The organism is Roseibium algae (genome assembly GCF_037783265.1).
GTDB lineage: Bacteria > Pseudomonadota > Alphaproteobacteria > Rhizobiales > Stappiaceae > Roseibium > Roseibium algae.
Map to the genome: position 1 here is coordinate 344,557 of NZ_JBAKIA010000004.1, position 57,671 is coordinate 402,227.

48 protein-coding genes (2 of these 48 only partly in view) are annotated in these 57,671 nt (G+C 54.0%); 24 read left to right on the top strand and 24 right to left on the bottom strand.

Annotation, left to right across the window (positions count from 1 at the left end; all coding sequences use genetic code 11):
- Nucleotides 1-27: the 3' portion of a TetR/AcrR family transcriptional regulator gene (locus V6575_RS07955; protein ID WP_340273728.1), read on the top strand. 615 nt of this gene lie to the left of the window's left edge; only the last 27 of its 642 coding nucleotides appear in the window; its start codon lies beyond the left edge, outside the window; it ends in the stop codon at nucleotides 25-27.
- Nucleotides 28-42: 15 nt separating this feature from the next.
- Here V6575_RS07955 and V6575_RS07960 read toward each other — a convergent pair whose 3' ends face one another.
- The 5 genes from V6575_RS07960 to V6575_RS07980 form a co-directional block, all read right to left on the bottom strand.
- Nucleotides 43-1,242, bottom strand: coding sequence for a lytic murein transglycosylase (locus V6575_RS07960; protein WP_340273729.1), 1,200 nt, complete (start codon nucleotides 1,240-1,242; stop codon nucleotides 43-45).
- Between the two features lie 125 nt (nucleotides 1,243-1,367).
- Nucleotides 1,368-2,636, bottom strand: a complete 1,269-nt coding sequence (locus V6575_RS07965) for a TRAP transporter large permease (protein WP_340273945.1) — start codon at nucleotides 2,634-2,636, stop codon at nucleotides 1,368-1,370.
- Nucleotides 2,637-2,652: 16 nt separating this feature from the next.
- Nucleotides 2,653-3,210 carry a TRAP transporter small permease gene (locus tag V6575_RS07970; RefSeq protein WP_340273730.1) on the bottom strand — a complete coding sequence of 186 codons (558 nt, stop codon included), beginning with the start codon at nucleotides 3,208-3,210 and terminating at the stop codon, nucleotides 2,653-2,655.
- A gap of 129 nt (nucleotides 3,211-3,339) precedes the next feature.
- Complete coding sequence (locus tag V6575_RS07975; protein ID WP_340273731.1) at nucleotides 3,340-4,332, bottom strand: sialic acid TRAP transporter substrate-binding protein SiaP; 993 nt, start codon at nucleotides 4,330-4,332, stop codon at nucleotides 3,340-3,342.
- Nucleotides 4,333-4,525: 193 nt separating this feature from the next.
- Nucleotides 4,526-5,044 (bottom strand): hypothetical protein, encoded by a 519-nt coding sequence (locus V6575_RS07980; RefSeq protein ID WP_340273732.1) that lies wholly within the window; start codon nucleotides 5,042-5,044, stop codon nucleotides 4,526-4,528.
- A gap of 292 nt (nucleotides 5,045-5,336) precedes the next feature.
- Between V6575_RS07980 and V6575_RS07985 the strand changes: the two genes are divergently transcribed.
- From V6575_RS07985 to V6575_RS08005, 5 genes are all read left to right on the top strand, one after another.
- A complete protein-coding gene (locus V6575_RS07985) occupies nucleotides 5,337-6,512 on the top strand; it encodes an ABC transporter substrate-binding protein (protein ID WP_340273733.1) in 1,176 nt (391 codons plus the stop codon).
- A gap of 86 nt (nucleotides 6,513-6,598) precedes the next feature.
- Nucleotides 6,599-7,516 (top strand): branched-chain amino acid ABC transporter permease, encoded by a 918-nt coding sequence (locus V6575_RS07990; RefSeq protein WP_340273946.1) that lies wholly within the window; start codon nucleotides 6,599-6,601, stop codon nucleotides 7,514-7,516.
- Nucleotides 7,513-8,469, top strand: a complete 957-nt coding sequence (locus V6575_RS07995) for a branched-chain amino acid ABC transporter permease (protein WP_340273735.1) — start codon at nucleotides 7,513-7,515, stop codon at nucleotides 8,467-8,469. The genes V6575_RS07990 and V6575_RS07995 overlap by 4 nt, the downstream gene beginning before the upstream one ends.
- Nucleotides 8,466-9,236 carry an ABC transporter ATP-binding protein gene (locus tag V6575_RS08000; RefSeq protein WP_340273736.1) on the top strand — a complete coding sequence of 257 codons (771 nt, stop codon included), beginning with the start codon at nucleotides 8,466-8,468 and terminating at the stop codon, nucleotides 9,234-9,236. Before V6575_RS07995 ends, V6575_RS08000 begins: the two co-directional genes overlap by 4 nt.
- Complete coding sequence (locus V6575_RS08005; RefSeq protein ID WP_340273737.1) at nucleotides 9,233-9,946, top strand: ABC transporter ATP-binding protein; 714 nt, start codon at nucleotides 9,233-9,235, stop codon at nucleotides 9,944-9,946. Before V6575_RS08000 ends, V6575_RS08005 begins: the two co-directional genes overlap by 4 nt.
- A 33-nt stretch (nucleotides 9,947-9,979) precedes the next feature.
- Here the strand turns inward: V6575_RS08005 and V6575_RS08010 are convergent, their stop codons facing one another.
- A complete protein-coding gene (locus V6575_RS08010; RefSeq protein WP_340273738.1) occupies nucleotides 9,980-10,990 on the bottom strand; it encodes an LLM class flavin-dependent oxidoreductase in 1,011 nt (336 codons plus the stop codon).
- Between the two features lie 127 nt (nucleotides 10,991-11,117).
- On the opposite strand from V6575_RS08010, the gene V6575_RS08015 reads away from it, so the two are divergent.
- Together V6575_RS08015 and V6575_RS08020 are read left to right on the top strand one after the other, a co-directional pair.
- Nucleotides 11,118-11,729 (top strand): TetR/AcrR family transcriptional regulator, encoded by a 612-nt coding sequence (locus V6575_RS08015; protein WP_340273739.1) that lies wholly within the window; start codon nucleotides 11,118-11,120, stop codon nucleotides 11,727-11,729.
- Between the two features lie 101 nt (nucleotides 11,730-11,830).
- Nucleotides 11,831-12,931: an alkene reductase gene (locus V6575_RS08020; RefSeq protein ID WP_340273740.1), complete on the top strand. Its 1,101-nt coding sequence runs from the start codon at nucleotides 11,831-11,833 to the stop codon at nucleotides 12,929-12,931.
- Nucleotides 12,932-13,063: 132 nt separating this feature from the next.
- Here the strand turns inward: V6575_RS08020 and V6575_RS08025 are convergent, their stop codons facing one another.
- Complete coding sequence (locus tag V6575_RS08025; RefSeq protein WP_340273741.1) at nucleotides 13,064-14,302, bottom strand: GGDEF domain-containing protein; 1,239 nt, start codon at nucleotides 14,300-14,302, stop codon at nucleotides 13,064-13,066.
- A gap of 259 nt (nucleotides 14,303-14,561) precedes the next feature.
- Entirely contained in the window at nucleotides 14,562-15,800 is a 1,239-nt protein-coding gene (locus V6575_RS08030) for a GGDEF domain-containing protein (RefSeq protein WP_340273743.1), read from the bottom strand.
- A 307-nt stretch (nucleotides 15,801-16,107) separates the two neighbouring features.
- Between V6575_RS08030 and ilvD the strand changes: the two genes are divergently transcribed.
- The 3 genes from ilvD to V6575_RS08045 all read left to right on the top strand — a co-directional run bounded on the left by ilvD (nucleotide 16,108) and on the right by V6575_RS08045 (nucleotide 20,017).
- The gene (gene ilvD / locus V6575_RS08035) at nucleotides 16,108-17,952 is read left to right on the top strand and encodes a dihydroxy-acid dehydratase (protein WP_340273744.1); all 1,845 of its coding nucleotides are present in this window, start codon (nucleotides 16,108-16,110) and stop codon (nucleotides 17,950-17,952) included.
- A 310-nt stretch (nucleotides 17,953-18,262) separates the two neighbouring features.
- On the top strand, nucleotides 18,263-18,808 hold the full coding sequence (locus V6575_RS08040; protein ID WP_340273745.1) for a PAS domain-containing protein: 546 nt from the start codon (nucleotides 18,263-18,265) through the stop codon (nucleotides 18,806-18,808).
- 60 nt (nucleotides 18,809-18,868) lie between these two features.
- Nucleotides 18,869-20,017 (top strand): methyl-accepting chemotaxis protein, encoded by a 1,149-nt coding sequence (locus tag V6575_RS08045; RefSeq protein WP_340273746.1) that lies wholly within the window; start codon nucleotides 18,869-18,871, stop codon nucleotides 20,015-20,017.
- On the opposite strand, the gene V6575_RS08050 is transcribed toward V6575_RS08045, so the two are convergent.
- Nucleotides 20,014-21,066 (bottom strand): helix-turn-helix domain-containing protein, encoded by a 1,053-nt coding sequence (locus tag V6575_RS08050; protein WP_340273747.1) that lies wholly within the window; start codon nucleotides 21,064-21,066, stop codon nucleotides 20,014-20,016. The genes V6575_RS08045 and V6575_RS08050 overlap by 4 nt on opposite strands.
- Nucleotides 21,067-21,215: 149 nt before the next feature.
- Here V6575_RS08050 and V6575_RS08055 point away from each other — a divergent pair, with 149 nt between their 5' ends.
- Both V6575_RS08055 and V6575_RS08060 read left to right on the top strand, forming a co-directional pair.
- Nucleotides 21,216-22,319, top strand: coding sequence for an alpha/beta hydrolase family protein (locus V6575_RS08055; protein WP_340273748.1), 1,104 nt, complete (start codon nucleotides 21,216-21,218; stop codon nucleotides 22,317-22,319).
- Between the two features lie 4 nt (nucleotides 22,320-22,323).
- Nucleotides 22,324-23,415, top strand: coding sequence for an alpha/beta hydrolase family protein (locus tag V6575_RS08060; RefSeq protein WP_340273749.1), 1,092 nt, complete (start codon nucleotides 22,324-22,326; stop codon nucleotides 23,413-23,415).
- Nucleotides 23,416-23,469: 54 nt separating this feature from the next.
- On the opposite strand, the gene V6575_RS08065 is transcribed toward V6575_RS08060, so the two are convergent.
- Both V6575_RS08065 and V6575_RS08070 read right to left on the bottom strand, forming a co-directional pair.
- A complete protein-coding gene (locus tag V6575_RS08065; protein WP_340273750.1) occupies nucleotides 23,470-23,997 on the bottom strand; it encodes a GNAT family N-acetyltransferase in 528 nt (175 codons plus the stop codon).
- 67 nt (nucleotides 23,998-24,064) lie between these two features.
- Nucleotides 24,065-26,245, bottom strand: a complete 2,181-nt coding sequence (locus V6575_RS08070; protein ID WP_340273751.1) for an anthranilate synthase component I — start codon at nucleotides 26,243-26,245, stop codon at nucleotides 24,065-24,067.
- 374 nt (nucleotides 26,246-26,619) lie between these two features.
- On the opposite strand from V6575_RS08070, the gene V6575_RS08075 reads away from it, so the two are divergent.
- Both V6575_RS08075 and V6575_RS08080 read left to right on the top strand, forming a co-directional pair.
- A complete protein-coding gene (locus V6575_RS08075; RefSeq protein WP_340273752.1) occupies nucleotides 26,620-27,660 on the top strand; it encodes a glycosyltransferase family 87 protein in 1,041 nt (346 codons plus the stop codon).
- Between the two features lie 221 nt (nucleotides 27,661-27,881).
- A complete protein-coding gene (locus tag V6575_RS08080) occupies nucleotides 27,882-28,913 on the top strand; it encodes an LLM class flavin-dependent oxidoreductase (protein WP_340273753.1) in 1,032 nt (343 codons plus the stop codon).
- Nucleotides 28,914-28,921: 8 nt separating this feature from the next.
- On the opposite strand, the gene V6575_RS08085 is transcribed toward V6575_RS08080, so the two are convergent.
- Complete coding sequence (locus tag V6575_RS08085) at nucleotides 28,922-30,526, bottom strand: putative bifunctional diguanylate cyclase/phosphodiesterase (RefSeq protein WP_340273947.1); 1,605 nt, start codon at nucleotides 30,524-30,526, stop codon at nucleotides 28,922-28,924.
- A gap of 370 nt (nucleotides 30,527-30,896) precedes the next feature.
- On the bottom strand, nucleotides 30,897-31,412 hold the full coding sequence (locus V6575_RS08090) for a putative pterin-binding protein (protein ID WP_340273754.1): 516 nt from the start codon (nucleotides 31,410-31,412) through the stop codon (nucleotides 30,897-30,899).
- Between the two features lie 320 nt (nucleotides 31,413-31,732).
- Here V6575_RS08090 and sthA point away from each other — a divergent pair, with 320 nt between their 5' ends.
- Nucleotides 31,733-33,133: a Si-specific NAD(P)(+) transhydrogenase gene (gene sthA / locus V6575_RS08095; protein ID WP_340273755.1), complete on the top strand. Its 1,401-nt coding sequence runs from the start codon at nucleotides 31,733-31,735 to the stop codon at nucleotides 33,131-33,133.
- A 191-nt stretch (nucleotides 33,134-33,324) separates the two neighbouring features.
- Nucleotides 33,325-33,963: a LysE family translocator gene (locus V6575_RS08100; RefSeq protein ID WP_340273756.1), complete on the top strand. Its 639-nt coding sequence runs from the start codon at nucleotides 33,325-33,327 to the stop codon at nucleotides 33,961-33,963.
- A gap of 8 nt (nucleotides 33,964-33,971) precedes the next feature.
- Here the strand turns inward: V6575_RS08100 and V6575_RS08105 are convergent, their stop codons facing one another.
- A complete protein-coding gene (locus V6575_RS08105) occupies nucleotides 33,972-34,493 on the bottom strand; it encodes a MarR family winged helix-turn-helix transcriptional regulator (protein WP_340273757.1) in 522 nt (173 codons plus the stop codon).
- Nucleotides 34,494-34,608: 115 nt separating this feature from the next.
- On the opposite strand from V6575_RS08105, the gene V6575_RS08110 reads away from it, so the two are divergent.
- The gene (locus V6575_RS08110; RefSeq protein WP_340273758.1) at nucleotides 34,609-35,673 is read left to right on the top strand and encodes a DMT family transporter; all 1,065 of its coding nucleotides are present in this window, start codon (nucleotides 34,609-34,611) and stop codon (nucleotides 35,671-35,673) included.
- 79 nt (nucleotides 35,674-35,752) lie between these two features.
- Here the strand turns inward: V6575_RS08110 and V6575_RS08115 are convergent, their stop codons facing one another.
- From V6575_RS08115 to asnB, 6 genes are all read right to left on the bottom strand, one after another.
- Nucleotides 35,753-36,517: an FKBP-type peptidyl-prolyl cis-trans isomerase gene (locus tag V6575_RS08115; RefSeq protein WP_340273759.1), complete on the bottom strand. Its 765-nt coding sequence runs from the start codon at nucleotides 36,515-36,517 to the stop codon at nucleotides 35,753-35,755.
- A gap of 110 nt (nucleotides 36,518-36,627) precedes the next feature.
- Nucleotides 36,628-37,362: a glycosyltransferase gene (locus V6575_RS08120; protein ID WP_340273761.1), complete on the bottom strand. Its 735-nt coding sequence runs from the start codon at nucleotides 37,360-37,362 to the stop codon at nucleotides 36,628-36,630.
- Between the two features lie 54 nt (nucleotides 37,363-37,416).
- Entirely contained in the window at nucleotides 37,417-39,234 is a 1,818-nt protein-coding gene (locus tag V6575_RS08125) for a hypothetical protein (RefSeq protein WP_340273762.1), read from the bottom strand.
- A 59-nt stretch (nucleotides 39,235-39,293) separates the two neighbouring features.
- Nucleotides 39,294-39,671, bottom strand: coding sequence for a DCC1-like thiol-disulfide oxidoreductase family protein (locus V6575_RS08130; protein WP_340273763.1), 378 nt, complete (start codon nucleotides 39,669-39,671; stop codon nucleotides 39,294-39,296).
- Between the two features lie 7 nt (nucleotides 39,672-39,678).
- Nucleotides 39,679-41,301 carry a hypothetical protein gene (locus tag V6575_RS08135; protein ID WP_340273764.1) on the bottom strand — a complete coding sequence of 541 codons (1,623 nt, stop codon included), beginning with the start codon at nucleotides 41,299-41,301 and terminating at the stop codon, nucleotides 39,679-39,681.
- A 94-nt stretch (nucleotides 41,302-41,395) separates the two neighbouring features.
- Nucleotides 41,396-43,351, bottom strand: coding sequence for an asparagine synthase (glutamine-hydrolyzing) (gene asnB / locus V6575_RS08140; protein ID WP_340273765.1), 1,956 nt, complete (start codon nucleotides 43,349-43,351; stop codon nucleotides 41,396-41,398).
- 173 nt (nucleotides 43,352-43,524) lie between these two features.
- Here asnB and V6575_RS08145 point away from each other — a divergent pair, with 173 nt between their 5' ends.
- The gene (locus tag V6575_RS08145; RefSeq protein WP_340273766.1) at nucleotides 43,525-44,640 is read left to right on the top strand and encodes a glycosyltransferase family 2 protein; all 1,116 of its coding nucleotides are present in this window, start codon (nucleotides 43,525-43,527) and stop codon (nucleotides 44,638-44,640) included.
- Between the two features lie 65 nt (nucleotides 44,641-44,705).
- On the opposite strand, the gene V6575_RS08150 is transcribed toward V6575_RS08145, so the two are convergent.
- Nucleotides 44,706-45,434 (bottom strand): FkbM family methyltransferase, encoded by a 729-nt coding sequence (locus V6575_RS08150; RefSeq protein ID WP_340273767.1) that lies wholly within the window; start codon nucleotides 45,432-45,434, stop codon nucleotides 44,706-44,708.
- A 120-nt stretch (nucleotides 45,435-45,554) separates the two neighbouring features.
- Entirely contained in the window at nucleotides 45,555-46,460 is a 906-nt protein-coding gene (locus tag V6575_RS08155) for an ROK family protein (protein ID WP_340273768.1), read from the bottom strand.
- A 188-nt stretch (nucleotides 46,461-46,648) separates the two neighbouring features.
- On the opposite strand from V6575_RS08155, the gene V6575_RS08160 reads away from it, so the two are divergent.
- Entirely contained in the window at nucleotides 46,649-47,518 is an 870-nt protein-coding gene (locus V6575_RS08160) for a DUF6030 family protein (RefSeq protein ID WP_340273769.1), read from the top strand.
- A 1,192-nt stretch (nucleotides 47,519-48,710) separates the two neighbouring features.
- On the opposite strand, the gene V6575_RS08165 is transcribed toward V6575_RS08160, so the two are convergent.
- Nucleotides 48,711-49,592, bottom strand: coding sequence for a LysR family transcriptional regulator (locus tag V6575_RS08165; protein ID WP_340273770.1), 882 nt, complete (start codon nucleotides 49,590-49,592; stop codon nucleotides 48,711-48,713).
- Between the two features lie 192 nt (nucleotides 49,593-49,784).
- Here V6575_RS08165 and V6575_RS08170 point away from each other — a divergent pair, with 192 nt between their 5' ends.
- Nucleotides 49,785-51,281, top strand: a complete 1,497-nt coding sequence (locus V6575_RS08170; protein WP_340273771.1) for a CoA-acylating methylmalonate-semialdehyde dehydrogenase — start codon at nucleotides 49,785-49,787, stop codon at nucleotides 51,279-51,281.
- A 68-nt stretch (nucleotides 51,282-51,349) separates the two neighbouring features.
- Here the strand turns inward: V6575_RS08170 and V6575_RS08175 are convergent, their stop codons facing one another.
- On the bottom strand, nucleotides 51,350-51,652 hold the full coding sequence (locus V6575_RS08175) for a hypothetical protein (protein WP_340273772.1): 303 nt from the start codon (nucleotides 51,650-51,652) through the stop codon (nucleotides 51,350-51,352).
- Between the two features lie 840 nt (nucleotides 51,653-52,492).
- Here V6575_RS08175 and cydD point away from each other — a divergent pair.
- The 3 genes from cydD to V6575_RS08190 form a co-directional block, all read left to right on the top strand.
- Nucleotides 52,493-54,343, top strand: a complete 1,851-nt coding sequence (gene cydD, locus V6575_RS08180; protein WP_340273773.1) for a thiol reductant ABC exporter subunit CydD — start codon at nucleotides 52,493-52,495, stop codon at nucleotides 54,341-54,343.
- Entirely contained in the window at nucleotides 54,340-56,064 is a 1,725-nt protein-coding gene (gene cydC / locus V6575_RS08185) for a thiol reductant ABC exporter subunit CydC (protein ID WP_340273774.1), read from the top strand. Before cydD ends, cydC begins: the two co-directional genes overlap by 4 nt.
- 185 nt (nucleotides 56,065-56,249) lie before the next feature.
- Nucleotides 56,250-57,671, top strand: the 5' portion of a protein-coding gene (locus tag V6575_RS08190) for a cytochrome ubiquinol oxidase subunit I (protein WP_340273775.1). It continues 168 nt past the right edge of the window; 1,422 of the gene's 1,590 nt are visible here — the first part of the coding sequence; its start codon is at nucleotides 56,250-56,252; its stop codon lies off the right edge, out of view.

A 57,671-nucleotide genomic window follows, 5' to 3' on the forward strand; every position in this document is an offset into this window, starting at 1 on the left:
GCGCGCTTTCGCCCTCAATCGGATTGAAGCGACGCTCTGCGGTCAGAGCTTTGCCAGCAAGGCAGGTGTTGGCCACCCGTCGGCAGGCATGCCGAGTTTCTGCTGAACAGCCTGAGTGGCGTTACGCGTTCCAGACCCCAGAATGCCGTCGATCTTGCCAACGTCATAACCGCGAGCGGCCAGTTTGGACTGCAGCTGCTTCATCTGGGCATCGGTCAGACCCTTGTCCGGATTGCCTGCCTTGTAGACAGGAGCACCGGCCAGGCGGGTGGCGAAATAGGCAGCTGTCGTCGTGTAGATGAACGACTGGTTCCATTCCAGATAGATGTTGTAATTCGGATAGGCGAGGAAGGCCGGGCCCTTCCGGCCCTGTGGCAGGATGAGCGAAGCAGGCAGGTTGGAGATCTTGCCACTTCGCGCCTTAACGCCCATGCGGGCCCAATCCTTGCCCGATTTGGTCCTGCCAAGTCCAGTGGTCTCCCAGGCGAACCGGCCAGGCATGATGACTTCTTGCAGCCAAGGTTCACCTTTGCGCCAGCCCAGGTGCTTGATGAACGAAGCGGCCGTCAGGATCGCATCAGGTGAGCTGGCTTTGAGATTGACATGGCCATCGCCGTCGCCGTCCTTGCCGAACTTGACGATGTCTTCCGGCAGCATCTGGACCTGACCGATTTCACCAGCCCAGGCACCCTGCATGGTTCGTGGGTCGAGGTCGCCGTTCTGCGCCATATGGATTGCTGCGATCAGCTGTGGGCGGAACAACTGCGGACGGCGGCAATCGTGGGCGAGGGTCGCCAGCGCGTTGACCGTGTTGAAATCACCCTGAACCGCACCGAAGTCTGTCTCAAGAGCCCAGAACGCGGTGATCACCGGCGCTGGAACGCCATAGTCTTGCTTGGCGCGGCTAAAGACACCGCTGTACTTCTTCATTTTGGCTGCGCCATTCTTCAGCCGATAGCCGGATATGGCACGCTTGGAAAATGTCAGGAAGTCCAGTTTGAAGACGCCCTGTGCCCGGTCACGGGACAGCACCTTGCGGTCGATCTGTGCGCCGGACAGAACCTGATCGGCAACACGAGCCGACAGACCCATGGAAACGGCTTCCTGTTTGACGCCAGCCAGGAATTGCCGGAAGTCGCCGCCGCATTGAGCTGCCTGAGCGGTAACAGGCTGTGTTGTCAGGGCGGCAAAGGCTCCAAGAGCAAAGGCGGTGAGGGCAAGCGTAGAACGTTTTCTGGGCATCTGGATCTCTGTCTGACGGCTATTCGAAAGGGCGATTTGCAAATCAGGGACAGTTGACGGTGCTACACCCGCAACGTCAACTGTCTTGATAGCATTCTTTGTCAGATCTGATTTCAAAGGCCCCGTCAGCGATAGATCAAGGTTGGCAGCCACATGGACAAGGCCGGAATGAAGGTTACCAACAAAAGCACGGCAACCAGCGGCACCAGAAACGGCACCGTCGCTGACAGACAGCGCTCGAACGGCACTTTAGATACTCGCGAAAGTACGTAAAGCACCATGCCGACCGGGGGGGTCAAAAGGCCGATCATCAGGTTGAGCACCATGATGACGCCGAAATGAACCGGATCGACCCCCACATGAACGGCGATGGGCAGCAGCACCGGCACGAGGATTGTGATCGCTGCCACGGTTTCCAGAAAGCAGCCGACAACAATGAGGATCACATTGATCAGCGCCAGAACGACAATCGGATTTTCCGAGACTTGCAGGATCAGGTCGGCGAATTGCTCGGTGACCCGGTTTGACGTCAAGATCCACGCAAAGATCGACGCGCCAGCTACAATGAACAACACGACCGAGGTGGTTTCAATTGTATCAAAGGACACCCTGAGGAACCGCCGCAAGGTCAGGGTTCGGTAGACAATAACCCCGAGAAAAAGTGCCCAGGCGCAGGCGGCAATCGCTGCTTCTGTGGGGGTGAAAACGCCAAACAGAATACCGCCGACGATGATCACGGGCGTCAGCAGGGACAGCAGCGCTTGCTTGAGTGTTGCTCCCAGCACGCCCCAGTGAAATGCCTGATCACGCGGGTAATTGCGGGTCCGGGCATACCAGGCCACCATGATCATCAGTGCGACGGCCATCAAGAGGCCTGGAATGAAACCGGCCGCAAACAGCTGGCCAATGGAAGCACCGGCCATGACACCGTAGATCACCATGGGCAGGGACGGGGGAATGATCGGGCCGATGGTCGAGGAGGCTGCCGTGATGCCGACCGCAAAGCCGGGATCATAATTGGCATCGCGCATCGCCTTGATTTCAATGGCCCCCAATCCGCCAGCATCGGCAACGGCAGCCCCGGACATGCCGGCAAAGATCACAGATGCGCCAATGTTGACGTGACCAAGCCCGCCGCGCATCCAGCCGATGAGAGCACGGGCAAAGGCAAAAATGCGGTTGGTGATGCCGGCGGTGTTCATCAGGTTGCCGGCCAGAATGAAAAATGGCACGGCGAGCAGCGCGAAACTGTCTACCCCGTTGACCATCCGGTGGATCACCACAACGTCTGGAACCTGGCCCGTGACCAGAATAAAGGCGAGGGACGATCCAGCGAGCGCTATGCCGACGGGCACACCAATAATGATCAGGCCGAACAGCAGGCCGAAAAGCATGAGAAGAGCCACGTGGTCACTCCGATTGAGAGGATGCGTCGATCGGCACTTCCGGATCGATCAGGGGGCTGGTGCCAGTGCGCAGATGTTTGATCAGGATCCAGATCGCAAGCAAAAACATGCAGGCAAAACAGATCGCAACACCCCAGTAAACAAACGATTTGCTGACCTCGATAGAGACCATTTTCTGGCGCGTGCGCTGGGCTAGCCGAACGCATGAAAATGCCATTGAGCCGTAAAAGACGACGGCCACCAAATCGACAAAGGCCTGAACCACGCGCCGAACCGGGCGGGACATCCAGCGGTAGAAGATCTCGACCGCAATCATGGCTTCCTTGCGCACGGCCATCACGGCCCCGATGAAGGTGACGGCGATGAGCAGATATCGTGCGATTTCCTCGGTCCAGCCTAGAGAGTCATTCAGCACGTAGCGGGTGAAAAACTGAAGGAAAACAACTGAAAATAGCAACCAGAAGACAAACAAAACCAATCCATCGTGCCAGCGAATATCGCTGAGATCGATAGTTTCATTGTCGTCCTCAATCTGATGCTGCGGCACACCGGGCACGGTCATGCAGCACTCCCTGACTTGGGCTTTGGGCTTTGGACCTTAAGCTTGGAAATTCGAGTTAGCGATCTTGGGCCAAGACTGGAGAAGGTGGGAAAAGCGGCCCGGGCACGTGTGGCCCGGACCGGACTTGCCTCAAAGAGCTTGAAGCTTGTCGTATTGTTCCTGTGTCCAGGTGGCATCCGGACCGTTGTGAGACGGCATGGTTGCTTCACGGAACGGGACACGGTCAACCACATTGACCTGATTGCCTTGTTCCGTAAACCAATCGGCCAGAGCGGCTTCGTTCTGCTGGATATCAGCAGTCGCGCCCACAGCGGCCTCTTTCAGAATGGTCATCAGGATTTCATAGTCAGCATCGTCCATCTGGTCACGGGCAGGGCCGCCAACGATCGTCATCAATGCATCGCTGATGTGACCAGTCAGGTTGATGTTTGTCTGAACTTCGTAGAATTTTTTCGCCTGAATGGTTGGCAGGGGGTTTTCCTGAGCATCAACTGTGCCCTGCTGCAAGGCCAGATAGACTTCCGAAAAGGCAATTGGTGTTGGGTTCGCGCCGACCGCATTTGGGAACATCAGATAAAGCGGTGCGTTTGGAACGCGGATTTTCAAACCTTCCATGTCGGCAGGTGTCATGATTGGCTTGTTCGAGGTCACATGGCGCTGGCCATAATAGGTCAAGGTGATGACATGATTGCCAGAGGCATCAAGGTAACCGGCTGCCATTTCCTTGAAAAGCTCGGAGTCGCGATATGCGGCCCAGTGATCATAATCGCGGAACATGTAAGGCGCGCCGCCGATGGCAATCGGACCAAATGAACGTCCGGCAAAGGACTGTCCGGTGTAAATAATGTCTACGGTGCCCAGTCCAAGGCCTTCGTTGATATCGGTTTCCTTACCGAGGGATGAAGCGGGAAACACCTCGATACCGATGCGATTATCAGTCCGCTTTGCCAGTTCCTCTCCAGCCCAAACAGCCCATTTATGATAAGGTTCGGTGGTTTCGTAGACATGAGCCCACTTCAGGTTCTTGTCGGCTTTGGCGAAAGCGCTTGTGCCAATTGTTGTCATCGCGGCGGCAGCCGCGCCGGTTGCAAGCAGAGTCCGTCTGTTAATTGAAAAAGTCATTATCTTCCTCCCAGAAGTTCATATGAAATCATTCGATTTCTTATATAAAATTATCTTTTATGAAAAATGACGCAGGATCAAGCTCATAATTGCGTGGTTTCGTCAGAATTTTATGCACGGAAGGGTTTAGTTTTAGGAGTTTGTGCCGCCAGAGCAAGCGCGGCCGATCATGAAAATTTTTTATTGCAGACCACTACCGGCAGTTGTTTCTGCCGGAGCCTGCAGAGATAGGGCCGCGACTGCTTCTCGTCGCCACTCCGGCTGAGGATCTACAATTGGCCCCTTGTTGCCCCTGGGTCTGATAAGGATCCGTCTGGGGACGGTAGTTGGCCCCTGAAGTCTCATTACTGCAGATCTGAAAGGCCATGTCGTAAAGCCCCTGCCAACCGCCAGGGTAGGCTGCCAGATTGTCCAGCACAGCCACTGCGCCACCCGCCCTTGCACCGCGCTCGGCACCACCGGCACCGCTCCAGCCACCGCCGATGACGGCACCGCGCATACCGCCAGCGACGATGTCGCCGGTTGGGTCGCCATTGCCAAGATAGCTGTCTGCATAGGACCGGGCATAGGCATCACAATCTGCTGAGCGCGGAATGCCAGGCAAGGGGATCGGCAGATTGTCTGGCTCAGGCAGGCTGTCGGCCAGTACAGGGGAGGCAATCAGGGACAAGAGCAGCACGAAGCAAAACACAGGTCCAACAATCAAGCGCATGGAATATTCCTTGTGTTTTCTGGTCTCATGTTTTCCAGTCCAGATTATATCCTGACAGTTACAATGCCAGTGGATCAATTTATTATGAGCCCGAGCCCTGGAGACGGGTCCTCATCCTGAGGCTGGAAATCGTGCGGTATCCAATAATCTTCCTAAAGAATGTAATCCAAGGGCTTAACATCCGTAGTGTTTTACTCTTTAAATGCTAGCGAACAAACAGCCGGTAGCGCGAGGGGCAAGAGTCTCGGTGCTTGCACGGCCAACGTGACAGAGATCACAAGGGGAACCATTCATGAAACGCATCTTGTCCGCCCTGACGATTGGAGCTGGTTTGGGGGCTGCAGTTCTGAGCGGCACAGTATCGCCCGTCGCAGCTGAAACCCTGAAGATTGGTTTCCTTGCGACCCTGTCTGGCCCACCTGCTGTCCTTGGTCAGCATATGCGTGATGGGTTCCTGCTGGGTGTCAAACAGGCTGGTGGCAAGCTCGGCGGCATGGATACGGAAGTCATTGTTGTCGATGACGAGCTGAAGCCGGACGGCGCGATCACCAAGGTGCAGGGCCTTCTGGAGCGCGACAAGGTCGACATCATGGCCGGTGTTGTCTTCTCCAATGTCATGATGGCTGTCTATAAGCCGATCATCAAATCAGAAACGATCTTCATCGGTGCCAATGCCGGTCCGTCTCCGATTGCCGGCAAGGGCTGTAGCCCGTATTTCTTCTCCACGTCTTATCAGAACGATCAGAACCATGAAGTCATGGGCCGCTATGCCAGCCAGCAGGGCTATGGCAAAGTTGTCGTAATGGCGCCAAATTATCAGGCTGGTAAAGATGCGATTGCGGGGTTCAAGCGTCACTACACTGGCGAGGTGGTGGAAGAGATCTACACAAAGCTCGGTCAGCTTGATTTTTCTGCAGAGCTTGCCCGGATTGCTGATGCCGAGCCAGAGGCACTGTTCACCTTCATGCCAGGTGGCATGGGGGTCAATTTGGTCAAACAATACTCCCAGGCCGGCCTCAAGGGGGTAATCCCCTTCCTGTCCACATTCACTGTCGATGAGACGACTTTGCCCGCGACCAAGGACATGGCAGTTGGTCTTTATTCTGGTGCCGAATGGGCCTCTGACATCGACAATGATGCAAATGCAAGCTTTGTTCGAGCCTTTGAAGCTGAGTATGGCTACCCGCCTTCGCTCTATGCTGCACAAGGCTATGACGCAGCGCGTCTAATTGACGGTGCCGTCGATATGGCCGGTGGTATTGCCGACAAGAGAGCGCTGATGTCTGCCCTTGCAGCTGCGCCGTTTGAAAGCGTACGTGGCGATTTCAGTTTCAATACCAATCAGTTCCCGATCCAGGATTTTTACCTGGTCGAAGCTGTGAAGCGCGGCAAGAAATATGTCACCGAGGTCAAGCAAAAGGTCTTCGATGATGTTGGCGATGCTTATGCTGGTTCTTGCCGAATGTAGTAGGCCACGTGCATTTGACAGACCCGGGCTGAGAAGCTCGGGTCTGTTTTTATTGTGACGATAATATTCGGACATTCGTCTTGAGCATGACCCTTCTGGCCGTGCAGACCCTCAATGGGCTGCAGCTCGGTATTCTTCTGTTTTTGATTGCAGCCGGTCTCACGCTTGTGTTCGGGGTGATGGATTTCATCAACCTGGCCCATGGAGTCCAGTATATGCTGGGGGCCTATCTGGCGGTTGCCTGCTATCAGCTTACCGGATCATTCTGGACCGCTGCCCTATTGGCGTTGGGGGCTGCGTTGATTTGCGGTTTGGTGCTGGAAGTTCTGGTCTTCAGGCACCTTTATGACCGGGATCATCTGGATCAGGTTCTGGCGACCTTTGGCGTGATCCTGTTTCTCAATGAGGCGGTCAAAGTCATATGGGGTGCCGCACCCTTGTCCTTGCCGGTGCCGGAGCTGCTGGACGGGTCCATCCAGCTGATGGACAATTTCCGGTATCCTGTCTTTCGAATCGCGCTGATCGCCTCAGGTCTTGCCGTCGCTGGCCTGCTCTATGTGCTGGTGACACGCACGCGCATTGGCATGCTGGTTCGGGCCGGGGCAACCAATCCGGAAATGGTCGCGGCGCTGGGCATCAACATTCGCCGGTTGTTCATGCTGGTGTTCGGGTTTGGTGCAATGCTGGCGGGCTTTGCCGGCATTATGGCAGCGCCCATTTTGTCAGTCGAACCGGGTATGGGCGACAACCTGCTGATCCTGGCGTTTGTCGTCATTGTCATCGGCGGCATTGGTTCTATTCGCGGAGCCTTCATGGCAGCGCTGCTGATCGGCCTTGTTGATACGCTGGGGCGCTCCTTTGCGACCGATATCGCCCGTCTTCTTCTGCCGCCCTCTGCGGCCAATGATGTCGGGCCTGCCATTGCTTCCATGCTGATTTACATCCTGATGGCAGGTGTACTGTTCTTCCGACCAAGTGGCCTGTTTCCGGTGCGCAGCGCATGAAATTCGTTCGTCTCAAGGCCTGGGCTTTTCCAATTGCCATCTTCGCAGTTCTGTCCCTGGTGCCAACCTATGCCAGCGTCTTCGATGATCGCTTCATACTGCTGTTCTTCACCCGCATTCTGGTGTTTGCCATTGTCGCGGTAAGCCTCGATTTCATCCTTGGGCTTGGCGCAATGGTCAGTTTCGGACATGCCGCCTACATCGGCTTCGGGGCCTATGCGGTCGGCATTCTGGCAGAGCATGACATCTGGGCAGCCTGGATCTCGTTTCCGCTCGCGATGGTCGCAGGTGGTCTGTTTGCTCTGTTCACCGGCGCGATCAGTCTGAAGACCCGAGGCGTTTACTTCATCATGATTACGCTTGCGTTCGGCCAGATGGCCTATTTCACAGCGACCTCGCTGTCCGTTTATGGCGGCGACGATGGTCTCACCATGTGGGGCCGCTCGGAGTTCTTCGGCACGGATCTCTTTAACGGCGATGCCTCATTTTATTATCTGGTCTTTGCCGTGCTGGCGGCTGTCTATCTGCTGCTACGGATCTTCTCTGCGTCTCGCTTCGGCAGGGTGCTGAGGGGCGCAAAGCAAAGCGAAGCCCGGCTTCAGGCCATGGGCGTAGACCCCTATCGCTACCGGCTTGCCGCCTATGTCATCGCGGGCGTGATCGCCAGTCTTGCCGGTGCTCTAATGGCCAATCAGAATGAATTCGTCTCGCCCGCTTATATGTCCTGGCACCGATCCGGCGAGTTGATCGTCATGGTCATTCTGGGCGGCCTCGGCTCCCTGCATGGGGCTATTTTGGGCACTGTTGCTTACATGGTGTTGGAGGAGGTGCTGTCCGGCTACACCGAGCACTGGCGGCTGATTTTCGGGCCGCTGCTGATCCTGGTGGTTCTCTATGGCCGAGGCGGTCTGATGGGACTGATGAATGGCTTGTCCCGGAGGGCTGAAAAATGACAGCCCAAGACCCCAAAGCCCCCATCCTGGAGCTTAAAGCCTTGAACAAGGCCTATGGTGCGCTGCAGGTCACCAGGGATTTGTCGCTCGCCGTGATGCCCGGTGAAATCCATGCGGTGATTGGCCCCAATGGTGCAGGCAAGACAACCTTGATTGGCCAGATCTCGGGCGAAACCAGCTCTGACAGCGGTCAGGTCGTGTTTGGCGGCAAGGATGTTACCGGCTGGTGCGTGGCCAGCAGGGCCAGAGCAGGTCTCGGGCGCACGTTTCAAATCACGGCGATCCTGCCGGAATTCACGGTTCTTGAAAATGTTGCGCTGGGTGTTCAGGCCCATCAGGGCCATTCGTTCCGGTTCTTGAGGGCCGCTGCCAGTGATCAAAAGCTGAATGACAAGGCGCTGCAGATCCTTGGTGACGTCGGTCTGGCAGAGCGGGCGGCCTTGCGCGCGGGCAGCCTGAGTCATGGCGAAAAGCGGATGCTTGAACTGGCCCTTGCGCTGGCCGTTGAGCCCAAGCTGCTGCTGCTGGATGAACCGATGGCAGGCACCGGGCCAGATGAGACCGCAAGGCTGATCGGGATTCTGAAATCCCTCAAGTCCCGATGCCCGATGCTGCTGGTCGAGCATGACATGGGCGCGGTGTTCCAACTGGCGGACCGGATTTCGGTGCTGGTTTACGGCGAGATTGTCGCCAGTGGCATGCCGGAAGAAATCCGGGCGGATCCCAAGGTGCGGCAAGCCTATCTGGGCGAGGATGACGCAGCATGAGCGAGGCTCTTCTCAAGATTGACGGCCTTCAGGCGGCCTATGGCGAGGCGCAAGTTCTGTTCGATGTGTCGCTGACCATCAACGCGGGCGAAGTCGTCACCCTGATGGGGCGCAACGGCATGGGCAAGACCAGCACCATCAAGAGCCTGATGGGCATGATATCCCCTAGCGCCGGTCAGATCGTCTTTGGCGGCAAGGATATGGCTGGTCAGCCATCCTATAGGGTGGCGCGGGCAGGCCTGGGTCTGGTGCCGGAAGGACGGCAGATATTCCCGACGCTCAGCGTGGAGGAAAACCTCGTCGCAACGTCCTTCAAGGGCCGGGGTGACACCAGCGAGTGGGACTTGAAGGACATCTACCTTTTGTTCCCGCGCCTTCAGGAACGTCGCCGCAATCTCGGCAGCCAGCTGTCTGGCGGCGAACAGCAAATGCTCGCCATTGGCCGGGCGCTGATGACCAATCCGAAATTGCTGATCCTTGATGAGGCCACCGAAGGCCTTGCCCCGCTGGTCCGCGCCGAAATCTGGGCTTGCCTCGAAGCCCTGAAATCTCGCGGCCAATCCATCCTGATCGTCGACAAAAACGTCTCGGCCCTGGAAAAACTCGCTGAGCGTCATGTCATCCTGGAAAAAGGCCGCACTGTCTGGACCGGCAACACGGCAGCGCTGAATGCTGATGCAGGATTGAAAGAGCGGTATCTGGGAGCTTGAAGGGCTAAATTCAGTCTTTCTTCCTATCTTTCCTCACTCCGCCGCCATTTGCGCTCCATTGATCTCATTCATCACATCCGCTGCAATCTCGAACGAACGCTTGCGGGCTGTATGACTGTGGATCTGGCCGGTGAAAATCACTTCATCTGGCAGGTGGGTGGCGATCAGTTGTTTAAGCTGTGTCTTGACGGTGCCTGGCGCGCCGGTGGCGGATATGCGCAGCATGTCTTCGACCATCTCTATGGCAACCGGGCCGACACGCTCTTCAAGATCACGGACCGGGGCGGGCAGGGGCCCAGGCTTGCCGGTGCGCAGGTTGATGAAGGCCTGCTGCATGGTTGTGCGCAAGTAAGCGCCTTCTGCGTCCGTGTCGGCGGCAAAGACATTCACCGCCATCATGAAATGCGGCTTCTCAAGATGCTTTGATGGCTTGAACGAACGACGATAGATCCTGGCAGCATTCGACAGCTCTGCCGGGGCGAAGTGCGACGCAAAAGCATACGGCAGGCCATAGAAGGCGGCCATCTGCGCGCCATATGTGCTGGATCCCAGGATCCAGACAGGCACTTTGGTGCCCGCGCCCGGAACGGCCAGGATCTTGGCGCCCTCCGGCTGGTCGTCCAGATAGGCCATCAGTTCCAGAACGTCCTCGGGAAAGTTGTCCGCATTGTCCATGGATCGCCGCAGGGCGCGGGCTGTCTGCATGTCTGTTCCGGGCGCACGGCCAAGGCCCAGATCAATCCGGTCCGGGTAGAGTTCTGCCAGCGTGCCGAATTGTTCTGCGATCACCAGCGGCGCATGGTTTGGCAGCATGATGCCGCCTGAGCCAACCCGGATGGTCGACGTCGCGCCAGCCACATGGCCGATCATCACGGCCGTTGCAGCCGAGGCGATGCCGCGCATGTTGTGATGTTCTGCCATCCAGTAGCGTGTGTAGCCCAGGCTTTCCGCATGCCGGGCAAGATCAGCTGTGTTGGCAAGGGCCTCGCGGACACTATGACCTTCGGGAACGGGGGATAGATCAAGAAGGGAATACTGGGTCATGGAAGGCCTCTTGTCTCAGAACTTTGCCGCTGTTTAATCAATGCTGATACACTAATAGGAACGCCCGGTCCAAAATGTTAGTGCCTTGGGTATTGTATTTCGAACTGCCCGGTCCAATATTGGGGCCATGAGCAAGACGACCACATCCAAACTCGCCACCTCCAAGGCGACTGAAAAGCCCCATTGTGGGCCCGGGCGGCCGCGCGGGTTCAATGAGGCCAAGGTTCTGGATGCTGCTTTGCATTTGTTCTGGCGCAAGGGCTTCGAGGCAACGTCTCTCGATGACCTGACCGCCGAGATGGGCCTGTCACGGTCAAGTTTTTATTCGGCGTTCGGCTCAAAGCAGGGGGTTCTGATCACCGCCCTGACAAGCTATTCGAATGCCGCTCTGGCTGCATTTCAAGAGCTTTCCGAAAGCGGCGATGAAGACGCTGTAGCCTCCATGATGTCCGCTCTGGCAGACCCAAATGGTGGCCCGCGTGGCTGTATGCTGGTCAATTGCATCACCGAATTGGCTCCGCACCAGGAGGAGGTGGCCGAGATCGGTCGTCGTCATCTGGCGCGGATCGAGGAGCTGTTCGCCAGCACGATTTGTCCGAACGATCCGGACACTGCGCGCAACAAGGCACGCGCCCTCTCGGCATTGGCCATTGGCACGCTCACCCTTCGCAAATCCGGCCTTCCGCCGGATCAGATTTCCAGCGCTCTGGAAGCGGCGAGAGGAATACTCACCGCTTAGGAGCACCTCAAACCCTGAAGTTAAAAGTACCTGTAGGATCCCATGGTGCGGTTAATTTTGGACTATTCGTTCCGTATTTCCAACCAATCAGGAAACACCTCATGTCTCAAGCTAAGCTGTTCACGCCCCTGAAAGTCGGGGCTGTCGATGTCAAAAACCGGATCGTGATGGCACCCTTGACCCGAAATCGGGCGCGGGCAGAGGACGATGCACCTTATGAGATCCACGCTGAGTACTATGCCCAGCGGGCCAGCGCCGGTCTCTTGATCACCGAAGCCTCGCAAATTTCACCCGAGGGCAAGGGCTATGCCTGGACCCCTGGCATCTATTCAGACGCCCAGATCGACGGTTGGAAAAAGGTGACGGATGCGGTCCACGCCAAGGGCGGCAAGATCTTCATCCAGCTCTGGCATGTCGGCCGGATTTCTCACCCTGTCCTGCAGCCGGGCGGCCTGGATCCTGTTGCCCCTTCCGCAATTGCAGCGGCTTCCAAAACGTTTGACGGCCAGGCGTTCATTGACACCCCGCTGCCACGTGCGCTTGAACTGGACGAAATTCCGGGCATTGTAGAGGATTACCGCAAGGCTGCGGCCAACGCGATCAAGGCAGGCTTTGACGGTGTTGAGGTTCATGCAGCCAACGGCTATCTGATCGACCAGTTCTTGCGCGACAGCTCGAACAACCGAGAGGATGACTATGGCGGGTCCATAGAAAACCGCACGCGTTTTCTCAAAGAGGTCATGGATGCTGTGACGGCGGAAATTGGGGCTGACCGGGTCGGTATTCGCCTCAGCCCGTTCTCGGCGGCCAACGACATTTCTGACAGCGATCCGATGGCGCTGTTCGGCCATGTCGTCGATGTTCTGAACACATACGGTCTTGCTTATCTGCACTTTGTAGAAGGTCAGACAGGCGGCCCACGGGATCTGCCAGAAGGTACGAACCTTGAAAGCCTCTATGGACGATTCTTCGGACCAACCATGGGCAACAATGGCTATGATCGGCAGTTGGCCATCAATGCGGTGAACGATGCTACCGTCGATCTCGTTGCCTTCGGCAAGCCGTTTATTTCCAACCCGGATCTTGTGGAGCGCCTCAAGGCAGACGCGCCGCTGAACGAGTGGGATCAGGCAACGTTCTACGGCGGTGGCCGCGAAGGCTATACGGACTATCCGACATTGGCCGACAGCAAGGCTGCCTAAGTCCAAAATCGCTGTGCTGCCTCCGTCATCTCCCTGATGGACATCCACACGGTAGCATAGCCTCAAGAGCAACCAGCGCGGAGTGTCTTTCGCTCTGGTTGCTTTTGTTTAATGACAAGGTCCAATCAGGCATTAAGCGACTGATTTGTTGCGGGGGGCAAAGGGGGATGACATTGTCTTTGACTTCTGCGGTCCAGCTTTCAAGCTGTGGTTGGCGACGATCTGGTTTCCGCCTTGCGCCTTAGCTTGGCTAAGGCTCTTGTCTGCGTGTTCAAGGGCGCGTTCGAATGAGGTTTCTGTGTGCCCGCAGAACATTCCGCAACTTATGGTGATCGCCAACTGGTTGCCGGAAGCATTTGAACTTTGAACGGTTAAAGTCCGGCTGATCCGCGTTGCAATCGCGCCAGCTTCGACCTGGTCCGTCTTGGGCAGGTATACTGAGAACTGGTTTTCGCGGATATAACCAACGCTTGCCCTCTTGCCAATTGCCTCATTACACAGTCGACCCAACAACTTGATGAATGCATCTCCCATGGAGTTGCCAAACCGACTGGTGATGGCTTGCATGTTATCAATTTCCAGAACCAGCAGCGTATAAACCTGTCCCTGATCTGGTCGCCGATCTAGGTCCGCCTGGGCAGATATTCCCAAAGATCGTCGGTTCGGCAGTCCTGTGAGAGGGTCGAGCAAGGCCTCCATCTCAATCTGGGTCTTCATTTTTTCAAAGGCGGCGACCCCCAGTCCAACGACCTCCAGAATGATTGTGATGATCAGTATAACAATCAAGATTTGCATGATGGGCAGTGACAGGGTGGCTTTGAAGTTTGGAAACGCTGTTTGCGTATGCATGAGAATCAGGGTGGCGCGGAGTGAAATATCAACTCCGAAGATGCCGATCAGAAGCCAGGAGCTGAACTGTTGTTCGTTTCGTTGCTTCCAACATTCCAGAATGCACAGCGCTATGGACAGAATGCATAGGCTGTTGATGTAAATAACCCTGAGAGTCAAATCATCCCGAAACCAGGGAAAAAGATAAAGACCCAACCAACCAAAGGCTGCAACAAAAGGCAGCCAGGGGTAGGAAGGACCTCGCCCGTGAAAAAGACTGAGCGCATTGGGCCGTATGCCATAGCCGAAGGTCACGAACATATTGGCTATTGCAATGCTGAATATGTCTGAAATGGTTCCGCGCAAACCGACCATGATCAGGCCAGCGCTTGATATGACCAGGGCAAAAGACCAAAGACCCCAGCCCAGCCTGAGGTTGTTCGGGAAAGATCTCATCGCTGCAGACAGTACACCAAGAACAATAGCCCCGGCCAAGCAGCTGATCGCAGCAGCAGCAAGAAGTGTGGGTGTGTCTAGATGCATGGCAATGCCTGAGTTTCAGTTCCGAATAATTTGTGGGTGAGATGGTCACAATGACCGTCGCCGATCAACACAACAATTGAGAGAAAACACGTATTCTGCAGCAAAATGAATGTGTCAGACAAAGATCAGAAGTGCTCGAGAGGCATCTGTCCTCAAATTGAATCGATATGTCGTGAGTTTACTTTCGTATCAGAGTTCTAGCCCTGAAATTTTTAATCTCATAACCTGTGGTATATGATTTTCACGACAGGTCTGAGTGTTAAGCGGTTTTGTGCCTTTTGAGAGCTGAGGTCGCCTGAAGGGGCGCCAAGTTTAGTGCTGCAGTTTTGGGCTCTTGATTTGTTATGATATTGTTTCCTCCCTGCGATTTGGCCCGAGCCAAGCACTGGTCGGTGATCTCAACAGCTCGTTCGATTGGCACGTCTGCTGTGCCGGAGAATATTCCAATGCTTGCTGTGACAGCCAGCCGACTGCCGGATGCTTTTGAGCTTTCCGTGGTCAGGGACCGGCTGATCCGTTTTACCAGTGCTCTGGCCTCCACTTGCGTCATCTCCGGGAGGAACAATGCGAATTGGCCATGCCGCAGACAGCCAACTTTTGATCTTCCGCCAATTGTCTCTGAGCAAAGCCGTGCGAGCAGCTTCAGCAAAGCATCTCCCATACTGTGACCGAACCGGCGACGGATGTCTGGTAGATGATCGATCTCGAACACAGCAAGCGCATACGGTTTTGACTGACCTCGCATCAGCTTGAGTTCTGATTGGGATGCCTGCGTAAAAGCGTGACGGACTGGTAAGCCTGTCATCGGATCTTGTAAGGAAAGATTTCTGTATTGCCCTGTCATTTGCTCATAAGCAGCAATACACAGTCCAACAATTTTGAGGAAAATAGCGAAAACCAAGGCAATTATGAGTGTGGTGATTTCGGGGGAATTGAATGCCGACTTGAGACTTGGATACATGTTTGTAATGTAAAACCAAAGGCTAGCAAGTCTGATTAAAATATCGATCCCGAAGACGCTGATCAAAAAAATGGAACTTACCTTGGCCAGCTTGCCCTTGTTCCAGCATACGTGGATGCACAGCGCCATGGCGAGTATGCAAAAGAGATTAACATAGAGCGCGCGCATAAGGAGGTAGTCGCGGAACCAGGGGAACTGGTACAGCACCACCCAGCCAAAGACCAAGAGGAATGGCAGCCAGCGATACGAAGCACCTTGATTATAGAGGAGGCCAATCGCAATAACGCGCAGACCAAGACTAAACATCAACAACCCATTGGCCAATCCGATGCTTATGAGATCAGGTATAGTGCTACGCAGGCCAACCAAAATTACGCAGGTTCCTGACATGGCCATCGCCAGAGCCCATAATGTCCAGCTCTGACGCACATGGCTTGGAAATGTGGTGAAGGCAGCAGATAAGGTTCCGAGCAAAAGAGCACCAGAAAAATAGGTGATCATGGCAACAGTAAAAAGAGTTTGCGTGTCCAGCTGCATCAGAGTTTGCCTTGTTAAAATTATTTATTAGATATGATGAACAATATCTTAATAAAGTCCTTATCTATCGTATGTTTTAACATGTGCGTTATTTTTTATGGCAATCAGAGATTGTGCTATGGCGTGGCGAGTATGGAAAGACAGTGAGCGACTGCTCACTTAACCGTACCGTGGCGTACTGTTTTTGCCGGAAATGCCCTTTCGCTTCGTCGCAAAAGCTGACAAAAAGAGCGGGAGACAGCGGTTGTGAGGGGGAGATCCCTTGGGAGAGCAACCGACGACAATAAGATCTTTAAGGACGACGAAAATGCCACCGTATCGCTCGAGAACGTCGACGCATGGACGCAATATGGCTGGAGCGCGTGGGTTGTGGCGCGCCACCGGCATGAAGGACGATGACTTCGGCAAACCGATCATCGCAATTTCCAACTCGTTCACCCAGTTCGTGCCAGGCCACGTTCATTTGAAGGACCTGGGCCAGCTGGTCGCGCGCGAAGTCGAAAAAGCTGGCGGTGTTGCCAAGGAATTCAATACCATCGCAGTCGATGACGGCATCGCCATGGGCCATGATGGCATGCTGTATTCTCTTCCATCGCGCGAGGTCATCGCCGATGCGGTTGAATATATGGTCAATGGCCATTGCGCCGATGCGCTTGTCTGTATTTCCAATTGCGACAAGATCACCCCCGGCATGCTGAACGCAGCCATGCGGTTGAACATTCCGGTCGTCTTCGTGTCCGGCGGCCCGATGGAAGCCGGTAAGGTGGTTTTTGAGAACGGCGTGACCAAGTCAGTCGATCTGGTCGACGCTATGGTCGCAGCTGCCGATGATCGCATTTCTGATGCGGATGTCATGGCGCTGGAACAAAATGCCTGTCCGACTTGTGGGTCATGCTCGGGCATGTTTACGGCCAACTCAATGAATTGCCTGACCGAAGCCCTAGGCTTGGCTCTGCCAGGTAATGGCTCGACGCTGGCGACCCATTCGGACCGCGAACGGCTGTTCAAGGAAGCTGGGCACCGCATTGTCGATCTGGCCAAGCGGTATTACGAGCAGAATGACGAAAGTGTTCTGCCGCGTAACATCGCCAATTTCAAGGCGTTCGAAAACGCCATGACGCTCGACATTTCCATGGGTGGCTCCACCAATACGGTGCTGCATTTGCTGGCAGCGTCCCATGAAGGCGAAATTGGCTTCACCATGGACGACATCGACCGCTTGTCGCGTCAGGTTCCGGTGCTCTGCAAGGTGGCGCCTGCCATTGAAAACATTCACATGGAAGACGTCCATCGCGCTGGAGGCATTTTCAGCATACTGGGCGAATTGGACCGGGCCGGTCTGTTGCACACTGATGGACCGACCATTCATTCTGCAACGATGAAGGAAGGTTTGGCCGAGTGGGATGTCATGCAGACCAAGTCGGAAAGCGTCCATCATTTCTTCAAGGCAGCTCCTGGCGGCGTTCCGACCCAGGTTGCGTTCTCTCAGTCCCGTCGCTGGGATGATCTGGACATGGACCGCGAGAAAGGTGTGATCCGGGCCAAGGACAATGCCTATTCACAAGATGGCGGTCTGGCGGTTCTGTTCGGCAACATCGCGCTGGATGGCTGCATCGTGAAAACAGCTGGCGTCGACGATTCTTGTCTGACTTTCTCAGGCCCTGCTCGGATTTTCGAGAGCCAGGACAGTTCTGTGTCTGCGATCCTGACCGGTAAGGTCAAGGAAGGCGAGGTCGTACTGATCCGCTACGAGGGGCCGCGTGGCGGGCCGGGCATGCAGGAAATGCTCTATCCGACCAGCTATCTGAAATCCAAGGGCCTGGGCAAAGCCTGCGCGCTTGTCACGGATGGGCGTTTCTCGGGCGGGTCTTCTGGCCTTTCCATTGGCCATTGTTCGCCAGAAGCAGCAGAAGGCGGTGCCATCGGTCTGGTGGAAGAAGGCGATATCATCGTTATCGACATTCCGAACCGGATCATGAAGGTGGATCTGTCAGACGAAGTGCTTGCCGAGCGCCGAGCTGCCATGGAAGCCAAGGGCGATGCTGCCTGGAAGCCGACAGAAAAGCGCAAACGCAAGATCACAACTGCGCTGCGAGCCTATGCGGCCCTGACCACCAGCGCCTCGAAAGGGGCGGTTCGGGTTGTCGATTGAGCCGACAGGTTCAGCATGGATTTCAAAAAGGCGGGCTCAGTGCCCGCCTTTTTTGTGTGCGATAGAGCGAAGAAGTTCGATTTCCACCAGTTTTATTAATTAAATGGGGCTGTGTGTGGAGCGTGAGAAGTCAGGAAACTTGCGGTTTTTCAATGGGTGACGTTTGGGCATTTTTGAGTGGTGGAATACGTTAGGTATTTGCCCTGATAAGAAATTTAATACTGGCTTAACTCATTGGAACAATGATCGTTTCCTTGAAGTAGGCGATAGTCTGCTCCGTTCGAGCTTTTCCTGAAAACCGGATTGTAAAATGTCGAATTCAGTCGCCCTGACGGGCAAGGAGAGGACCTTCTCCGAAGATGACATCATTGTCAGCAAGACGGACCTCAAGGGACGTATCACTTACGCAAATAAGGTCTTCCTCGACATTGCAGATTATACGGAAAAGGAAGTGCTGGGACAGCCACACAACATAATCCGTCATCCGGAGATGCCGCGCAGTATTTTCAAGTTGATGTGGCAGACGCTTGAAGCCGGACAAGAGATCTTTGCCTATGTGATTAACCGGACGAAACATGGTGATCACTATTGGGTCTACGCTCATGTAACACCGAGTTTTGGCAGGGATGGCAAGATCATTGGTTATCACTCCAACCGTCGTGTACCAGATCGGCATGTCCTTGATGACCATGTTAAGCCGCTTTACCGCAAGCTTCTGGACGAAGAGGCACGCCCGGCGAGCCGCAAGGACGGTCTTATATCTGCTGAGCGCATGATCGCCGATCTGCTGGCGGAAAATGGCGTTGCCTATGATGAGTTCATAGCCACTTTGGGACGCGAACTCGAACCCGCGTAAGCTCACTGTTTGGCATTTCAATTGTAAGAGAACTTTGGCTGGACCGATATGTTTTCAGGCTTGAAAAAATCCTCACTTAAAAAAGCGACTGCCGTTTGCAAAGCTGTTGCGAACGGAGATTTCGAATCGCGCATTACCGACATCAAAGAAACGGGCGAAGCTGGCGAACTGATGCATGCGATCAATTTGCTGATCGATCGCACCGACGCATATCTGCGCGAGTCCAAGGCATGCCTCGACTATGTGAGCCGGAACCAGCATTTTCGGTTGATTGAAGAAAAGGGCATGCTCGGAAGTTTCAAGGATGCAGCCAAGAGCATCAATGCTGCCACCTGCGCGATCAAGCAAAAGCAGGAAGGCTTTTGTGATCTGGCGACCAATTTGGAAGTTCGCTTGGGAGATGTGGTTCAAACGGTTTCTGGATCCGTAACCGAGTTGGACACAGTGTCTGCAAAGGTCAATGACGCGTGTATCCAGGCGAGCGAACAGTCGGCGATAGTAGCCTCTGGAGCCGAAGAGGCCTCTGCCAATATGCAGAGTGTCTCAGCTTCTACGGAAGAACTGACCAGCTCTATTGGTGAAATCAACCGGCAAGTGGTTTCTGCGGCTGAAATAGCCAGTAGTGCGGTCAGCAGTTCTCAGATCATGAGCCGGGAGATCGACAATCTTTCAAGCCGTTCTGTCAAGATTGAAGAGGTTGTTGGGCTCATCAATGATATTGCGTCCCAGACCAACCTCCTGGCTCTGAATGCGACGATTGAGGCAGCCCGCGCAGGCGAAATGGGAAGTGGCTTTGCGATCGTGGCCCAGGAGGTGAAAGCTCTTGCGGGGCAGACGGCGACTGCCACGGAGGAGATCAATCAGCAGATCTCTGGCCTGCAGGAGGTGACCTCCAATGCTGTCGCGGCCAACAAGATAATTAGCGATGCTATCGAACAAGTCAGTTCCATTTCCACGGCCATCGCGAGTTCCATTGAGGAACAGACCACAGCAACCAGTGAAATCGCACGCAATATTGAAGAGGCTGCGTCCGGGGCTTCTGATGTGACATCCAGCATCATTGGCGTTCAGTCGGCAACGGATGGAACCAGGGAAATGAGCGGCCGGGTGGTGCATTCCACACGGCAATTGGCGGAGCAGGAAGCCAATCTTGATCAGTTGCGCACAGACATGAGTGAATTCCTGAGCACTGCGACAAAGGTCGGCTAAACGGGGTGAGGCGCCTGTGATCGGCTGTCCTGTTTGAGCCAACGGCTCGGCGAACAGCCTTTGACGCGCTGGAATTCCCGGTTGAAATTCGACTTGGTGTTGAAGCCGCTGGCATACATGGCCGATGTCACGCTGGTGCCGTGCGCCAGTAGCTGGCAGGCATGGTCGATGCGAAAGCCGTTGATGTAGCGCGATACATTGGCACCTGTTGCCTGGTTGATCGCAGCCGATAGTTGTTTTTCCGGTATGCGCAGCTTTCGGGCGATGCGCCCCAATGTGAGGTCCGGATCCAGATAGGCCTGATGGTCTCTCATGAGTGCTTTCAGACTGGCCAGAAGGACGGGGTCGGGAGCATCTGCTTGCAAGGCAGCAGGTTTGATCTCTGCAATAGGCTCAATGGGTCTGTCAATCAATGCATCGTCGTGACTGCCGGACGCCTTCAAGGTATCGGACATGTTGAGTGCACCGATCACCAGAAGGAACGTGCTGGAAAAGACCGAGATGATCCAGGGTCGCAGCCATCCAGCCCCCACGCTCATGACGCCGAAAATGATTGCGTCTCCTGCGGCGGAGGCGATCAGGGCAAAGGCGACCCAGCGCCACAGCACAATGGCCCTGTTGTCGTGTTCCAGGCGGATCAGTGGCAATGTATCTGCGCCCTTGCGCAGCCGTATCAGCAATAAAACCCCATAGATGACGAAACTACAAACCAGCAGTCCGTCGACTGCATCGCGCAAGATAAAAATGATGACGATCATCAGCAGCGGCGCACTCAGATGGAGCGCATCGGGAAACAGCCTCAACGGCCTGAGCGCAGTGCTGATGAAGGTCAGATAGGCCATCAGTGGGATCATCATGGCTGTGACTGGCTGAACCGGCCCCAGAAACGTCAGGCCATAATATTGGTTCAAGCTAGTGATCAGGGATTGTCCGGCGCAGACCGCAATCAGTCCCAGAACCATTTTGGGCGTCTCGCCCTCAAGGGCTGCACGCAGTCCCATATAGGACAGCATGGCGGCAACAAAAATGGGCAGGGGAATGGCAAACATGGCACCTTCGCAGCATGAAACTGAGTGATTTGAAGAGGAACGAATGTTCTTAATCCGGTTTTGGGACGACCTCAATCCGGATTTAGGACGCTCTGCGACCCTCAATCTACCAGTGTCTTGCTTGTGATCCACCACAGGAAGGCTCAGACATGCGCTTTATTTCCATTCCCACGCTTTTGCGCACTTATCAGACGCTCAAACCCGCCATTTTATGCGCCAGCATCGCGGTGACCGCATTGGCGTATTCGCAGTCCCAGGCTGCTTTTCAAGAACAAGCCATGTCAGGCTACGACCGTTTTGACATCAAGGCCGCGCATCGGAACGCACTTGTTCAGGGCTCAATCTGGTATCCGGCGAGCACCCGAACCTACGCTTCATGGATCGGCGGCAATGCTGTCTTTCAGGGCAACAGGGTGATGCTTGGAGCCGGCATCAAACCGGGTCGCTACCCTTTGGTTGTTCTGTCGCACGGCACGGGCGGCAATATGGATGGACTTGGCTGGCTGTCATCGAAGCTCGTTGATGCCGGTGTCTTGGTCGTCGGACTCAATCATCCCGGCAGCACGTCTCAGGACATCACACCGACCAGCGCTGCCCGCGTTTGGGAAAGGCCCCAGGACATTTCGGCAGCCATTGACGAGATCCTGGCTGATCCGGTGTTCGGTCCAAATATCGATCAAAGCCGGATTTATACCCTTGGCTTTTCCCTTGGCGGCATTTCGGCGTTGCAGTCCATTGGCCTGCAAATGGATATCTCAGCCTATGCGGACTATTGCGTTAAAGAACCAGCCTCTCAGGGCTGCGCGTTCTTCGCAAGGGGTGGTGTTGATTTTCGCAAGCTCGATCAAGCCAAGGCAAATGCGTCCTACGGCGATCCGCGATTGGCAGGGACAATAGCGATCGATCCGGGCCTGACGGTTGCCCTGACACAAGACAGCATTCGGGCCAACACCAAGCCGTCGCTTTTGATCAATCTGGGCAGTGACAAAACGCTCTGGAAGGCGATCAATGTCGGGCCAACCGGCACACAGCTGGCAGCGCGCCTGCCAGGCGCTCGGTACCTCCAGATAGCACCCGCAGATCATTTTTCTTTTCTAGGTCTGTGCAAGAAGTCCGGTCCGGAGATTCTGAGGGAAATCAATGATGAGCCAGTTTGCGACGATCCAAAGGGGGCTGACCGGGCTGACATCCACAGGCAGGTCATCGAGGCCGTTCGTGACTTCATTGACCTGACATCGAACCAGAAAGGCTGATCACATGTCCAGCACGTTTCGTTTTAAATCGTTGCCCCAGGTTTTGCAGACCATTGCCTTCTCCGCTCTTGCAATTGCTCTGGCAATGACTGCCCAAGCTGAGCAAGCCAATTCGGAACCGCTTGCAGGCTTCATTCAAACCAAGATCAAGGTTGCTTATCGCGCTTGGTCTATTCCAACGTCCATTTGGTATCCGGCAGAAGGGCAGGCCGCTGAGCATATTGTCGGGCAGAATTTCGTTTTTGAGGGTACGCCTGTTCTCGACCAGACTCAGATAAAGCAGGGAAAATTTCCTTTGTTCGTGTTCTCCCATGGCTCCGGCAGCAACATGGAAAGCATGGGCTGGTTGGCATCGGAACTCGTCAAATCCGGCGCAATGGTTGTGGCCGTCAATCATCCCGGCAGCACATCCAATGACAGTTCTCCGCGTCGCTCGGCTCGGTTCTGGGAACGGCCACAGGACCTGTCTGCGGCGCTGGATCACGTCTTGGCCGACCCGGTTTACGGTCCTCATGTTGATCAAAGCCGGATCTATACATTGGGCTTTTCCCTCGGCGGCATGGCGGTTCTGCAAACCATCGGTGCCCGCATGGACCGGGATGTCTATGCAGACTATTGCGCGGGTGCTCCAGACGCGCCAGATTGTCTGTTTTTCGGAAAGGGCAATGTGGATTTCCGCCTTCTGGATCAGGGAAAGTTTAACGCCTCCTATGAAGATCCGCGACTGGCAGGCACGATTGCCATCGATCCGGGCATGGTGGCTGGTATGACGCCTGCGAGCATTTCGAGCATCGAAAAGCCGGTTCTACTGATCAATTTGGGCACGGATGACACGCTCTGGCCCACGATCAATATCGGCCAATCCGGACTGGATCTTGAGACCCGAATGGTCAATGCGACTTATGTGCAGATTGCCCCGGCAGATCATTATTCCTTTCTGCCGGAGTGCACCGAGAATGCGCCTGCAATGCTGATGGAAGAAGGCGAAGATCCGATCTGTGACGACCCGGAAGGCTCGGACCGGGCCGACGTTCATCGCCAGGTGATCGATGCGGTTCGGAACTTCATGGACCTTGGAACGGACTCTCCATGGTGAGTTGGCGAGGGGCAATTTGATCGTGAGACGGCAGGCGGAATGGCCTGCTGTTTTTCATGTCCGGGTTTTCGTCTTCAGATCAAGTCCGAAAAACACGGTTTCGGCAATCGGCGTGTTGTAATAGGCTTCAATCGGCTTGAACCCATGTGCTGTGTAGAGCGAGATGGCGCTGGTCATGGTGGGCAGCGTGTCCAGGCGCATTTCGTCATAGCCAAGCGCACGGGCGGTCTCGATGATGGCCCCGACAAGATGTTTGCCAAGTCCTACCCCTCGGCCTTCCGGTGCAACATAGAGACGCTTCATTTCGCACATTTTGCCGTGCGAGGGAGATGCCGCTAGATCTGATGGCAGCGGGCGGACAGCCACGCAGCCCAGTGCAGGACCATCGCCTTGACGAGCTAGGAGCAAAGCACCCTGCGGGGCTGCATATTTACCCGGAAGACCAGCAAGTTCAGCCTCGAAGCCCTGATAGCTGAGATCAATATTGAGCCAATCCGCATAGGCGCGGAACATGCCCCGGATTGTGTCCAGATCGTCCGCCGTATTCACTGGATAGACAATCACCTTGTTATGAGGCTGCATATATGTGGAACCATGTTGGATAGCGCACCACCGGGCGGGCCGATGATGCGCTGTGAGTCAATCAGGTTTAGACGGCGTCTACCAATTGTTTCGCGGAGACCAGTTTGGTCACCACATTTTCGATGATCTTGTGGCCTGCGTCCTGATCTAGAGACATGATGCTTTCCGGATGGAATTGCACGGCAGCGATTGGCTCTTTGTCGTGCTCAATGCCCATGATCACGCCGTCTTCTGTTTCGGCCGTCACGCGGAAGTCAGCTGGCAATGTATCCCGCCTGGCATAGAGCGAGTGATAGCGGCCCACGATGACCGGGGCGTTCAGGCCATCAAACAGCACGGAATTCCCAGAGATCGAGATTGGCGAAGGTTTGCCATGGACAGGCACATCCAACTGGCCAAGCTCGCCGCCAAGCGCTTCTGTCAGAGCCTGCAGTCCAAGGCAAACACCAAAGATTGGCAATGCCCGTGAGCGTGCCCTGCCAATCGTGGCGGCGCAATCAAAGTCTTTCGGATTGCCCGGGCCGGGAGACAGCACGACAAGATCCGGATTGACATCATGGAACACATGATCTGCGACCGGGGAGCGGTAAGTGACCACCTCGGCGCCCGTTTGGCGGAAGTAGTTGGCCAGCGTATGAACAAAGCTGTCCTCATGGTCCACCAGTAGAATCTTGAGGCCGTCACCCGGTTTCGTCTTTTGCGATTTGTCTTCAGTCTTTGTTGCAAGACCTGCCTCGCGCACAGCGGCGCGCATGGCCTCTGCCTTGAGCTCGGTTTCGGCTTCCTCGTCCTCGGGAACGCTATCGTAAAGTAGGGTGGCTCCAGCGCGGATCTGGGCGACACCATCCTTGATGCGGACCGTGCGCAGCGTGAGGCCTGTGTTCATGTCGCCATTGAACAGGATCGCGCCGATGGCCCCGCCATACCAGGCCCGTGGGCTCTTCTCATGTTGTTCAATGAATTCCATCGCCCAGCGTTTTGGCGCGCCGGTGACGGTTACAGCCCAAGTGTGAGACAGGAACGCATCCAGTGCATCCATGTCATCGCGCAAGATACCCTCGATATGGTCTACCGTGTGGATCAGGCGGGAGTACATCTCGATCTGACGACGGCCAATGACCTTAACGGAGCCGGGTACGCTGACGCGGCTTTTATCGTTACGGTCAACGTCTGAGCACATGGTGAGTTCTGCTTCATCCTTGGCGGAATTCAGCAGCTTGCGGATTTGGGTTTCATCCTCGATGGCGTTCTTGCCGCGCCGGATGGTACCTGAAATCGGGCATGTCTCGACCCGGCGCCCACCGGTAACCCGGACATACATTTCAGGCGATGCGCCCACTAGATATTCCCGGTTGCCGAGGTTGAAGAAGAAGGAATACGGCGAGGGGTTGATCTGGCGAAGACGTCGGGAAACGGCAGACGGCGGGTTCGGACAAGCCTCATAAAAGGTCTGGCCGGGCACCGTTTCAAACAGATCGCCTCGGCGGAAGTGATCCTTGGCCTTTGCGACCAGTCCGGCATATTCGCCAGGCTCATGATCGCCGCGGCCTGGGTCTTCATTCGCAGGTGAATATTGGCTCTTCTCGCCATCGCGCGGCAAGCCCTTGGTGGTCTTGCCATCGATTTCGAAGTCATACTCCAGCACATAGGCCCGCTTGCCATGGTGATCGACAATCAGGATCTCGTCCGGCAGGAACAAGACGATGTCGCGCTGGTCATCCGGGCGCTTGAGTTTGAGATCAATCGGCTCAAACTGGAAGGCAATATCATAGCCGAAAGCACCATAAAGCCCGAGCTGATCATCGCCGCAGGCAAACATCTCTTTCAGAGCGCGCACAATCGAGAACGATGACGGCTGGCGGGAGCGTTCTTCTTCCTGAAAGGCCCGGTCTGGCTTTTTCACAGTCAGGTCGATGCGCTCAGCGTTGGATGAAAAGCTGGCCAGATCCGGATGGTCTTTCAGCGCTTTGACAATCGCAGGCATCAGGATCTTGCCGCGTTCGTTCAACGAACGAATTTCAACCTTGCGGTCATTGGCTTCCATCACCAGCGGGGGGGTGACCAAGGCCATGTCCCAGCGTGTGTAGCGCCCGGGGTATTCATAGGATGATGCAAGCACTGCACCGCGCTCTGAATCCAGCCGGTCAATCCACTCGGAGGTGCCAGCCTCATAGTCGGATGGCCGCGATGAACGCTTAACGGTGATTCCGCTTGGGCAATGGTAAGTCTGGTCAGCCAGAGCCGGCATTTTATGTCATCCTCAAAATCGGGCGCGGTTGGAATGTCGCCCAGGGTAGCCAAACAAACAAAAGGCCGCCGCGGGTTTCCGCAGGCGGCCTTTTGTTTGCTTAGATCACGTCAAGACATGGAAAAGCGCTGGCCGCCAATTAAGCGTCCCGCCACCACCAAGTCTGTACCGTCATCTGGTTCATCACAAATGCATAACCGATCGCAAACGTCGAGGCAATGCAGAAATGGGGTGGACGGGCTTAGCCGTATGCATCCGACAGCAGATCCGCGTCTATTATATAGTGAGCCAGAAGCGTTTGATCTGATGAACCACCTCCCAGAGCCATGGAGAATCAGTCATTGTCTCGGCGCCTATTGAGGAAGGATGCTCACGTGAGTGTGCTGTCAGCTGTCAAGAATATCTATTTAGCGATCTTTCGAAACCAAGAGTTTGCTGACAAACTCGGTGGTTCCTTTGTGCTCTTTTGTCTGGTTTTGTCGGCAGTTTTCGTCGGTGGTTATTGGCTGATGACGGGAGCTGAGCAAATCCTGCATTTCCCGAGTTCCATCGAAGAACCAATCAAGGAAGATCTGGCAGCCTTTTATCGCGCTGGGCAAATGGCAGCGCAGGGGCGGGCTGTGGAGGCCTATGATGTTGAAGCGTTTCGAGAGCCGCTTAGTGGACATGCTAAAACATTGGTCTTCAGATACCCGCCGCATTTTCTCCCCTTTGCGGAAGTGTTGGCTCCAATGTCCTATGCGCAGGCAAAGGCGCTTGGGTTGATCCTGTCGGTTTTGGCTCTCGCCAGCATCCCACTCTTGCTCAAAGCGCCAAGTTCGATGGCCTTCTTCTTTGTGTTCAGCGGAATAGGTTTTCACACTCTGACGGTCTTGAACAATTCCGCCCTGACGATTTTCCTGATTGTGCTGGCCTTGGTGATTTTGAAAAAGGGGCCGGTCATCAGCGGGATCTTGCTCGGTGTTGCCTCCTTAAAACCCCAATATGGCGTTCTTGTTCCCGTGTTTTTGCTGGCCAATGGTCACTATCGGGCGATTTTTGCAGCATGCCTGACGATCCTGGCGCTGCTGGCGCTTACAGCACTACTATACGGGGCAGATGTGATGGGAGCATACGTCCAGACCTACACTCAGGAACCCTATGTCAGCTACATGAAGGCGATCACGCCTGGCTTTCTCAATCTCACGGCGCTGCTGGGCAAGATCGGCATTGAGGGGACAGCTCGCGTGTTGACCTATCTGCAAGTGGTGATGGGCCTGTTGTGGTTACAGCCTATGATCGCGCCTGTATTTGCGCTGGGATTCAGCGCCGCAGATCAGCAAATCGCGTATTCTATCCTCCCTACACTCCACATCATCTTAGCGCTGCTCATGTGGACATGGCAATTGTGGCGAGAGCGGCGTTCAGATCTGTAATCAGTGTTTCAAGGAGGAGCTACGCTTGCAGTTCGCCCTGCCTTTGTCGCGAACACTCCGCCGTTGATCCTCCGCATTGGTGAACACTGTGTTCCGCGCTTTTGCGTAGCGTGGTGTTTGTTTCGTCCATATGTCTGTCGGTGATATTGGGCCTTAGTACGTCGCCAAGATGTAAAATAACCTGATGTGCTGCGAACAATTTGGATGTTGAGATAAAAATCATGAGCAATCTTCTCGAGCTCGGCCTCGACACTTTCGGCGATATCACCGAAGGGCCGGATGGCAAGCTGTTGCATGAAGCTGAGGTTCTGCGGAACCTCATTGCTCAGGGCGTATTAGCCGATGAGGTCGGGATCGATTTTCTTGGGGTGGGCGAGCATCACAGGGCTGATTTTGCGGTGTCTTCGCCTGAAATCGTGCTGTCCAACATCGCAGCCAAGACCTCTCGCCTGCGTCTGGGCACCGCCGTAACAGTGTTGTCGTCCGATGATCCGATCCGTGTGTTTCAGCGCTTCTCAACTTTGAATGCCCTGTCAGATGGCCGTGCTGAAATCATCCTGGGTCGCGGGTCATTCACTGAGAGTTTTCCGCTGTTCGGCTATGATCTGAATCTCTACGAAGAGTTGTTCGAGCAAAAGCTGGACCTTCTGTCCACATTGATCCGCGACGAGGTGGTCACCTGGGAGGGGCAGCTTCGTCCACCGCTCAAGAAACAACGGGTGTTTCCAAGGTTGGACAAGGAACTTGTGACCTGGATCGGCGTTGGCGGAAGTCCGGATTCCGTGGTGCGTTCAGCCACTTATGACATGCGCATGATGCTGGCGATCATTGGCGGCGATCCGGCGCGCTTCAAACCATTGGTTGATCTCTACCATCGGGCTTGCGACCAGTTGGAACACAAGGTCAAGCCGCTCGGTGTGCATTCTCCAGGCCATGTCGCAGAAACAGATGAAGAGGCACTCGAGCAACTTTGGCCACACTTCAAGGCATTTCACGATCAACTGGGCCGGGAACGTGGCTGGGCGCAGATGGGCAAGGATGCGTTTTTGAATGAGGCGCGTCACGGCTCGCTCTATGCCGGGTCGCCGGAAACGGTTGCCAAGCGCATCGTTTCGACGGTGAAAACCCTTGGCCTCTCACGCTTTGACCTGAAATACGCCACGGGCCCGATGCCCCACGGAACTTTGATGAAGAGCATTGAGCTCTATGGGACAAGCGTCATCCCGTTGGTGCGTGACATGATGAATTCCTGACCAAGTCGTTAGCCCTGTTTCAGGAGAGACTGGTTGCTGTTTCCTGTCTCGTTCGCCTGCTGGTTCTTGAGCCAGAAAGCTGCGATTTTGTCTGCTCGCATCGGTCGTGCCAACAGGAAGCCTTGAATGAGTTGGCATCCAGCGTCTTTGACAAACTGGAGTTCATCAGCTGTCTCAATGCCCTCGACCAACGTTTCCGCTCCTAGCGTAGAGGCTAGCCTTTCGATGCCCTGAACGATACTGGCGCGCGTATGGTGGTTTGCTTCTTTCAGGAATGAGCGGTCAATCTTGAGAAGGTCGGGTTTTAGCTTTGCAAGATATGCAATGTTGGAATATCCGGTTCCGAAATCATCCAATGCTATGCGAACTCCGAGCTTGGCGATATCTGCAAGATTTGTTTCCACCTGTTGGCTATCAGTCAGAAGCACACCCTCGGTGATCTCGATCTCAAGTGCATCTGCTGTCAGGCTCCATCGTTCAAGGGTATTGAGAATAATGGCAGCAAGACCCAAACGTTGGAAGCTGTGTGGTGAGAGGTTTACGGCAATGCGTTTTTGTCCAAGGCCACGTCTTGCCCAGTCTGCAGCGGTTCTGCAGGCCTCATCGAGAACGAATTTGTCGATTGCCCAGATCTGTCCGCTTTCTTCTGCAATTGGAATGAACTTGCCCGGCGGGATCATTTCGTTGGAGGTGGAGCAACGCCAGCGTAATAGAGCCTCGGCACCAACGTAAGATTCGCTGGAAAAGCAAAACTGGGGCTGGAATTCGAGAAACAGCTCTCCGTCAGACAAGGCACGGCTCAGGCTTGCTCTGATCTCGTCTTGCTCTTTACGTCGAGCGGTAATGTCTTCTGAGTAAAATACAAATCTCTTGCGCCCGCCTTCTTTGGCTTCATAAAGAGCAGCGTCTGCACGGATCATGACTTCATTCACGGTATTCCCGTTACTGGGCCATAGGGCAATACCACAGCTGAAGTCGATTGGGATTACACCTCCATTAATTTGGATAGACGGCGGTGTTGTTATCAATGTGGTCAATTTTTGCTTGATGTCATGCAGACTGTTGTCCGCCATTTCAATGGCAGCAACGAATTCATCTCCGCCCCAGCGTGCAATGATGCCACGACCTTCGAACGTTTTGATGAGGCACTGTGCTGCCTCCTTGAGAACGCTGTCGCCTTGCGGGTGCCCATGTTGATCGTTGATCTGTTTGAAATGGTCCAGATCAAACACGATGAGAGCATGAGGGACGGGGTTTCTTGCTTTGACGCGCTGATCCATGGCATCAGAAAAACCACCCCGGTTGGCCAAGCCGGTCAGATGATCATGGCCATTGGCTTCGCGTAGCTGTCGAAGGGTACGTCTATTGCCAATGAAGAGGGCTAGGGCAGTCATTGAAAGGAGAAGAAGGAGAGCGATGCTGCTCATCACTTCGAACCAGATGACTTCGGTAATTTTTTCTTTTTCTTTTAACATCTGATCGACATTGGCTTCTAACCCACGGGTATAGTCGCTAATTTCAATGAGCAGTTCGTCACTCGTGGAGCGAAGAGAGGCCAGCTCGTTTGGGTCAATTGTCTGCTCACTTGCGAGAAGACCGTCCAGCCCCTCCATAAGAGACACTGAAAGCAGCTCCGCTTTTGAGTCAGGGATAGAAACCGGGCTGGTTTCCATGCTGGATAAAACTTCCATCCTTACGTAAAGATGGTCAGTTGCATCCCGAAGTAACAGGTTGACAGATCTGTTTGAATACTTGGCGTCCAATGCTTTCAAAAGGCTATTCACAGAAGCTAGTTCTGCATAGGCGTAGCGCATATGACGAATAAGGTTTTGACCATAGTCAGGAGACGGAGCCTGAAGCACTGTAAGGCCACGTATTGCTATGAAAGTTGCAAATACACCTGCAAATATAACCAAAGAGCCAACAAGCAACGAATACCGCAGCTGAAAACATCGAGGTTTAACTGAGGACTGCATATCTATCTCACCATTCAATGTTTCGAATGAGCCAAACGCTTCGATCATCATAAATTTGTTTGGTCAGATCGGGATATCGCTTGGAGGGATAGACAATTCGGGCTGGCCCGCGTTGGCGTATGGTGAGGCTTTTCCCCTTGGCTCTGGTGACCAGGACGATCGGCCAGCGTTGCCAGTCTTCGCGTGGGAGGGACGCAGCATGCCCATCTGATGCCCGCACAGTGATTTGGTTTGCATCTTCTGCGCCAATCAGGTCGACAAAATCTCGGAGTAACACGCCTTGAAACAGCATGTCAGATTCGTCTGTACTGGTTCTTCCAATAAATTCTACCATTGGTAGACGCTCGATGTCGGAAACCGTGAATGATTGGCTTGATGTCCCGTTACTTACGCTTATTTGGCTGATTTCTGCGGCGGGCGTTTTTGGATGGTATTTCGTCAACTCTTGAGAGAATACGGACGATCCAAGCAGAAAAAGAAACGCCCCGGCCACGCAGGCGCTGGCATGATTCAGTTTACGCATGCATTAAATTTACCGGTTTAGTGAAAATGGGCAGCACTCAAGGTACCTTGTAGAGGGGTTTTAATTTCATTATTTGCATTATTTGTTTATTGAGTGAAAAATTACTTAACAGTATAAATACTTATTAGAGAACGACGAATTATCAATAAATGTCTGTTATTTTTCTTTAGTTTCTTGCCTGCGGTCTGCGCGATCTTGATGACAGTAGCTTCTGCAGATCACTCAAAAATGTCCAGTTGACATGATTTTCACTTTTGTCTCACAAGTTGATACTGAATTGTGCGGTGCGTCATGTGCCGGGCATGAAGACGTGAGGCACTATGGAACACTATGATCTGATCGTGATCGGCAGCGGACCGGCTGGACGTCGCGCCGCCATTCAGGCTGCGAAGTTTGGCAAAGACGTTCTGGTTGTGGAGCGGGGCAGGCGTGTTGGCGGTGTATCGGTGCACACCGGCACGATCCCGTCAAAAACCCTGCGCGAAACCGCGCTGAACCTGTCGGGTTGGCGAGAGCGCGGCTTTTACGGGCGCTCCTACCGGGTCAAGCAAGACATCACTGCTGACGATTTACGAGCGCGCTTGCACATTACGCTGACCCATGAGATTGAAGTGCTGGAACATCAGTTCGCCCGCAATCAGGTCACGACGCTGAATGGCGAGGCGAAGTTTTCGGATGAGAAAACTATTGTCGTTGAAGGAGAAGCTGGCGAGACATTAAATTTTACCGCCGATAAGTTTCTGATCGCCGTTGGTACAAAGCCATTTCGCCCAGACTACGTGCCCTTTGATGGCGAATACGTACTCGACAGTGATGATATTCTGGAACTCGTGGATTTGCCCCGGTCGATCGCTGTGATTGGCGCGGGGGTGATCGGGATCGAGTATGCAACGATCTTCAATGCTCTCGACGTTCATGTGACGCTGATTGAGCCCCGTGATTCCATGCTGGACTTTATCGACAAGGAATTGGTCGCCGACTTTACTCATGAATTGCGCGACCGAGGTGTTGTGATGCGGTTCGGGGCCAAGGTGGACAAGATCACCAAGCATGGCCCGGGAAAATGCGAAATCGAGTTGGAAAGCGGACGGAGTATACGCTCTAATGTGGTGCTGTTCGCCGCTGGGCGGATGGGGTGTACAGACAGTTTGAACCTTGAGGCCTGCGGGCTTCCTGCAGACCACCGCGGCCGACTCAAGGTCAATCCGCAGACCTTTCAAACAGATGTGCCGCATATATTTGCCGCTGGTGACGTGATCGGCTTCCCAAGTCTTGCCTCTACATCCATGGAGCAGGGCCGTATTGCTGCCTGTCATGCGCTTGAGGAACGAGCTTATGATCCGCCTGAGTATTTCCCTTATGGCATCTACGCCGTGCCGGAGATTTCAACCGTTGGCATGACGGAGGAAGAGGTCAAGGAGCGTGGCATTCCTTATGAGTGCGGCATTGCACGGTTCCGGGAAACCTCTCGTGGCCACATCATGGGCCTGAATTCCGGCATGCTCAAGATGATCTTCTCGCTGAAAACCCGACGTCTTCTGGGCTGTCATATTGTCGGCGAAGGGGCGACCGAGCTGATCCACATTGGTCAGGCAGTACTCAACCTGAAGGGCGCGCTGGAGTATTTCGTTGAGAATACCTTCAATTATCCAACTCTGGCTGAGGCCTACAAAATCGCAGCTCTTGATGCCTGGAATCGCATGCCAAAAATGGAGAAATAGGCTGGGCATCAACTTGCTTCGAGGGCTTCTTCAAAAGGCTCGGACAATCTCCGTTTACTGTAGGAAAAGAGCGCGAGCGGTCAGGTTACCCGTTTGAAAGCTCTGGTCGAGGGCTTTGATGATTGCAAGTCAAAGCCATTTTTCGCGTTTTGTGATGCATCGTTGTCTATTTGAATTCATTGGTCAGTATCGTGGATGTTTCTCTGTTCTCAAGCTTCCTGGTCGCAACAATGGTGATTGTTGTAACGCCCGGATCCACGGTTGCATTGGCCTCAAGCAAGGCCGTGAAATTCGGTCCGCAGGCGGCGTTTGTAACCGTGTTAGGGGATGCGCTGGGGACTGCGACACAAATTGTTGTCGCAGTGCTTGGGTTGCAGGTTCTCATATCTGTTGCAGAAGATGTGCTGCCTTTCATGCAGATATTAGGCGGGCTGTATATTATGTATTTGGGCTATCAATCGTTTGTTGAACCAGGTCTTGCGACCGATCAAGAGACTGAAATAATCGTGCGGCCGAGGGAGGCAACAGGCCATTTTTGGGCCGGGTTTTTGGTCTGTGTCAGCAATCCCAAATCGATCATTTTTTTCATTGCGCTGTTTCCAGGCTTTATTTCCCAAAAAATAAGCGTCGTTTTTCAGTCGTTTGTCTATGGAGCGGTTTTTGTCCTGCTCGATGCAATGTTCATCATGGGGTACTCAGTGCTCGCGATCAAAGCCTTCAACTCCAGTATTGGAAGTTCGCTCAGCGTTTCCAAAGTCAGCGGTATGGGATTGATGCTCGTTGGCGCATTGCTGTGCTGGAATGGATCTACCTTGGCATTGAAACTGTAATTGCGAGCCTATTCCTGGCCGTTCGTCGCAATCAACTTGCCAAGCAGATGGCTCAGGGTATGGACTTCGCTCCGATCCAGGCCGGATACCAGCTTGACCTGGCACGCGATATACTCTGGCATGAGGTTTTTAATCACGCTCAGTCCGGTTTCGCTCAAGCAGACCATAAGCGCTCGCCGGTCACTTGGATGCGAGCAGCGTGTGATGTATCCGGCTTTTTCCAGTCGGTCGAGCCGGGCTGTCATTCCGCCTGAACTCATCATGGTGGATTTGTACAAGTCGGTCGGCATCAACTTGTAGGGTGGGCCGGAGCGCACAAGCGTTGCCAGAACATCGAACTCGCCTTGTTTCAGCTGTGCCGTTTTGAACACAGGGCCAATGTGGTTGTTGAGGATCATCTGGGCGGCTTCATTGAGCCGGCCGAGCAACACCATTGGATCCAGGTCTTGCCCCGGCATTTCCTTGTCCCACTGAGCGCGCGCCGTTGCTGCACGGTCATTTTCCGTTCCCGGGGTGTTTTCTATCGACATTTCAACCTCATTCGAGCGTTAGGAACATCCTTTGTCATGGCCTTGGTAGGTTTAAGTGTCAATGAATTAAGAATCTTTTTGTAAAGTATCTTGATATAAAGGTAATATATACGATATGGCTGTCATGGCTGCGATGAGCGGCGACAACCGGAAGGATCTGAAGATGCAAGACAAGGCGATAGGAGCTAAAGGCGCTCATGAGAAGAAGGGCGCAGTGCCGATCAACTCGGAACTTGGCGCCCAATCTTCTATCAAGGCACTGTTACTATTGGGAGTTGTCGGCTCATTGCTGGCAGGGCAAATTATATTGGCCAAATTGGCTGTCCCGACAGGCTGGGCGCCTCTTGCGCTATTGCAATGGTCTTTATTCGGCGCAGCGATCATTCAATTTACAATTCTCGCAGTTCAGGGACAGCGTAAAAGCGTCGACATGAAAGAAAGGGTCATTTCTGAATTAAACACGGACTTGGGGCAGGGCAAAAGCCAGAATTTTCGCCAACTAGCGACTTATATGCTGATCACGGGCCTGTTGTTTGCAGCGCCAAATGCGCTCGCCTTTGCCGCAGCGCCGCACGTTGGAGCCGGTTTCATCTCTTTGTGCTTCGCCTTTCCCCTCGTGCTGACTTACGGCCTGTCTGTTCTGCTTGGTTTGGAAACGGTCAATGTGCGCCGTTTGATTGGCGTCGGACTTGGTCTGGTTGGCGGTGTTGCCTTGGCATCTAAAGGCCTGGGGCAGCCGTCAGAAGCGGCAATCTGGGTCCTTGTGGCGCTGGCCGTGCCCGTGATCGTCAGCTTCGGCAACGTTTACCGCTCCTTGAAATGGCCCAAAGGAGCCAGTCCTGCTTTGCTCTCTGCGGGAATGATGGCATTTGCGGCTGTTGCTATGTCGCTGCTCAATTGGGGCTTGGGGGTTGATATCCTGCCCGCGGCCAAGATTTGGCAAGCAATGGTGCTGCTTGGTGCTCAGACTAGCGTGTTTGCGCTGCTTTATGTGCTCTATTTCAAGCTACAGAAGTTGGCCGGCCCGGTTTATTTAAGTCAAATGGGATCAGTTGCCGCCGTCGTCGGTCTCGCACTGGCGTTCCTTGTCTTCCATGAAGTTCCGGGTTTGGAAAAAGTGATCGCCGTGATCGCCATCGCTATGGGAATTTTCTTCGTTAGCCAATTCAAACGCTGCTGATGGAATGTTTAGTCAGGCGTGATGTTACACCTGTCTTGCGGCTGACTTTACGTCTCTTACAAGAACGCACTGGCTGGCCTCAGCAGAGCCAGCAACCCTCTGGCAAGGTCGCATCTGTGACTGTGCCGCCAGACGCAATCCAGGAGGAAATGCCGCTCCGAACGTTATCGATCTGGGTAAAGCCAGCTTTCTGCGACAGGTGTTTGGACAGCACCACACTGCGGCTGCCGCTGTCGCAAATCAGAATGACTTCATCCGTTGGGCCGGAAATCACCTTCTGCAGGTGCGCTCCAAACTCCGGGTTGATCTGGCCTTGGGCCCCAAAGAATGAGATCAGGTGACTGCCAGGCAGCACGCCGGTGGCTTTCCATTCATCAGGCCTGCGGATATCGACTACGGGCACGCCTGCTGCCAGTTTGACCTTCAGTTCATCGTTGTCGATGTCCGAGAATTTCTTGCCCTGGACATCAAGCAGCTCAACCTCGAACTTCAAGGTGGCATTCGGCGGAATGATATCGCCAGCCCCGTTCACGCCGTAGCCAAGTTCTGGCGGGATGATCAGCTCGCGTTTGCCGCCAACCTGCATGCCTTCAACACCCTGTTCCCAGCCCGCGATGACCCGGCGCTCACCAAGAGTGAACGAGAAGGGCTGGTTCCGGTCCAGGCTGGAATCAAACTTCGTCCCATCCATCAACCACCCAGTGTAATGGACCACGACCGTTTCACCGACATTGGCTTCTTCGCCGGTGCCTTTGGTAATATCCCTGATTTTCAGCTCATCGGCCTTCGCGACAGTGATGGCAAGAAGAGCTGAAAAACCAGCTGCTAGGATCGGCTTGAGCATGTGTAACCTCGTATGACTATCAAAGTTGCCATGACCTCGCCCGGACAAAGCGTCAAAGTCAAGGCGAGGATGCAAGGTCAGACTCTTCGGACGAAAGGGCGGGTATCCGGTTAATCCCTGGTTTCACTACGCTTGGTCATTTCCAGCAGTGTTTCCAGATCGGCAACCTCGCAATGGTTTGCTGAGCGGTAGGCTTCAAACCATTTACTTGCATGTTCAGTGTTTTCTGTTTCCGGATACCAAGGTCCACCATCTGTGTAATGGATCGCTTGCGGGGTCTCCACGCCTGTCGTGTAGTCGGCAAGATAGTTCCAATTTGCCGGAATCTCGCCAATCAGGTGATCGCCTTCCAGCCATTTGAACTGGTGAAGCTGCAGGCCGGTGGCGGAATTGACGTATTCCGGCGTCAGGGCGGAGCATTTGGCGTTGTTGAACATGATCACGCTGGACCAGTTCTTCTTTTCGTATTTGGTCTGTTTTTCACCGAGAAATTTGGTGTCTTCGGTCGGGTTGTGATCATGTTTCACGCACATGACTGCATATTTGTCGTCCCGTAGAGCCCAGAGCTTTGCGATGTCATCGAGAAAGACAATGTCATTGTCCATGAAAATGGACCAACCGGAGAATCCGGAAAGGTAGGGCGTCAGGAACCGGGAAAAGGAAAATTCGGTTGACTGATTGGGATCTGTATCACGCCAGAACAGGTCCTTCATGTTTCGCAGGTTGAGCGGCAATACGCTGACCGGAACACTGCTGTGCTCGGTGATGGAATGCGCCAAGGTGGTCGATGCAACATGAATGCGGCGATCATATCCCACAAAAATCCTGACAACACTATCATGCATGGTTTGGCTCTCTATTTTAAGCGATTTTTAAAATCTTGAGTATTCTGTCTAGTTTTAACCACCTTGCGGATCAAGGGCATGGGACAGATAATCATGGGTCGTTGAGAGGTCTTCCGGTTTCCAGACCAGGCCTGATAATTCCGCACTCGAAAGGCGTTCTTCGTGGCAATCCCTAATGGCGCTCAGCATCGGAACGAGATCATCTGCATGTTTTACTGCATAAGCGGCAGCTCTGTCTCTGCCTTCTGGTGGTGTCATTCGTGCCGGGAAATGGCAATATTGTCGACGCCATGTGTTTAGGAATAGTGGAACCTTGTTGTCTAACGCTTCTTGCAAGGTCGCCGAATTGTTGCCCACTAGAAGATCCATGGTCTCGAACAAGGTCTTGAACGGTGTTGCTGTATCGACTTGCACCTGGCCATTAAACTCATCGCCAGACAAGGTTTCCGCAAGCCAGTCTAAAGGCAAACCTGTCTTCTTGGGTTTCAGCTTGATCAGAAGGCGCAGCCCTCCCACTTGCGCAGCAGCTCTGGCGAACTCAAGCAGGCCACGCAGATATTCGCCCGGTGTTTCCGAGACGAAAGGTACATGCCCATGGAGCTCCCGGTAGTTGCCAGCCATGACGACCAGGAAATCACTCCCCTTAGTCTCTGCTTGACGATAGGGCGTGCCAATGTTGATGGCCTGGATTGCCGGGGCATTTTTTAAAACCACAGGGGGCAGCGCCGAAGTCAGGGGGCTCTTGCACAACAAGGTGTCCAGTCCTGGCATGTTGAGACGTCCATGCCGGGCCCATAATGCAGCTCCAAGGTTGGCCAGACGGTTCGCCTGAAACGTATCGCTGCCGTGATTGATCATGATTGAAGGAATACCGCGCTCGGCAAAATCCTGCGCTGCACGGATAACGGATGGTTGGATCAGGTGATCCAAGACCACGACGTTGGGTTGGTGCAGCTGTGCGAGCTGCGCGCCGGCGTCATTGTCATGCTGAATTCGGGGGAGGTACTTAGCAATACCACGCCTGATGGCTTCATCCAGAATAGGGGCGCCGTCGATCATGCAGGGTAACGAACTAGCCTGAACGGGCACAGGTCTTGGCAGTGAACTGGCGCGGAAAAGACGAATTTCTTTGCGCTTTTGCGGGTTGGACGCTGCTGCTGCGAGTGATTTCAACGTCCGGCGAAGAGACGCAATCAGGGTTTTTCCCGGGTGACGAACGGATACGATTGCCGTATCTGGGCGCCCATCGGCGAGCAAATTTGAAACCCGCCATGTAAACGGGGTGGCATGGTCCAATTGGTAAATAGTGGGGCGGCTGCCAATCAACTTGAGAATCAGCCTGTTTGCCAGATGACAGAACCTTGCATGCAACTGGTTGTATTGGGTTCTGGGCAGAAGGGCGCCAAAAGATCCAGAAATCTGCTCAGCGAGCTTTTGGAAGGCGTCGTCGCGGCTCTGGCCAGACAATAAAGCGCCGTCGATAACGATGCTCAGGTCCGTTTTTGAGCATGTCGCTAATGCTTTCTGAAGCAGGAGTAGCGGCGGAATGAAATTGAATAGAAAGATCCGGACAGCCTCGATTTCGCCAGGGTACCAGCCGAGGTTTAACAGGCGCGTTTCAATTGTGTCCAGATAAGCGGTTGCCCGGACCAGTATTCTGGCGTGCGTGAACCCGGTGATAACATCCTCCAGCTCAAGAACGTCATGCCCAGCCTGACGGAGGAGAACACTTGCGTCAGGTGCCAGTGATATGATTGTTTCATTGTACTCCCGTTGGTGCAGGAAGAGTTTAGCTTCTGTGGCCGTGGTAATGATCCCCCCCGCTTCGGAGGGCCGTATGGATGAGCTGGAAGGAGCGAATAAGGGCGTCATTTTCTCGTTTTAATCTTGTTGCAAGATGGCAGTGCCGGTTTACGCATATCGCGTCGACTTCAAGTGGACCGGATTTTGGTTCGGCCCAGGAGCTTTAAGGTTAGTTTTCTGCCGAAGCGAAGTGCCGGATAGCTGAAGCGAGCAAGTGTGCGGTTAGAGAAAAGCATACTGGAGACCCAGTTAAGGAAACCAAAGCGACTAGACAGCATCGAGATCAGGTGGATGCAGTCGGCCCCATAGTAGGTTTGCCCTTGATAGAGGGCTAGCATGCCCTCATCCAGGTCGTAACCGTCAGCGATTGCTGCCTTCACATCTGGCCCACCATCGCGGGCGTTTATCAGAGCGACAGGCCCGACCGACTTTCTCAAACGGGACATTACTACATACCGTGAGCAGAATGGGCAGTCGCCATCGTAAATGATCTTGATACCTGTCATATCGACCTCAGTTGCCGGTTGCTGGCAAGGGAATTGTTATTTCATCTACAAATACAGCCCGTGCGAGTGGCCTTTCGTTCACCACGGAAATACACACCGACTCGGTTTTGTAAAGATAGTGGTCAATCTCTGATGGCAACACTTGGGAGAACTCTTCGAAGAGAAAAGGGTTGGACCATATATGGTGGGGATAGAGATCATAGACATAGGAACCGTAATGCGCTTCTCTCTGTAATGCATAGCGATGCACGAGCTGGATTGGTGACTTGATATGCTGCGGGGCCTGTCTGTGGTGCCAGCCATGGTCCGGCAGCAGTTTGCAATTCTCCAACGCAGCAGTGAGTGTCTGGCCAGATTTGGTCGAACCCCAGGTTCCAGTTGGAAAATGCCCGGGTTGGGGACGTCCCAGATCATGCTGTGCCACCATCAGGGATATGGTGCCGAAATAATTCGACGGCACTTCAAGTTCGCGACCGTCTTCGAGAACAGCTACTACGACATTGCGTGTAAGGGCTGGCGTGTCGTACCAGCCGAGCCAGACAACTTTGAAAATCAGGGGGCTGCAGATAAGAACTGCGGAATTTACGATCAGTAGCGGAGCGCGCAGGGCAGCATAAGGGACCATGCGCATGGCACTGACCAGAAGAAGATTTAATAGTATCCACTTCCAGAAGAAAATGCCGGAGACTAGAAAAATGGTCACGTGGGTGAGATCGTAAAACAGAGTGATCGCGATCATCGACCATCGACGCCAAAGGCAGGCAACGGAAATGATCTGGCCAGCAAAAAGCAGAATGTTCGAAAGTGGGCGCATGAATGTCAGTCCTGCCAGAAGTGCGACCGATAGAGTCTCCCACTGGGCTAATGGGAAAAAGCCACCATACCATGCATCATAGGCTAGAATTTCTGTGGGGTTTGTGGTGACCCAGAGAAATGGACCGCCACCCAACAGCATCTTTGCCACAGCCGAATAAAAGTAATTGGCAAAATGGACGGCGACCAAAGTCAAAAAAGCGGCAAGCGTCCAAGCATCGAGACCATAGCGTTTCGCCCGTTCCGAAATACTCGGCATCAGAGTTTGACGCGTCAGTGCCGTGTAAGTGAGCATTGCTGCGTAGCCGTATATTGCAAGTTCTACCAGGGCGATATAATCCGTATTGGACATGTGCAGGCCGAACAGGCGGTCGGCAGCGTCCTTTGTAGCTAGCACGAATGCTGCGGGCACTATGGCAAATGCTGGCCGGAAAATGGCAAGTACGGCACAAGCGAATTGGCCATAGGCAGCCACCGAGAACCATGTCAGCAGGATGTCTGAAACCGTTGACATGCCGTTTGGATAGGAGAGTGGAGAAACTAGGCCGTAGGCCCCAAGGATCAAGGCTAGTCCGGCAGCGAGTAATCGGAAAGGAGGTGCTACGTCGTCGGCCCGGATGTTACGGATTGCAAGCGCTAGAAGCAGCGAAGAAATTGGCAGTAATTGAAGTGTCCAAAGTCCCCAAGCGTCCAGTCTGCCGAAGAGCCAGATCAGCCCTCGAAAAAAGACAATGCTTGTCCCCACGACAAAGAAACTGGTCAGAAGGGCATTTTCCTGATGACCAGTTTCTTCGTCGTGGGCCGTGCTCGAAGTCATTGTTTTGATCTCATGTTGCGCTCGCTGCAGGTACTTAATGCCATTGGTGTAAGGTAGCAATCGTATGAAGATGTGCGGGTTTATTTGGCTGGCTTTATCTGCCTGACGATAGAAACAGTTGCACCATCAGAAGTGACCATACGAGGTTGGATCGTTTGGAGCGGCCTGAGCGGAAGCGTTGCCATAAAGAGGATGCCGCATGGGCATCCAGGACGCCTACTTGCAGCAGGCTGTCAATACTCAGGAGGTCGTCCGCCATCTCTCGCATTGGGCCATTTAGCCAGTCAACCACTGGGATTCCGAAACCTTTCTTAGGTCGGTTCCAGAGAGTTTCTGGCACGTATCTCCCAAGAACGGTTTTCAAAATACCCTTCGGAGAACCTCCGGCCAACTGGGTCGTTTGAGGGAGGGAAAGGGAAAAGCGAATAATGTCCTTGTCTAGAAGCGGCAACCTCGTTTCGAGGTTGTTTGCCATGGCTGCTCTGTCGACCTTAACCAGGATGTCATCAGGAAAATACCGTAAGAGGTCGTAAGTAGTTATCTGTTCAAGCAGTGACCAATCGGAATGGATCCCCAATTTTTCAATTAGAGGGTCTTTTTGAGGATAAGCCCCGGCAACGAAAGCGTCTGATCTAGAGGCGAATGCACGGCTGGCCTCATAAGCCTGAAGGGACGTCATGTTGGTTCGGCTGGTGATTCTCTGATCTAATGACAATCTTCGTGCGGCCAGATCCAGGCCCGCGATACTGGAAACACCAGCCTTTGCCAAAGGGCCTATCAGGGCGTTGCGCAGGAAGCTGGCGACCGTTGAGCCTTCTCTCCCGGACAAGGTACCAGAAGATTTTGATCCCCAGTCGTCCATGAAGTCGAAATAGCGCGTGTAACCTGCGAACAATTCATCGCCGCCGTCGCCTGACAGGCTAACCGTTACCTTCTGCTTGGCGAACTGGGACAACAGGAAGGTAGGTAGCATGGAGTCGTCGCAGAACGGTTCATCATAGATGTCTCCCATTTTGGGGAGGATATCGAGCGCTTCTCCTGCCGATAGAATTACTTCGTTATGGGTGACGCCCAGATGGTTAGCGATTGAACGGGCGAAGTCGGCCTCGTTCACGTTGGCCTCTTCAAATCCGAGGCTAAAGGTTTCAACGGGGCCCGTGTTCAGCGATTGCATGATCGCTGATACGGTCGAACTGTCGATGCCGCCAGACAGGAAGCAACCAACCGGCACATCGGCCATCATCTGCTGGGAAACCGAGTGGCGCAGCAACTGGTCGAGGCGGTCCGCGGCTTCCTCGGAGTTCCCAGGAAACCGAACTTTCCTAGCGTCTTCGGCTTCCTGGATGAGGTCGTAGAATTTTTCAGACCGTTCTTCGAATGTACCTCCACTGGGAGCTGTCAGTTCTACAATCGTTCCAGGATCAAGTTTTCGAGTATCTCGATAGAGTGACTGGGGAGCGGGAATGTAGCCTACTCGCAAGAGTTGGCTGATAGCCTGAGGGTCTATGGTTCGGTCAAACTCCGGATGAATGACCAGTGATTTAAGCTCGGATGCGAATGCCAGTGCGCCGTCTTTCAATCGCGCAAGATAGAGCGGCTTTTCGCCGATCGGGTCCCTGGCAAGAAGGAGACGTTGATCTCTCCTATCCCAAACGGCAATGGCAAACATGCCTTTCACTGTCTTAAGGGCCGATACTAGGCCCCACGCTTCAATCGCAGCCAGCAGAACTTCAGTGTCGGAGTTTCCTGACCAAGACGGTGCTTGGCCTGCCTGTTGCAAGCGGGAGCGGAGGTCCTTGTGATTATAAACTTCGCCGTTGTAGGCAATGACGTAGCGCCCTGAAGAAGAGCGCATGGGCTGCGCGCCGGCCGGACTCAGGTCGACGATTGCGAGGCGCCGGTGTCCAAGCAATACGCCCGCTGTTAGGTCTTCCCAAATGCCGCTTTCATCAGGACCGCGGTGTGCCAGGATGTCTCCCATCTCAACCGCCGACAATCGGTCATTTGATGTCAGGCCGCCCGAACGCAAAATTCCAAATAAACCACACATCTCGTTTGACTGGCCCTGTTACAACGATCACAAAGCGGCTATGCCGTACCTTGCTGTAACATGACTTCGCCGAAGGGCAAGTTGGTTGCGTTGAAATATCCAGCCTGCCGGAAATCACGCAAGGTGGTTCAGCAGAGTTGGTATGGCCGCTCTGAAAAAATCTGGAGACAAAGTTGCAGAACGACTCTAACAAAGCCGTTGCCGACGAATTCCGGGAAGCCTTCGATCTTCATGAGCTGCCTGAGCTCTCGATTGAAGAGGGAAGCATCACAGCGATTATCCTCGCGTACAATGAATTGCTCCGGTTTCCGCATTTTCTCGATCATCACAGGAATGCAGGCGTGACACGTTTTCTTGTCGTGGACAATGGCTCTACCGATGGGAGTGCGGCATTCTTGGATGCCCAGCCGGATGTCGTCAGATTTCCCTCGTCGCAGCCATACAAGAACTTCAAGTCCCGGTGGCGTCATTTGCTGGCAAACAGATACTTGGAAGACCGGTGGGTCGTGTTTCCGGATGTCGATGAATTGATGGTTTATCCAGGTTGGCCAGAAACGCCGTTGACCGAGTTAACTTCTTTCTGGAGACAGAACGGCGTTCAGGGGGTTTTCTCGACGATGATCGACATGTATCCGGCAAAGCCGCTGGATGTCGTTAAATATACCTCAGACACACCCTTCTTATCCCTGTGTTCATACTTCGATGGGACTGGCTACCGGCTTTTGCCCTTGAGCAAACATACTTCAACACACTTTCCGACCCCGCCGTTCCAGCTTTATGGTGGAGCGAGGGAGCGCTTGTTCCCGGTTGAAGGCAACAGAAAGGCAGGTCGCTTCGACAGGTGGCTTGAGCAATTCGTCTTCTCGCCCAATGCAAGAATACGATCAAAGCTACTGCGCAAATTTGCCCGTAAGTATCTAAAGAGCACTTGGCCTCAGGATTCAGCCTCAATGGGTAAGGTTCCGCTGCTTTTGTGGTCGTCGGACTTCCAGTTCTCCGGCGGTGTTCACCGTCTGAGCCAAGAGTTGAAAATCGCGGAGGACTGGGTTTCTCTTTTGCACTTCAAGTATCTGGATGACTTTGCAGAACGCTCGAAAGAGGCTGCGGAACGGGCTCAGCATGCAAACAATTCCGGACATTACCGACATTATATCAAACACATGGATGAGGTGCTTTCCCAAGGGGCGCTTTATCCGAATTCTGTTCGGTTCTCGGCTGTTACGGATCTGGAGAAGGTTGGTCTTGTTCGGACCAGTTCCGAACTCGCTCAGAGGCTTTCAGAGGATTGAAAGTACAGTCGTCCACACCTCGGCTAAAGGGGGCATCGCCGCTCGAGGAATAGGTGTGTTGGCTCTTAACGCTCGAAGTATGCCACCTTGCTGCGACACAGGTCTTTCTTGTAAAGTAAACCTTGGTTCTCCAGATGTGTATGCAGGGCTTGGATCTTGTCTGCGCCGACAATGTTTGGATGCATTTCGACCACTATCTTTTTAACGCTCGATAAGTCTGCTTTTGGAAGCAGGTCGATCTCAGCGCCTTCGACATCCATGACGATCGTAGTTGGCTGCAATTCTTTGACCACGTCGCCGATGTCGTCGCATTTCACTTCTGTTTCTCCGCCGAAGGCTTGATCGATCAGGCTGGAAGACACAATGTTTTCGCTGAAGTAGAAATTAACCGTTCCCTTCTTGGTCGTCAGAGCCCTTACGCGGAGATCGACCTTCAACCCATTGAGGTCGAAGTTGCGGCGAATGACATCGATAGTATTGGGGTTCGGCTCATAACAGGTAACGTTTCGCGCGCCACAAATACAGGCGCAGGTCGTGGCCACCATTCCAACGCCAGATCCGATCTCGAGTACCTTGTCCTCCGGTTCCAGGCAGGTCAATATCAGTTCCAACTCCGGCAGCTCGTGTTGTTCTTTGTAGAGTATTTTGCGCATGTCTTCGGGCAAGGTCTTGGGAACAGCTAGGCGTATGCCATGCTCCATAGTTATTACGTCTGGCTGGAAACGCTTTCGGTATGAAAACAGCAGCTTCTGGAAGAGGGGGGGTCTTTTTCCAATGGTGCGTTTGATATTCATTACCAATTTCCAAGCTGCAAAATTAATGCTCCAGAAGCTGGCATCTTGCCTAAACAACGATACCTAACTCGTCGGTTGCGACTGCGTAACCCAACCGTGTCTATTATAGAAGAGCCATTTTCAGTTCCCCCACCCATTCCAAAGCCAGGCAGCGCCGCGGACGCCGGAGCTGTCGCCGTGTTTGGCTTTGCGGATGGGAACTTCATAGATATCCGACATGATGTAGGGGGCCATCAGGGCGGGCAGGTCGGTGTAAAGCTCCTCGATGTTGGACATGCCGCCGCCGAGCACAAAGCAGTCCGGGTCCATCAGGTTGGCAGACATGGCCAGCGATCTGGCAAGGCGGCTGGCATAGGCTTCATAGGCCGCCGTCGCGACCGGATCGCCGGAGCGCTTCATCGCCATGATCTCGTGGCCTTTTAAGGGGCTGCCTGAGCGCTCGGTGTAATCGGCCTGAAATCCTGTGCCCGAACACCACAAGTCGATGGCGCCAGGATGGCCGAGCCAATGGCTTGGGCCGGGAAATTCTTCCGGCTTCAGCCAGGGCACAGGGATCGCGCCCCATTCGCCAGAAATTCCATTGGCGCCTTTGTGGGCTTTGCCATTGATTGCGATGCCTGAGCCGCAACCGGTGCCGATGATGATGGCGTGGACGAAATGGCAACCGGCCCCCGCGCCATCAGAAGCCTCGGAAACAGCCAGGCAATTGGCATCATTTTGAATTCTGACGGCTCGCCCAAGCCTTGCTTCCAGGTCCCGGTCCAGAGGCTTGCCGTTCATCCAGGTTGAATTGGCGTTTTTTACCAGGCCGGTTGCAGGCGAGATCGAGCCGGGAATGCCAAACCCGACAGTGCCGGTTTGGCCGGTGTGTGCTTCCGCGTTGATAACCAGCGTGGCTACGGCCTCAATACAGCCATCGTAATCGTCGCGCGGGGTCGCGAGTCGTTCGCGGTAAAGTTCTGCACCGTCGTCATCCAGCGCGATGATTTCAATTTTCGTTCCGCCCCAGTCAATTCCAAGCCGCATGGATTTATCTCTTTTCACATAATCAAATTGCAGGGCCGATGGCAGATGCCGTGCGCCTTGTGGAGCCTGAGTTTATGTAACCGGCGGATCAACCGACGATCAAGATCCAAATGCGGCTCGCTGTCATAGCGGGTGCATCGCCGCAATTTTAGCGCTATGACGATGATCAGGGTTCGAATGGACGATCAATGACATCAGGGCAAAAAGACGAGACGACCGACAAGTTGAGCCGCAAGGCAAAAGGCACTGCAGGTCCGCGTCCGTATCTGACCTGGGGCGATGAGCAGCCCACACGGCGCAAGCAGCAGGTCAACTTCCCTGCGAAACGTGGAAAGGGTGGCTTACCAAATGCCTCCGACTGGCGTCGGGCCCTGCTGTTTGGCCTGCCGATGGTCGTATTGGGCTTTGCCGGCCTTGTGGTGGCCCGGCATTATGCCGAGGTGCAGGAACCAAAGCAGCCACAGGGGACGGGATTGCCAGACCCGCTGGCCGGCTATTCTGCCGAGCTGCGCAAGGACCTTACATCTCAGGCACTCGAAGTTCCCGGCCGTTTGAAGCTGACGTTTCAGGGCCAGCCGCAAGAGCTGTGCGACGAGCTGGCCGAGGTTGGCCTACCCAATGCGGGCTGGCGCAGGGCAGCGTTCAACGGCGGGCGCTGGCAATGCGCCTCCGATGTGGTGCCCCTAACAACGCCGAGTGTTGATTACGGACCCGCGACGCTGTTTTTCCTGCTGCGCGGTCCGTCGGAAAACCAGATTGATTATCTGCGTCTGAAGCTGAATGTGGAAGACCCGCGCCAGATGGAACACGGTGAAGAGACTGTCCGCTCGGTGATTGCAGCGCTGTCAGATCGCTACAGCTGGGCCGTGCCTGAGCGCTTTTTGCAGGCGATTACGCAATTTAAGGCATTGGAAATGACAGACCGGGGCGTGCGCCTGTCCGTGGCACCGGAAGACCCAGAGCTGACCGGGGATCCGTTTGCCGTGCGGCGGCTGAACATCATTCTGAATTTCGGTGAACCTGACCTCATCCGCCCTGCGGATGGCTTTCAGCGCTGAGTGCGCTGATGCGCAGGGCATTAATGTTGAGTTGAATATTCGCTTTTCTCTACATATGGATAATTGAAATAAAGATTATAATTACAGAAATATCAACTATAATAATGTAAGTCAAAAAGTAATTTTAATATTATTAAGAGATGTCTAAAATGAAATTTTTATTAATTGTTTTGTGCTACATAATTACTCCATTCTACAAATACATGATGTCATCTATCTTTTTCATGATTGTACTAATGAGTAACGAAAAATTCTCACTCGATATTTGTTTCATTATATTCTTTATAATTCTTGATGTTCTCATCGAAAAAAATTTACAAAGATTCAAATTAATTGATAGTGAAATTGATCTTAATTTAAACGCTTGGAAATTCATCTTATTAATTTAATTTATTATAATTTGTGCATTTATTCTTGCGAAAAAGGGGTGTATGGAGAATGAAACTGATAGATGGTTGATTTTTATTATCCTCAGCTCCCGCATTGCAGCTATGATTACTTGCAAGTATGTGGATTTTTATAAAAAAGCGATTTCTACGATATGTTCAGATATTGCCTCCTCCCGATCAGTCGACTGTACGACCGCGCTTTAAATTTTGGCGACTTTTTCAGAATTTTTATTGTAAATATAATTTTGTCTATTTTCTGGTTTTTAAGCGTAGTTTTAGCTGTTGGTAATTCAATTACACACAATGAACAAATATTAACGAGCTTGATTATTTTATTCTCTACAACATATTTATTTTTTTTATTTGCATACTGGCCATTTTATTCAAGAGATCAAGTAGATTCATATCCGACAAAGAAGTCCATAACGCCAGAAAGGTAAAAATGCCTACAAATACAACTGCCCAGAACGTTAGCTGTGGCATATCTGGCTATCAGAGCATGGCGGTAGCGGCTATAGCGGTTGCAGTCAAAGGTGAGGCGTGTTGTCCGATTTAGTTATCGGCGGGCCAAATTGATGGTGACTCACCTACGTTTACCGACGCCCCGATCACCACGGGCATCGGTTAGCGCTTGCCTTGGCTTACAGGGTAAATAGAGCGCTATTTAGGCGAGTATTCCAAAGCTGACCCGCAACCATTCTACAGAGATTTAACGTTCGGTTCTTTTAGGAAGTCTCAAGAATGAGTTTGCAATCTGATGACTTGATGCATGCAGGGATTACTATTGAAGTTGAACGTCTTATCTAACCAAACATCGCCCGGTCCCTTGCGACCGTCTTGCGCAGGAAGTCCAGGGCCAGGGCGACATGGCGTAAAGGGCGAGTGCTTTCGTGCTGGACAGTCCAGTAAGCCCTCGTGAGGCGGATGTCGGGCAGAACTTGCACAAAAGTCTCGTCCGTTCGCGCAATGAAAGCGTGCAGGATGCCGATGCCTGCCCCCGCTCTGACAGCCTCGGTCTGGCCAAGGGCAGAGGCGACTTCAAACCGGGCTGGCCAGTCTCTGGTGATTTCCGCTGCGTAGTTGAGGGCAGGGGAATAGACCAGATCCTCGACATAACCGACCAGATCATGAGCGCCGAGGTCTGCGACGGTGTCCGGTGTTCCTTTCCGTGTGACATAGTCCCGCGACGCATAAAGCCCGAGGGAATAGTCGACCAGTTTGGCGGCGATCAGTCTGCCATGGTCCGGTCGCTCGATGGTGATGGCAATGTCGGCTTCGCGCCTGGACAGGGAAAACGACCGGGACACGGGCACCAGCTGCACTGTCAGGCCCGGATGCGTGCGGGTCAGCTCTGCCAGACGCGGCGCGAGATAGGCAACGCCGAAGCCGTCGGGCGCGCCGATCCGCACCGTGCCGCTGACCTCAACAGAATCGCCGCCAAGGTCTGCGCGCGCGGACATCATTTCTGCTTCCATTCGTTCGGCGCTTTCCAGAAACCGCGACCCGGCTTCGGTCAGAAAGCAGCCGCTGGTCGAGCGATCGAACAGGCGGGTCCCCAGAGCGGTTTCAAGAGAGGTCAACCGCCGCGCCACGGTCGCGTGGTTGAGCCCAAGGCGGCGAGCGGCGGCCAGGATCTGGCCGGACCGGGACACGGCTAGAAAAATGCGAATATCGTCCCAGTTCATGACAAAGTGGTTTTCATAAAAGGGCTTAGCTTTCTTGCTTTAATTTATGCACAACGGATGCGGAAATCATACGCTTGTTTACGACAAAAATAAAAGACTAGAGTGCATTTAACATCAGGCCGTCATTGGGGCGGTCTGATCCCAGAACGATCCATGCCAAACAATCAGGCTATAATCTTAGGGAGATACGCCATGCAGTCTATTGGACATTTTATCGGCGGCAAGCACGTCGAAGGCACATCCGGCCGTTTTGCCGATGTTTTCAATCCGGCAACCGGCGAAGTTCAGGCCAAGGTGGCTTTGGCAACTGATGCTGAAATGGATGCAGCTGTTGCAAATGCCGTTGCAGCGCAGCCAGCATGGGCCGCAACCAACCCGCAACGCCGCGCTCGCGTGATGATGAAGTTCGTTGATCTTCTCAACCGCGACATGGACAAGCTGGCGGAAGCCCTGTCCCGTGAACATGGCAAGACACTTCCAGATGCCAAGGGTGACGTGATCCGTGGTCTCGAAGTTGCTGAATTCTGCATCGGTGCACCGCATCTGCTGAAGGGCGATTACACCGAGGGCGCGGGCCCTGGCATCGACATGTACTCCATGCGTCAGCCGCTCGGCGTTGTTGCCGGCATCACACCGTTCAACTTCCCGGCGATGATCCCGATGTGGAAATTCTGCCCGGCGATTGCCTGCGGCAATGCCTTTATCCTGAAGCCCTCCGAGCGCGATCCGTCCGTGCCAATCATGCTGGCCGAACTGATGATCGAAGCCGGTCTTCCAGCTGGCGTATTGAATGTCGTCAATGGTGACAAGGGCGCAGTTGACGCGATCCTTGATCACGAAGTCATTCAGGCTGTTGGTTTTGTTGGGTCCACGCCAATCGCTCAATACGTCTATTCCCGTGCCACAGCCAACGGCAAGCGCGCACAGTGCTTCGGCGGCGCGAAGAACCACATGATCATCATGCCGGATGCGGATATGGATCAGGCAGCTGACGCGCTGATCGGCGCTGGCTACGGCGCTGCTGGCGAACGCTGCATGGCGGTTTCCGTCGCTGTTCCAGTTGGCGATGCCACGGCAGATGCTTTGATTGCCAAGCTGACACCAAAGATCGAGGCGCTGAAAGTTGGCCCATACACGGCTGGCAATGACGTTGACTTCGGCCCATTGGTGACCAAGGAAGCACTGGCTCGCGTCAAGGGTCTTGTCGATCAGGGCGTCAAGGAAGGGGCCGAGCTGGTTGTTGATGGCCGTGGCTTCTCCCTGCAGGGCTATGAGAACGGGTTCTTCATGGGCGGTTGCCTGTTTGACCGCGTGACCAAGGACATGGACATCTACAAGACCGAAATCTTCGGCCCGGTCCTGTCCGTTGTGCGTGCGCAGTCCTATGAGGAAGCGATCGGTCTTGCGATGGATCACGAGTATGGCAATGGCACAGCGATCTATACCCGTGACGGTGACACGGCTCGCGACTTCGCATCCCGTATCAACATCGGCATGGTTGGCATCAACGTGCCGATTCCTGTGCCGCTCGCCTACCACACATTTGGTGGCTGGAAAAAGTCCGGCTTTGGCGATCTGAACCAGCACGGTCCTGATGGCTTCAAGTTCTACACACGCACCAAGACCGTGACAGCTCGCTGGCCGTCCGGCATCAAGGAAGGCGCGGAATTCTCCATTCCGACCATGTAATCTTCAGAAATGCGTAAGCGATGAGAAATTGGGGCGGCCATCAGGTCGCCCCTTTTTGTTCTGCCTGTCTATGCGGCGATCTTCTGATCCATGTTGAAGTGAGACATGGTGACAATGCCGTCCACTTCCTTCATCAGTGCCGCGAATCGCGGGTCTTTCATCACCATGTCTGATGCCGCCTTGGCAGCTTCAAGATCGCGCCATTCGACGATGTCGGCGAACAGGCTGGCATCTTCTGTGCCTTCATAGGCAGCCCAGGACAAGAAGCCGTCATAGAGTTTGACAGCCTGTTGAGCCAGCCGACGGGCTTCGCGCGCCTTGCCAGCGTCCTTGATTTTGAAGACGACGAGTTCGAGGCATCTGGTGGTCATGGGAATTCTCCGATCAAAAGGGATGCAGGGCTCTTTCAACCCTGTGCCTCTCTGCTACCAGAGGTCTCCTGACAACCTTCTGTCAGGAGATGTATGGGATCCACACTTCTCGTGCGTCCTGTTCGTTGCTTGAAATCAATTTTTGCGTGCGTCGTCATCGTTCGGAAAAATTGTGACGATCGAATGCGATCGGAATCATTGAACCCTAAAATTTGAGGGGATGGCTTTTGTGAAAAAAGAAGCCGGTATAGAACCGGCTTTGAAGTTTAAGTGCGGGCGCCTCTGTTACAAGGCATGGACAGAACAGGTATCCACGAAAATAATGTGAATGGAACTGTCCGGGAAAATTCAAAAAATTCCCAAACATGGTTCGTTAAAACCATGGCTACTTTAAACATGTCTCATTACAAAATGCACGTGTTTTTTATTGTGTATTCATACAGTGCTATAAAATTGCATTGTAAATAATGACAGTAAAAGCGAAATTGTATATTGAAAACATTATTTTACAGGTATTAGCCTGAAGGCTAAGTGCATGTGGGGGCAGATGTAGCGGATCCTTCGAGGGCTTTTTGTTGATGGTTCAATCAAGGGTAGGTGCTCTTGATTGTGTGGGCGTGTGGGCTAGATTCACCTGATAACAGGACTTGCTGGATTTCATCTCCTTCAATTGCCTGTTGTTTGATATCGCGCAAGGCGGTGCCGGTGGAGCGGGCTACTCATCGTAATTCCTGCAACTGGTGTTTCTGCGTTGAACCGCCTAAAACGGACCTCAAGATGAGGGATGTCCAAATTTCGGTTTGGGTTTTGAGCACACGGGTGATCCGGATTTGAATACCTTTGAACAGCTATGGATGCGGTGCCGCCCGGTTTGGTGCGCCAGATGAGGCTTGCATGAGGGCCTCCGGCGCACACGTTGATCCTGCTGCTGAGGAAGGTCTCTGCGCGGATGGCCCCCCGGAGGGCCAGCCAGTTCTGGCCACTGTGCCGGGTTTGGCTGCTCTGATCGGTGATGAGGCCCGCTCTTTGAAGCGTGCTGGGCGTTTGTTTGCATTGTCTGATGTTATCTGGATCGCGCAGGCGTGGTTGATCGCGTCCGTGGTTGCAGATTTCGTTGTGCCCGCTGCCGGTGGTGCGGTTGATTTCATGGTCTGGATGTACTCGCTTGGGTTTGTTGTCTTGGCCTTCATCCGTATGCAGCTTAACCTGAGAGCGGGAAAACTGGCTCGTCAGACTGCCCGAGCAGTTAAAAGTCGTGTGCGTGCAGACCTTTTACAGGCCATTTCATCCGCCTCTCCGGCCAGTGAGTTGCCAACCAGCGGCGCGGTTGCCGCGCATGTTGGCGATCAGGTCGATGCTCTGGGGCCATATCTGTCGAATTTCTATCCGCAAAATGTTCGTCTGCGGTTGGTTCCAGTTGCGATCATTCTTGCGACGGCCATGGTCAGTTGGCTTGCTGCGATCATCTTGCTCGTCACCGGTCCCTTGATCCCCGTATTCATGGCGCTGATCGGGTTGAAGGCAAAAGCCGCCAGCGAAGGGCAACAGGAAGAGCTCGTTCGCATGAGTGGTTTCCTGCTCGACAGGGTGCGTGGACTTGAAACCTTGCGCTTGTTTGGCGCGGTTGAGCGGACACGCAATCAGATTGCAGACGTCGGTGATGCCTTTCGGGTCGGCACCATGAAGGTTCTGCGCATCGCTTTTCTGTCTTCGACCGTCCTGGAATTGTTCAGTGCACTTGGCATTGCCTTCGTTGCTGTCTTCGTGGGCTTTTCTCTGCTCGGTGATGTGACCATGGGAACTTGGGGAGCGCCGCTGAGCTACACGGCGGGGCTGTTTATCCTGTTGCTCGCTCCCGACTATTTCGCTCCTCTACGCGCCTATGCGGCAGCTTATCATGATCGCGCCGCCGGGCTGGCCGCGACAGAAAAGCTGTCGGCTCTTCATGCCGAGATCCTGGCGCGGTCCGAAGTCATGCCTGTGCATGCAGTTTCGAAAGCCGATCAGCAGAGCGCATCGGAGACGGCTCCATCAGTGTGCTTTGAAGATGTGTCATTGTGTCTTGGTGCGCGGCAGGTTTTGTCATCTGTCAGCCTGCGCGTTGGAGCAGGCGAGGCGGCGCTTTTGATTGGGCCAAGCGGATCTGGCAAGACGACCATTCTTGACTGCCTGCTTGGGCTGCATGTCCTTGGTGCTGGCAAAATCCTGGTAAACGATCAGAATATGGCTGAGCTTGATCCTGTCGCATGGCGTCAGTCCATCGCCTGGGTCGGACAGGCACCCCGTCTGTTTCATGGATCGTTGAAAGCGAATTTGCTGCGGGCCAATCCTGGAGCCAGTGAAAGCGACATGTGGGAAGCTCTGGCCCTGGCTGGTGCGGTCGATCTGGTTGAGCGCTTGCCGCGCGGCCTTGGGACGGTCATTGGTGAAGATGGCTTTGGACTGTCTGTAGGGGAAGCACGGCGGGTTGGTCTTGCCCGGGCTGCCATGCGCAAAGACTCAGGCTTGATCCTGGCGGACGAGCCAACCGCGGGTCTTGATGAGGACACTGCAGCAGATGTGATCTGCGGTCTCAAGGCCATGTCCGGCGGAAAAACTCTGATTGTTGCGACACATGATCCCAAGGTGATGGCCATGACGGCAACTCATATCCAGATCCGTGATGGGTCTTGCTTAGAGGTTGTGGCATGAACGGCCTGCATCGCCTGATCAAATTGCAGTGGTCTCACCATCGCCGGTCATTTACTATTGGCATAGTCGTCGCGCTCATTCCGGCCATTGCGGGCATTGCGCTGTTGGGCGTGGCCGGTTGGTTCATTACAGCTGCCGCATTGGCAGGCCTCAGTGGTGTTTTCCTGAATGTGTTTTTACCCAGTTCGCTTATCCGTGGATTGGCTATTGCTCGCACGCTGGGGCGCTATGGCGAGCGCCTGCTGACTCATGATGCGACGTTCCGGTTTCTGGCAGATTTGCGGTGCCGGGTGTTCGATGGCCAGTCAAATCAGGCTGGGGGAGGGAGCAAACCGCGAAGCGGCGCTGCGCTCAACCGCCTGACATCAGACATCTCCTCATTGGATGCAGTCTATTTACGGATGGTTGTGCCTGGTGCGCTGGCGGTGACGCTGGGGGCTCTGGCGGTTGTTTGGACTGTATCCTTCTCGCCGGTTCTGGCCCTTGGGCCGATCTTCCTGTTCAGCCTGATTATTGGATTTGGGGCTTTCGTTTTGCTTCCACGTAAGCGCAATGCTAATGGGCGGAATGCGCGACGTCGGGAAGCCGCGCTTGATGCTGTTCGCCTGCGGACGGTTGATCTGGTGGGGGGGCGCAGGGATCTTGCTGTTTATGGCGGTCTTGATGCTGCTGCAGAAGCTGTCAAGTCTGCCGAACGTCGCCTTGCCTTGGCGGAAGAGGAAAGTGACGCGCGCAGCAGCTCACTTGTTGCAAAGGCGGGGTTCGCAGGGCAGGTGGCTGTTGCCATTACGCTTGCAATCGTCAGCTGGCAGGTTGCCGAAGGGGCTCTTGGAGCGGCTGTCGCAGTTGCTGTGCTGCTGGTGGTTATGGGGTTGCCCGAAGTGATGGGGGGCGTCGTGCCGGGGCTGGCGAATATTGGACGCACCGGACTGGCTGCCCGCCGCGCTGTCTCAGGTGTGCAGAGCGGGCAGGAGGGGGGGAACAGTAATCCCGTCAATCCCGATCATGACATCGTGTCCACGGTTGCCAATCCGGCACCTGCTCCAGCGCTGGCATTCGATGCAGTTACCTTCGGTTATCCTATGGCCGAGCGCGAGGTTTTGAGCGATTTTACCTTTGAGATCGCATCCGGTGAATGGCTTGCCATTGTTGGCAAGAGCGGCTGCGGAAAATCAACGGTCTCTGCGCTTGTCGCAGGCTTGTTGACGCCAGCTGCTGGCGAGATACGTCTTCGAGGTGAAGCGCTTTCTGCGATTAAGGAGCCGGACTTACGGCGCAGGGTGACGGTCCTTGGCCAAAAACCTTATCTGTTCCATGATTCGATCGCTGCCAATCTACGCATTGCAAATCCGGCGGCGTCTGATGACGAACTCTGGCAGGCTCTTGAAATGGCCGCGCTGGATGAGCGGATCCGAAGCAATAGTTCCGGGCTTGATGCGATGCTAGGCGAAACGGGAGTAGGCTTGTCGGGAGGGGAGCAACGACGCCTGGGCCTTGCCCGCGCGTATCTGACGCAGCCGGATCTTTTCATTCTTGACGAGCTGACTGAGGGGCTGGATGCAGCCAACGCAGACGAGGTTTTGAGCCGTTTTGAGCGTTTTCGAGGGGAGGCTGCAGTTTTGATGATTGCGCACAAGCCTGACGAAATAGCCCGTGCAGACCGTGTCCTGAGGCTGGATGCCGCAGCTGCATCTATGGCAGTGCCGCTTCACCAAGTTTAAACGATGTTGAATGGGAATTTGAAAGTGACCAGCTTGCATCTTGCCAAGCTGGATCGCCCTCTATGTGTACTAATGAATGTATAACTTATTTAGGTTAACTAGGTTCAAGACATAGGCCTGAGTGAGGCAAACACAATCTAGTCCGGTTCCGTTCTCCCGCGGAGCAAGACACGAAAGGTGACGCGATGGAACTCGATATTGTCAGCCTGTCACGGCTGCAATTTGGCATGACAGCTCTCTACCACTTTCTCTTCGTTCCATTGACGATAGGCTTGTCGGTTCTGCTTGCCACCATGGAAACGGTCTATGTGATGACCGGTCGTGAAATCTGGAAACGGATGGTCAAATTCTGGGGCACACTGTTTGGTATCAACTTTGTGCTCGGAGTTGCGACAGGCCTGACCATGGAATTCCAGTTCGGCATGAACTGGGCCTATTTCAGTCAATATGTCGGTGATGTCTTCGGCGCGCCGCTGGCAATTGAAGGATTGATGGCTTTCTTCATGGAAGCCACCTTTGTTGGCTTGTTCTTCTTTGGATGGGATCGGCTTTCCAAGCGCCAGCACCTTGGTGCGACCTGGGCTGTCGCCATAGGCACAAATTTCTCCGCGCTCTGGATCCTTATTGCCAATGGCTGGATGCAGCACCCAATTGGTGCTGAGTTCAATCCGGACACCATGCGCATGGAAGTGACAAGCTTTTTTGACGTTCTGTTTAACCCGGTTGCTCAGGCCAAATTCGTTCATACCGTCTCTGCTGGCTATGTCACGGCATCGCTCTTTGTACTTGGCGTGTCTTCTTGGTACTTGCTGAAAGGGCGACATATTGCCATCGCCAAGCGGTCTATTGCCGTGGCTTCTGCCTTTGGCTTTGCTGCGGCGTTGTCTGCGGTCGTTCTGGGTGATGAAAGTGGCTATGAGGCCAATCTGAACCAGAAGATGAAGCTCGCGACCATCGAGTCCATGTGGGAGACTGAGCCAGCTCCGGCATCCTTCAATCTTATCGCCATTCCGGATATGGCCAAACGGGAAAACGCCTTCGCCATTGAGGTGCCCTATGTCATGGGGCTGATTGCGACACGATCCCTGACAGACGAGATACCGGGCATCAAGGAGCTGGTTGAGAACTCCAAGGACCGGATCCGTCAGGGTGTGATCGCATGGGATGCATTACAGAAAATTCGCTCATCCGAAGGTGCAGATGCGGACGTGCGGGAGACGTTCCTTCAAAACCAGAAAAACCTTGGCTACGCTTATTTGCTGCTCCCCTTTTCCAAGGATCCAATCAACGCCACCAATGAAGAAATTGATGCGGCTGCCTGGTCTGCAGTGCCCAATGTCTGGCCCATGTTCTATGCCTTCCGCATCATGGTCGCCTGTGGGTTATTCTTCATCTTGTTGACGGCGGTTTTCTTCTATCTGTCATCAGCCGGGAAACTGGAAGAGGTGGCAAAGAAGCGCCGCTGGCTACTTCATATCGCGGTCTTGGCAATACCTCTGCCGTGGGTTGCCTGCGAAATGGGATGGTTCATTGCAGAATATGGCCGTCAGCCATGGGTGATCGAAGGCATGTTGCCTACCTCGCAAGCGGTATCCAACCTGTCTGTC

Bases quoted from the DNA above. Each gene is read 5' to 3' on its own strand.
- V6575_RS07960 (WP_340273729.1), bottom strand. From the start codon at position 1,242: ATGCCCAGAAAACGTTCTACGCTTGCCCTCACCGCCTTTGCTCTTGGA.
- V6575_RS07965 (WP_340273945.1), bottom strand. From the start codon at position 2,636: ATGCTTTTCGGCCTGCTGTTCGGCCTGATCATTATTGGTGTGCCCGTC.
- V6575_RS07970 (WP_340273730.1), bottom strand. From the start codon at position 3,210: ATGACCGTGCCCGGTGTGCCGCAGCATCAGATTGAGGACGACAATGAA.
- V6575_RS07975 (WP_340273731.1), bottom strand. From the start codon at position 4,332: ATGACTTTTTCAATTAACAGACGGACTCTGCTTGCAACCGGCGCGGCT.
- V6575_RS07980 (WP_340273732.1), bottom strand. From the start codon at position 5,044: ATGCGCTTGATTGTTGGACCTGTGTTTTGCTTCGTGCTGCTCTTGTCC.
- V6575_RS07985 (WP_340273733.1), top strand. From the start codon at position 5,337: ATGAAACGCATCTTGTCCGCCCTGACGATTGGAGCTGGTTTGGGGGCT.
- V6575_RS07990 (WP_340273946.1), top strand. From the start codon at position 6,599: ATGACCCTTCTGGCCGTGCAGACCCTCAATGGGCTGCAGCTCGGTATT.
- V6575_RS07995 (WP_340273735.1), top strand. From the start codon at position 7,513: ATGAAATTCGTTCGTCTCAAGGCCTGGGCTTTTCCAATTGCCATCTTC.
- V6575_RS08000 (WP_340273736.1), top strand. From the start codon at position 8,466: ATGACAGCCCAAGACCCCAAAGCCCCCATCCTGGAGCTTAAAGCCTTG.
- V6575_RS08005 (WP_340273737.1), top strand. From the start codon at position 9,233: ATGAGCGAGGCTCTTCTCAAGATTGACGGCCTTCAGGCGGCCTATGGC.
- V6575_RS08010 (WP_340273738.1), bottom strand. From the start codon at position 10,990: ATGACCCAGTATTCCCTTCTTGATCTATCCCCCGTTCCCGAAGGTCAT.
- V6575_RS08015 (WP_340273739.1), top strand. From the start codon at position 11,118: ATGAGCAAGACGACCACATCCAAACTCGCCACCTCCAAGGCGACTGAA.
- V6575_RS08020 (WP_340273740.1), top strand. From the start codon at position 11,831: ATGTCTCAAGCTAAGCTGTTCACGCCCCTGAAAGTCGGGGCTGTCGAT.
- V6575_RS08025 (WP_340273741.1), bottom strand. From the start codon at position 14,302: ATGCATCTAGACACACCCACACTTCTTGCTGCTGCTGCGATCAGCTGC.
- V6575_RS08030 (WP_340273743.1), bottom strand. From the start codon at position 15,800: ATGCAGCTGGACACGCAAACTCTTTTTACTGTTGCCATGATCACCTAT.
- ilvD (WP_340273744.1), top strand. From the start codon at position 16,108: ATGCCACCGTATCGCTCGAGAACGTCGACGCATGGACGCAATATGGCT.
- V6575_RS08040 (WP_340273745.1), top strand. From the start codon at position 18,263: ATGTCGAATTCAGTCGCCCTGACGGGCAAGGAGAGGACCTTCTCCGAA.
- V6575_RS08050 (WP_340273747.1), bottom strand. From the start codon at position 21,066: ATGTTTGCCATTCCCCTGCCCATTTTTGTTGCCGCCATGCTGTCCTAT.
- V6575_RS08055 (WP_340273748.1), top strand. From the start codon at position 21,216: ATGCGCTTTATTTCCATTCCCACGCTTTTGCGCACTTATCAGACGCTC.
- V6575_RS08060 (WP_340273749.1), top strand. From the start codon at position 22,324: ATGTCCAGCACGTTTCGTTTTAAATCGTTGCCCCAGGTTTTGCAGACC.
- V6575_RS08065 (WP_340273750.1), bottom strand. From the start codon at position 23,997: ATGCAGCCTCATAACAAGGTGATTGTCTATCCAGTGAATACGGCGGAC.
- V6575_RS08070 (WP_340273751.1), bottom strand. From the start codon at position 26,245: ATGCCGGCTCTGGCTGACCAGACTTACCATTGCCCAAGCGGAATCACC.
- V6575_RS08080 (WP_340273753.1), top strand. From the start codon at position 27,882: ATGAGCAATCTTCTCGAGCTCGGCCTCGACACTTTCGGCGATATCACC.
- V6575_RS08085 (WP_340273947.1), bottom strand. From the start codon at position 30,526: ATGGAGGGGCTGGACGGTCTTCTCGCAAGTGAGCAGACAATTGACCCA.
- V6575_RS08090 (WP_340273754.1), bottom strand. From the start codon at position 31,412: ATGCGTAAACTGAATCATGCCAGCGCCTGCGTGGCCGGGGCGTTTCTT.
- sthA (WP_340273755.1), top strand. From the start codon at position 31,733: ATGGAACACTATGATCTGATCGTGATCGGCAGCGGACCGGCTGGACGT.
- V6575_RS08105 (WP_340273757.1), bottom strand. From the start codon at position 34,493: ATGTCGATAGAAAACACCCCGGGAACGGAAAATGACCGTGCAGCAACG.
- V6575_RS08110 (WP_340273758.1), top strand. From the start codon at position 34,609: ATGGCTGTCATGGCTGCGATGAGCGGCGACAACCGGAAGGATCTGAAG.
- V6575_RS08115 (WP_340273759.1), bottom strand. From the start codon at position 36,517: ATGCTCAAGCCGATCCTAGCAGCTGGTTTTTCAGCTCTTCTTGCCATC.
- V6575_RS08120 (WP_340273761.1), bottom strand. From the start codon at position 37,362: ATGCATGATAGTGTTGTCAGGATTTTTGTGGGATATGATCGCCGCATT.
- V6575_RS08125 (WP_340273762.1), bottom strand. From the start codon at position 39,234: ATGACGCCCTTATTCGCTCCTTCCAGCTCATCCATACGGCCCTCCGAA.
- V6575_RS08130 (WP_340273763.1), bottom strand. From the start codon at position 39,671: ATGACAGGTATCAAGATCATTTACGATGGCGACTGCCCATTCTGCTCA.
- V6575_RS08135 (WP_340273764.1), bottom strand. From the start codon at position 41,301: ATGACTTCGAGCACGGCCCACGACGAAGAAACTGGTCATCAGGAAAAT.
- asnB (WP_340273765.1), bottom strand. From the start codon at position 43,351: ATGTGTGGTTTATTTGGAATTTTGCGTTCGGGCGGCCTGACATCAAAT.
- V6575_RS08150 (WP_340273767.1), bottom strand. From the start codon at position 45,434: ATGAATATCAAACGCACCATTGGAAAAAGACCCCCCCTCTTCCAGAAG.
- V6575_RS08155 (WP_340273768.1), bottom strand. From the start codon at position 46,460: ATGCGGCTTGGAATTGACTGGGGCGGAACGAAAATTGAAATCATCGCG.
- V6575_RS08160 (WP_340273769.1), top strand. From the start codon at position 46,649: ATGACATCAGGGCAAAAAGACGAGACGACCGACAAGTTGAGCCGCAAG.
- V6575_RS08165 (WP_340273770.1), bottom strand. From the start codon at position 49,592: ATGAACTGGGACGATATTCGCATTTTTCTAGCCGTGTCCCGGTCCGGC.
- V6575_RS08170 (WP_340273771.1), top strand. From the start codon at position 49,785: ATGCAGTCTATTGGACATTTTATCGGCGGCAAGCACGTCGAAGGCACA.
- V6575_RS08175 (WP_340273772.1), bottom strand. From the start codon at position 51,652: ATGACCACCAGATGCCTCGAACTCGTCGTCTTCAAAATCAAGGACGCT.
- cydC (WP_340273774.1), top strand. From the start codon at position 54,340: ATGAACGGCCTGCATCGCCTGATCAAATTGCAGTGGTCTCACCATCGC.